54 protein-coding genes (2 of these 54 only partly in view) are annotated in these 56,521 nt (G+C 72.8%); 43 read left to right on the forward strand and 11 right to left on the reverse strand.

Annotated features, from left to right (window positions below):
* The 3 genes from GNZ18_RS00790 to GNZ18_RS41635 all read right to left on the reverse strand — a co-directional run.
* Positions 1 to 2,526, reverse strand: partial view of a Pls/PosA family non-ribosomal peptide synthetase gene (locus GNZ18_RS00790; protein WP_216651113.1) — the 5' portion only. Its footprint begins 1,602 nt before the window's first position; the window shows 2,526 of its 4,128 coding nt (coding positions 1-2,526); its start codon is at positions 2,524 to 2,526; the stop codon falls past the left edge of the window.
* Between the two features lie 338 nt (positions 2,527 to 2,864).
* Positions 2,865 to 3,533, reverse strand: a complete 669-nt coding sequence (locus GNZ18_RS41630; protein ID WP_214616361.1) for a response regulator transcription factor — start codon at positions 3,531 to 3,533, stop codon at positions 2,865 to 2,867.
* Positions 3,521 to 4,702 carry a sensor histidine kinase gene (locus GNZ18_RS41635; protein WP_246249326.1) on the reverse strand — a complete coding sequence of 394 codons (1,182 nt, stop codon included), beginning with the start codon at positions 4,700 to 4,702 and terminating at the stop codon, positions 3,521 to 3,523. The genes GNZ18_RS41630 and GNZ18_RS41635 overlap by 13 nt, the downstream gene beginning before the upstream one ends.
* A gap of 131 nt (positions 4,703 to 4,833) precedes the next feature.
* Between GNZ18_RS41635 and GNZ18_RS00800 the strand changes: the two genes are divergently transcribed.
* A complete protein-coding gene (locus GNZ18_RS00800; RefSeq protein WP_156214134.1) occupies positions 4,834 to 6,387 on the forward strand; it encodes an alpha/beta hydrolase in 1,554 nt (517 codons plus the stop codon).
* 4 nt (positions 6,388 to 6,391) lie between these two features.
* Here the strand turns inward: GNZ18_RS00800 and GNZ18_RS00805 are convergent, their stop codons facing one another.
* From GNZ18_RS00805 to GNZ18_RS00820, 4 genes are all read right to left on the reverse strand, one after another.
* Positions 6,392 to 6,685, reverse strand: a complete 294-nt coding sequence (locus tag GNZ18_RS00805; protein WP_156214135.1) for a hypothetical protein — start codon at positions 6,683 to 6,685, stop codon at positions 6,392 to 6,394.
* Complete coding sequence (locus GNZ18_RS00810) at positions 6,682 to 7,587, reverse strand: MarR family winged helix-turn-helix transcriptional regulator (protein ID WP_156214136.1); 906 nt, start codon at positions 7,585 to 7,587, stop codon at positions 6,682 to 6,684. The genes GNZ18_RS00805 and GNZ18_RS00810 overlap by 4 nt, the downstream gene beginning before the upstream one ends.
* Before the next feature lie 375 nt (positions 7,588 to 7,962).
* Positions 7,963 to 8,154, reverse strand: a complete 192-nt coding sequence (locus tag GNZ18_RS00815) for a hypothetical protein (RefSeq protein ID WP_156214137.1) — start codon at positions 8,152 to 8,154, stop codon at positions 7,963 to 7,965.
* Positions 8,151 to 8,816: a hypothetical protein gene (locus tag GNZ18_RS00820; RefSeq protein WP_156214138.1), complete on the reverse strand. Its 666-nt coding sequence runs from the start codon at positions 8,814 to 8,816 to the stop codon at positions 8,151 to 8,153. The genes GNZ18_RS00815 and GNZ18_RS00820 overlap by 4 nt, the downstream gene beginning before the upstream one ends.
* Positions 8,817 to 9,691: 875 nt before the next feature.
* On the opposite strand from GNZ18_RS00820, the gene GNZ18_RS00825 reads away from it, so the two are divergent.
* The 13 genes from GNZ18_RS00825 (at position 9,692) to GNZ18_RS00885 (ending at position 22,906) form a co-directional block, all read left to right on the forward strand.
* Complete coding sequence (locus GNZ18_RS00825) at positions 9,692 to 11,272, forward strand: acyl-CoA carboxylase subunit beta (RefSeq protein WP_374225425.1); 1,581 nt, start codon at positions 9,692 to 9,694, stop codon at positions 11,270 to 11,272.
* A 5-nt stretch (positions 11,273 to 11,277) separates the two neighbouring features.
* Positions 11,278 to 11,460, forward strand: a complete 183-nt coding sequence (locus GNZ18_RS00830; protein WP_156214139.1) for a hypothetical protein — start codon at positions 11,278 to 11,280, stop codon at positions 11,458 to 11,460.
* Between the two features lie 135 nt (positions 11,461 to 11,595).
* The gene (locus GNZ18_RS00835) at positions 11,596 to 13,053 is read left to right on the forward strand and encodes an FAD-dependent monooxygenase (protein WP_312874230.1); all 1,458 of its coding nucleotides are present in this window, start codon (positions 11,596 to 11,598) and stop codon (positions 13,051 to 13,053) included.
* Between the two features lie 31 nt (positions 13,054 to 13,084).
* Positions 13,085 to 13,411 carry a TcmI family type II polyketide cyclase gene (locus GNZ18_RS00840; protein WP_156214141.1) on the forward strand — a complete coding sequence of 109 codons (327 nt, stop codon included), beginning with the start codon at positions 13,085 to 13,087 and terminating at the stop codon, positions 13,409 to 13,411.
* A 20-nt stretch (positions 13,412 to 13,431) separates the two neighbouring features.
* Positions 13,432 to 14,688: a beta-ketoacyl-[acyl-carrier-protein] synthase family protein gene (locus GNZ18_RS00845; RefSeq protein WP_156214142.1), complete on the forward strand. Its 1,257-nt coding sequence runs from the start codon at positions 13,432 to 13,434 to the stop codon at positions 14,686 to 14,688.
* Positions 14,685 to 15,914, forward strand: a complete 1,230-nt coding sequence (locus GNZ18_RS00850; RefSeq protein ID WP_156214143.1) for a ketosynthase chain-length factor — start codon at positions 14,685 to 14,687, stop codon at positions 15,912 to 15,914. The genes GNZ18_RS00845 and GNZ18_RS00850 overlap by 4 nt, the downstream gene beginning before the upstream one ends.
* 24 nt (positions 15,915 to 15,938) lie before the next feature.
* A complete protein-coding gene (locus tag GNZ18_RS00855) occupies positions 15,939 to 16,196 on the forward strand; it encodes an acyl carrier protein (protein ID WP_156214144.1) in 258 nt (85 codons plus the stop codon).
* A gap of 39 nt (positions 16,197 to 16,235) precedes the next feature.
* Positions 16,236 to 17,036 carry a 3-oxoacyl-ACP reductase FabG gene (gene fabG / locus GNZ18_RS00860; RefSeq protein WP_156214145.1) on the forward strand — a complete coding sequence of 267 codons (801 nt, stop codon included), beginning with the start codon at positions 16,236 to 16,238 and terminating at the stop codon, positions 17,034 to 17,036.
* 35 nt (positions 17,037 to 17,071) lie between these two features.
* Complete coding sequence (locus GNZ18_RS00865) at positions 17,072 to 18,022, forward strand: aromatase/cyclase (protein ID WP_156214146.1); 951 nt, start codon at positions 17,072 to 17,074, stop codon at positions 18,020 to 18,022.
* A 1-nt stretch (position 18,023) separates the two neighbouring features.
* Entirely contained in the window at positions 18,024 to 19,187 is a 1,164-nt protein-coding gene (locus GNZ18_RS00870; protein WP_173390588.1) for an FAD-dependent monooxygenase, read from the forward strand.
* Positions 19,187 to 20,878, forward strand: a complete 1,692-nt coding sequence (locus GNZ18_RS00875; protein ID WP_214616356.1) for an NAD(P)/FAD-dependent oxidoreductase — start codon at positions 19,187 to 19,189, stop codon at positions 20,876 to 20,878. The genes GNZ18_RS00870 and GNZ18_RS00875 overlap by 1 nt, the downstream gene beginning before the upstream one ends.
* Positions 20,879 to 20,932: 54 nt before the next feature.
* Complete coding sequence (locus GNZ18_RS00880) at positions 20,933 to 21,592, forward strand: hemerythrin domain-containing protein (RefSeq protein ID WP_156214148.1); 660 nt, start codon at positions 20,933 to 20,935, stop codon at positions 21,590 to 21,592.
* Positions 21,593 to 21,616: 24 nt separating this feature from the next.
* Positions 21,617 to 22,906: a cation:proton antiporter domain-containing protein gene (locus tag GNZ18_RS00885; protein WP_214616355.1), complete on the forward strand. Its 1,290-nt coding sequence runs from the start codon at positions 21,617 to 21,619 to the stop codon at positions 22,904 to 22,906.
* Positions 22,907 to 22,955: 49 nt separating this feature from the next.
* Here GNZ18_RS00885 and GNZ18_RS00890 read toward each other — a convergent pair whose 3' ends face one another.
* Positions 22,956 to 23,567, reverse strand: coding sequence for a MarR family winged helix-turn-helix transcriptional regulator (locus GNZ18_RS00890; protein ID WP_246249327.1), 612 nt, complete (start codon positions 23,565 to 23,567; stop codon positions 22,956 to 22,958).
* 103 nt (positions 23,568 to 23,670) lie between these two features.
* Here GNZ18_RS00890 and GNZ18_RS00895 point away from each other — a divergent pair, with 103 nt between their 5' ends.
* From GNZ18_RS00895 to GNZ18_RS00925, 7 genes are all read left to right on the forward strand, one after another.
* Positions 23,671 to 25,389, forward strand: coding sequence for an MFS transporter (locus GNZ18_RS00895; protein WP_312874231.1), 1,719 nt, complete (start codon positions 23,671 to 23,673; stop codon positions 25,387 to 25,389).
* The gene (locus GNZ18_RS00900) at positions 25,389 to 25,865 is read left to right on the forward strand and encodes a cupin domain-containing protein (RefSeq protein ID WP_156214150.1); all 477 of its coding nucleotides are present in this window, start codon (positions 25,389 to 25,391) and stop codon (positions 25,863 to 25,865) included. Before GNZ18_RS00895 ends, GNZ18_RS00900 begins: the two co-directional genes overlap by 1 nt.
* Positions 25,862 to 26,509, forward strand: coding sequence for a hemerythrin domain-containing protein (locus GNZ18_RS00905; RefSeq protein WP_156214151.1), 648 nt, complete (start codon positions 25,862 to 25,864; stop codon positions 26,507 to 26,509). Before GNZ18_RS00900 ends, GNZ18_RS00905 begins: the two co-directional genes overlap by 4 nt.
* 60 nt (positions 26,510 to 26,569) lie before the next feature.
* A complete protein-coding gene (locus tag GNZ18_RS00910) occupies positions 26,570 to 27,097 on the forward strand; it encodes a flavin reductase family protein (protein WP_156214152.1) in 528 nt (175 codons plus the stop codon).
* A 4-nt stretch (positions 27,098 to 27,101) separates the two neighbouring features.
* A complete protein-coding gene (locus GNZ18_RS00915) occupies positions 27,102 to 28,622 on the forward strand; it encodes an FAD-binding oxidoreductase (protein ID WP_156214153.1) in 1,521 nt (506 codons plus the stop codon).
* 216 nt (positions 28,623 to 28,838) lie between these two features.
* Positions 28,839 to 29,216: a nitroreductase family deazaflavin-dependent oxidoreductase gene (locus GNZ18_RS00920; RefSeq protein ID WP_156214154.1), complete on the forward strand. Its 378-nt coding sequence runs from the start codon at positions 28,839 to 28,841 to the stop codon at positions 29,214 to 29,216.
* 145 nt (positions 29,217 to 29,361) lie between these two features.
* Positions 29,362 to 31,143: an ATP-binding protein gene (locus GNZ18_RS00925; protein WP_312874232.1), complete on the forward strand. Its 1,782-nt coding sequence runs from the start codon at positions 29,362 to 29,364 to the stop codon at positions 31,141 to 31,143.
* A 2-nt stretch (positions 31,144 to 31,145) separates the two neighbouring features.
* On the opposite strand, the gene GNZ18_RS00930 is transcribed toward GNZ18_RS00925, so the two are convergent.
* The 3 genes from GNZ18_RS00930 to GNZ18_RS00940 form a co-directional block, all read right to left on the reverse strand.
* Positions 31,146 to 32,003: a helix-turn-helix domain-containing protein gene (locus GNZ18_RS00930; protein ID WP_156214156.1), complete on the reverse strand. Its 858-nt coding sequence runs from the start codon at positions 32,001 to 32,003 to the stop codon at positions 31,146 to 31,148.
* A 279-nt stretch (positions 32,004 to 32,282) separates the two neighbouring features.
* Complete coding sequence (locus GNZ18_RS00935) at positions 32,283 to 32,741, reverse strand: MarR family winged helix-turn-helix transcriptional regulator (RefSeq protein ID WP_156214157.1); 459 nt, start codon at positions 32,739 to 32,741, stop codon at positions 32,283 to 32,285.
* Between the two features lie 24 nt (positions 32,742 to 32,765).
* A complete protein-coding gene (locus GNZ18_RS00940; protein ID WP_246249328.1) occupies positions 32,766 to 34,406 on the reverse strand; it encodes an FAD-dependent monooxygenase in 1,641 nt (546 codons plus the stop codon).
* Positions 34,407 to 34,646: 240 nt separating this feature from the next.
* Between GNZ18_RS00940 and GNZ18_RS00945 the strand changes: the two genes are divergently transcribed.
* From GNZ18_RS00945 to GNZ18_RS01050, 22 genes are all read left to right on the forward strand, one after another.
* Entirely contained in the window at positions 34,647 to 35,135 is a 489-nt protein-coding gene (locus tag GNZ18_RS00945; protein ID WP_156214158.1) for a cupredoxin domain-containing protein, read from the forward strand.
* Positions 35,136 to 35,196: 61 nt separating this feature from the next.
* Positions 35,197 to 35,631, forward strand: a complete 435-nt coding sequence (locus tag GNZ18_RS00950) for an Atu4866 domain-containing protein (RefSeq protein ID WP_156214159.1) — start codon at positions 35,197 to 35,199, stop codon at positions 35,629 to 35,631.
* A complete protein-coding gene (locus GNZ18_RS00955; protein WP_156214160.1) occupies positions 35,628 to 36,668 on the forward strand; it encodes an aldo/keto reductase in 1,041 nt (346 codons plus the stop codon). The genes GNZ18_RS00950 and GNZ18_RS00955 overlap by 4 nt, the downstream gene beginning before the upstream one ends.
* Positions 36,669 to 37,249: 581 nt before the next feature.
* On the forward strand, positions 37,250 to 38,818 hold the full coding sequence (locus tag GNZ18_RS00960; RefSeq protein WP_312874233.1) for an MFS transporter: 1,569 nt from the start codon (positions 37,250 to 37,252) through the stop codon (positions 38,816 to 38,818).
* Between the two features lie 84 nt (positions 38,819 to 38,902).
* Positions 38,903 to 39,967, forward strand: coding sequence for an aldo/keto reductase (locus tag GNZ18_RS00965; RefSeq protein WP_156214162.1), 1,065 nt, complete (start codon positions 38,903 to 38,905; stop codon positions 39,965 to 39,967).
* Between the two features lie 407 nt (positions 39,968 to 40,374).
* Positions 40,375 to 41,463, forward strand: a complete 1,089-nt coding sequence (locus GNZ18_RS00970; protein ID WP_246249329.1) for a ScbA/BarX family gamma-butyrolactone biosynthesis protein — start codon at positions 40,375 to 40,377, stop codon at positions 41,461 to 41,463.
* Positions 41,460 to 42,161 (forward strand): HAD-IB family hydrolase, encoded by a 702-nt coding sequence (locus GNZ18_RS00975; protein ID WP_312874234.1) that lies wholly within the window; start codon positions 41,460 to 41,462, stop codon positions 42,159 to 42,161. Before GNZ18_RS00970 ends, GNZ18_RS00975 begins: the two co-directional genes overlap by 4 nt.
* A 109-nt stretch (positions 42,162 to 42,270) precedes the next feature.
* A complete protein-coding gene (locus tag GNZ18_RS00980) occupies positions 42,271 to 43,305 on the forward strand; it encodes a 3-oxoacyl-ACP synthase III family protein (RefSeq protein WP_156214164.1) in 1,035 nt (344 codons plus the stop codon).
* Positions 43,306 to 43,854: 549 nt separating this feature from the next.
* Positions 43,855 to 44,703 carry an ABC transporter permease gene (locus GNZ18_RS00985; protein WP_156214165.1) on the forward strand — a complete coding sequence of 283 codons (849 nt, stop codon included), beginning with the start codon at positions 43,855 to 43,857 and terminating at the stop codon, positions 44,701 to 44,703.
* Positions 44,700 to 45,458 carry an ABC transporter ATP-binding protein gene (locus GNZ18_RS00990; RefSeq protein WP_156214166.1) on the forward strand — a complete coding sequence of 253 codons (759 nt, stop codon included), beginning with the start codon at positions 44,700 to 44,702 and terminating at the stop codon, positions 45,456 to 45,458. Before GNZ18_RS00985 ends, GNZ18_RS00990 begins: the two co-directional genes overlap by 4 nt.
* Positions 45,455 to 47,035 (forward strand): FAD-dependent oxidoreductase, encoded by a 1,581-nt coding sequence (locus tag GNZ18_RS00995; protein WP_214616350.1) that lies wholly within the window; start codon positions 45,455 to 45,457, stop codon positions 47,033 to 47,035. The genes GNZ18_RS00990 and GNZ18_RS00995 overlap by 4 nt, the downstream gene beginning before the upstream one ends.
* On the forward strand, positions 47,032 to 47,376 hold the full coding sequence (locus GNZ18_RS01000; RefSeq protein WP_214616349.1) for a 4Fe-4S dicluster domain-containing protein: 345 nt from the start codon (positions 47,032 to 47,034) through the stop codon (positions 47,374 to 47,376). Before GNZ18_RS00995 ends, GNZ18_RS01000 begins: the two co-directional genes overlap by 4 nt.
* 20 nt (positions 47,377 to 47,396) lie before the next feature.
* A complete protein-coding gene (locus tag GNZ18_RS01005) occupies positions 47,397 to 48,386 on the forward strand; it encodes an ABC transporter substrate-binding protein (protein WP_173390590.1) in 990 nt (329 codons plus the stop codon).
* Positions 48,383 to 49,930 carry an FAD-dependent oxidoreductase gene (locus GNZ18_RS01010; protein WP_312874235.1) on the forward strand — a complete coding sequence of 516 codons (1,548 nt, stop codon included), beginning with the start codon at positions 48,383 to 48,385 and terminating at the stop codon, positions 49,928 to 49,930. The genes GNZ18_RS01005 and GNZ18_RS01010 overlap by 4 nt, the downstream gene beginning before the upstream one ends.
* Positions 49,927 to 50,271 (forward strand): 4Fe-4S dicluster domain-containing protein, encoded by a 345-nt coding sequence (locus tag GNZ18_RS01015; RefSeq protein ID WP_214616346.1) that lies wholly within the window; start codon positions 49,927 to 49,929, stop codon positions 50,269 to 50,271. The genes GNZ18_RS01010 and GNZ18_RS01015 overlap by 4 nt, the downstream gene beginning before the upstream one ends.
* Positions 50,272 to 50,313: 42 nt before the next feature.
* Positions 50,314 to 51,441, forward strand: coding sequence for a dimethylsulfone monooxygenase SfnG (gene sfnG, locus GNZ18_RS01020; protein ID WP_246249330.1), 1,128 nt, complete (start codon positions 50,314 to 50,316; stop codon positions 51,439 to 51,441).
* 25 nt (positions 51,442 to 51,466) lie between these two features.
* On the forward strand, positions 51,467 to 52,678 hold the full coding sequence (locus tag GNZ18_RS01025) for an acyl-CoA dehydrogenase family protein (RefSeq protein WP_156214168.1): 1,212 nt from the start codon (positions 51,467 to 51,469) through the stop codon (positions 52,676 to 52,678).
* Between the two features lie 8 nt (positions 52,679 to 52,686).
* The gene (locus GNZ18_RS01030; RefSeq protein WP_156214169.1) at positions 52,687 to 53,895 is read left to right on the forward strand and encodes an SfnB family sulfur acquisition oxidoreductase; all 1,209 of its coding nucleotides are present in this window, start codon (positions 52,687 to 52,689) and stop codon (positions 53,893 to 53,895) included.
* 17 nt (positions 53,896 to 53,912) lie between these two features.
* Positions 53,913 to 55,088, forward strand: coding sequence for an LLM class flavin-dependent oxidoreductase (locus GNZ18_RS01035; protein ID WP_214616345.1), 1,176 nt, complete (start codon positions 53,913 to 53,915; stop codon positions 55,086 to 55,088).
* Entirely contained in the window at positions 55,085 to 55,558 is a 474-nt protein-coding gene (locus GNZ18_RS01040; protein ID WP_156214170.1) for a flavin reductase family protein, read from the forward strand. Before GNZ18_RS01035 ends, GNZ18_RS01040 begins: the two co-directional genes overlap by 4 nt.
* A 12-nt stretch (positions 55,559 to 55,570) precedes the next feature.
* Positions 55,571 to 56,068, forward strand: coding sequence for a GNAT family N-acetyltransferase (locus tag GNZ18_RS01045; RefSeq protein WP_246249331.1), 498 nt, complete (start codon positions 55,571 to 55,573; stop codon positions 56,066 to 56,068).
* A gap of 14 nt (positions 56,069 to 56,082) precedes the next feature.
* A protein-coding gene (locus GNZ18_RS01050) for an NADPH-dependent FMN reductase (protein WP_156214171.1) crosses the window boundary here: on the forward strand, positions 56,083 to 56,521 show its 5' portion. 89 nt of this gene lie beyond the right edge of the window; 439 of the gene's 528 nt are visible here — the first part of the coding sequence; its start codon is at positions 56,083 to 56,085; its stop codon lies off the right edge, out of view.

The raw sequence follows: 56,521 nt of genomic DNA on the forward strand, positions 1-56,521 counted from the left end.
CATGGCGGTGTCGACGTCCAGCACCGTCTTGGCCCCGACGAAGACGCGGTCGCCGAGTGTGATCGCGCCCGTCCGGACCACCCCGCCGTCGACCCGGTAGCCGGGCATCGCGCAGTTCTCCCGGACGAGCGTCCCGGCGCCGATCGTGAGCAGGTCGGTGCAGACCATCGTCCGGGAGAGCACGACGGCACCCGGGCCGATCTTCGCGCCGAGCGCCCGCAGGTACAGGACGTGGAGCGGCGATCCCGCGAGCAGCATCAGGGGGCTCGTCCGGACGAGCGTCTTCACCGTCCAGAACCGCACGTAGGCGAGGCTCCACACCCGGAACCGCCGGGGTTTCCAGCGGCCGATCAGCGCCCACTTCGCCAGCACGGGCAGCGCGCACAGGTAGCCGAACGTCGCGGCGCCGAACGCGACGCACCGCAGGTAGAGGTCGGGGAACCCCTCGAAGTCCGAGGTCCATTCGTAGCCGACCGTCGCGACGACGGCGCCGACATAGGTGGTCGCGACGAACAGCAGCAGTTGCAGGACGGCGCAGACCACGTACTCGTGGCGGCGCGTCCGCACACCCGCCTCGGGCACCGCCTCGGTGTCCGCCGCCGCCGCGGCCTGGTCGAGCACCCGTTCGGCGAGCACCGCCGCCAGGCCCCTGACGTCGGGGTTCTGGTAGACGTCGAGCATCGACACCGGCAGGTCGGTGCGCTCCCGCAGCGCGGCGCAGAAGCGCGCCATCAGCAGCGAGTCGGCGCCGAGGTCGTCGAAGAAGTCCGCGTCGGCCGACACCCGCTCCACCCGCATGACCCCGGCCAGCGCGGCGGCGACCGCGCGCTCGGCGTCGGTCTCCGGCGCGAGGTGGCCGCGCCGCCCGGCGAGCGCGCGCGGGGCCGAGGGCGCCGGCAGCCGGGCGCGGTCGGCCTTGTCGCTCGGGAGCATGGGGATGGCCTCCAGCTCCTCGAAGTAGGCGGGGACCATGTAGCCGGGCAACCGCTCGCGCGCGCGTCCGCGCAGCGCGTCGCGGTCCACGGCGACGCCGGGGTTCCGCCGCGTGTAGTAGGCCACCAGCTCGGTCTTGCCCGGTTCGGACTCGTGGGTGCCGACCACCACCTGCGCGACGTCGGGCGCCTGCGAGAGCACCGACTCGATCTCGGTCAGCTCGATCCGGTAGCCGCGGATCTTGACCTGGGTGTCGATGCGGCCCTGGTACTCGATCTCGCCGTCGGGGGTGATCCGGCCCAGGTCGCCGGTGCGGTAGATCCGGCCGGAGGCGTTGCCCTCGATGCCGACGAAGTCGCGGACGAACTTGCGCGCGGTGAGGTCGTCCCGGTTCACATAGCCGCGCGCGAGCCCGATGCCCGCGATGCCGATCTCGCCCGACTCGCCCGGCGGCAGCGCCCGGTCCTCGTCCGGGTCGAGGATGACCACGGCGTAGGTGGGCAGCGGGATGCCGATGGTCACGGGGCGGCCCGGGTCCAGGGGCGTCCACGTCGCGGTGACCGTCGCCTCGGTCGGCCCGTAGACGTTGAGGAACCTGCGGCCCGGACGGTGCCAGCGCGCGACGAGCTCCTGGGGGCACGCCTCGCCCGACACCAGCAGGAAGCGCAGCCGGGGCAGGTCGCCGTCGAGGGTCGCGAGCAGCGTCGGGACGCAGCACATCGCGGTGACGCCGTGCTCCAGCAGGAAGTCGCGCAGGTCGGGGCCGACCAGCACCGACCCGCGCGGCTTCGGGACGAGCGTCGCCCCCGCCAGCAGCGGCACCCAGATCTCCTCGACGGAGAAGTCGAACGCGATCGTCATGCCCTGGTACATGCGGTCGGTGTCCTGGACGCCGTAGACCTCGACGGCGACGCGCACGAAGTTGCAGATGGCGGCGTGCTCGATCGCGACGCCCTTCGGGCGGCCCGTCGACCCCGAGGTGTAGACGATGTAGCACAGGTCGTCGGCCGGGGCGCCCCTCTCGGCGGTGGTGAGGCGGTGGCCGGGCAGCGCGCCGATCCGCTCGTCCGCCTCGTCCAGGCACACCACCTCGGCCTCGGCCTCGCGCAGATGTTCGCGCAGCCGGGTGAGTGACAAGGCCGTGCGGACGCCCGCGTCCTCGATGATGTAGGCGAGCCGGTCCGGTGGGTACCCGGCGTCGAGCGGCACGAACGCCGCGCCCGCCTTCAGCACGGCCAGCATCGCCACATAGGAGCGCACGGCCTCGTCGAACAGCAGCGCGACCCGGTCCCCGGGGCCGACGCCGCGGGCCAGCAGGTGGCGGGCGAGCCGGTTGGCCCGCTCGTCCAGATCACCGAAGCTCAGCGTGGACCCGCCGGTGTCGACGGCCGGATGGTCCTCCCTCCCCGCCGCCAGGAAACGGTCGCAACGCTCCTCGAACAAACCCTCCAGCCGCTCACCCGGCCGCCAGCGGATGTCCCGCCCGTGGCCCGTGGGCACCAGGACGTGGTCCGCGGTGACGTGCCGGGCCGTCTCCGCGGGGGCGACCGGTATCCGGTCGCCCGCCTCCGTCGTGCTGTTCGTACCGCCCAACTGAAACTCCTCGAATCGCCTCCGCGCCCTAGTCAAGGGCCGCAAAGAAGGGAGGTCAGAATCGGAAGATGGTCTAACCCTGCCATTGGATTTCCAACAACAATGACCGGAGGCGGTCATTGGGCAGGCTGGCAGCCATATCCATTGACAGGCGCGCGATATGGGTTTGAACGTTTCAATAACGGTTCACCGGCGCCGCTGTCCCGACTAATTTCGGTAAAGCGGTCGGGGCGATATTCGGCCCGCGCCCCGGAGGTGGCCGACCTCACAATTCACAAGTGGTCTACCACAGGCGCCCCGAAGGAAACCCGCAGGATATACCACCGCCGCCCGCCCGACTATTCGGTCGTGGCGCCGGCGCCCCGCCGGTGGTCAAGGTAGGTGAGGACCGCCTGGACGCGCCGGTGGCCGCCCGCGTCGGGAGGCAGCCCGAGTTTCGCGAAGACCGAACCGATGTGTTTGTGGACGGCGTTCCCGGTGATGCGCAGCCGACACGCGATGGCGGCGTTGTCGTGCCCCTCGGCCATGAGCGCGAGCACCTCGTGTTCGCGCGGGCTGAGGCGCGCCAGGGCGTCGTCCTCGCGGCGGACGAGAAGCTGCGAGATGACCTCGGGGTCCATCGCGGTGCCCCCGGCCGCCACGCGGCGCAGCCCGCCCGTGAACTCCGCCACCCGGCTCACCCTGTCCTTGAGCAGATAGCCGATTCCCCCGCGCCCGTCGGAGAGCAGTTCCCGCGCGTATTCGCGCTCGACATATTGCGACAGCACCAGCACGGGCAGCCCCGCGTGCAGCCGGCGGGCGCGCAGCGCCGCGCGGATCCCCTCGTCCTTGTAGGACGGCGGCAGCCGCACGTCGACGATCGTGACGTCCGGGCGGTGCTCGGCGACCGCGTCCAGGAAGGCGGGCGCCTCGCGGGCCACGGCGGCGACCTCGAAGCCCCGGGCGGCCAGCAGCAGCTCCAGGCCGCCGGCCAGCAGCACGTTGTCCTCGGCGATCACGACCCGCACGGGACCTCCACGGCGAGCGCGGTCGGGCCGCCCGGGGGGCTCGTGAGGCGGAGCGTCCCGTCGAGCGCCGCCACCCGGCGGCGGATCCCGGCGAGGCCGGTGCCGCGCGCCTCGTCCGCGCCGCCCGCGCCGTCGTCGGCGACGAGGATCGACAGCCGGTCGCCCGCGCGCTCGACGCGCACCTGCGCCCGGGTGGCGCGGGCGTGTCTCGCGATGTTCGCGAGCGCCTCGGTGACGGCGAAGTAGGCCACGGTCTCGACGGCGGCCGGGACCGCGTCCAGCCGCCCGACGCTCAGCCGGGTCGGCACGGCGGAGTCGGCGGCCAGCGCCGCGAGCGCCCCGGCGAGGCCCCGGTCGGCGAGGATCGGCGGGTAGACGCCCCGCACGACGCCCCGCAGCTCGGCCATGGCCTCCTCGACGCCCTCGTGCGCGTCCCCCACCAGCACGGCCACGTCCTCGGGGGCGCCGGCGAGCGACTCGCGGGCGACGCCGAGCCGCACCGCGACCGCCACCAGCCGGGCCTGGACGCCGTCGTGCAGGTCCCGCTCGATCCGGCGCAGCTCGGCGGCGTGGGCGTCCAGGGCGTCCGCGCGGGTCCGGGTCAGCGTCTCCACCCGCGCGGACAACCGCTCCGACAGCCTCTCGGCGGGCGTCGGCGCCAGCAGCGCCAGGCAGAGCCGGGCATGGGCGCGCGCCAGCGGAGGGCCGCCCCACCACGCCACCGCGAGGAGCACGGCGGCCTGCGCGGGCGCGGCGGTCAGCGCGACCGTCCAGCCGTCCACCGGGACGTCCCCCTGGAGATGGGGCGGTGCGTCGGCCGGGAACGCCCACCAGGCCGTCATCGCCACCAGCGCCGTCACGATGTTGCCCACGCACAGCACCAGCGCGAGCCCGGAGGGAAGCGCGGTGCCGACGTGCGCGACCGGCCACAGCAGACCGCGCCGCAACGCCGGGCCGACGCGGGCCCTGGTCATCGGAGGGGTCATCGGAGGGGTCATCGGACGGGCGGGCACCGCGACGCCCAGCAGCCGCCCGGCGCGCCGCCGGTGCCGCTCCGCCCAGGCGCGCCCCTGCGCCGGGACGGCGAGCAGCGGCGCCCCGAGCACGGTGACGACGGCGGTGCCCAGCGCCCCGAACAGGTAGGCCGCGGCCGCCCACCGGTCGCGCATGTCCACTCCCTCCCGTCGCCGAGCCCTCAGTATCCGGGCGCCGCGCACGGCGGGCACTACAGCTAGCTGTAGTCACGACCCGCAGCGGGCTGCATTCTCGCGGCGGGCGTACGGACCTAGCGTCCCGGCCCATGACATCGAGAACATTCACCCGCGCCCTGGCGCGACGGCTGGGCGCGCTGGTCGCGCTACCCGTCCTGGCGGCCTCGGGCACGGTCGCCGCAGCCGCAGGGCCCGGCCCCGGCCCCGGACTCGCCCGCTACTACGGCCAGCACGTCACCTGGACGAGCTGCCAGCAGGGCTCCGACGACGAGCAGGGCCGCGAGCTGGACCGGGCCGGGGCCCGCTGCGCGCGGATCACCGTCCCGCTGGACCACACGCGCCCCGGCGGCCGGACGATCACCATCGCGCTGTCCCGGATCGCCGCCACCGACCGGGACCACCGGGTCGGCGCGATGATGCTCAACGAGGGCGGCCCCGCCGAACCGACGCTCGGCATGCCGCTGGAGGCGCGCCGGTACATGGGCGCGGTGGGCGCGCGATACGACCTGGTCGGGATGGACCCGCGCTTCGTCGGACGCAGCACGCCGCTCGACTGCGGATGGCCCGGCGGCATGTGGATCCGCTCGGCGGGCTCCACCAGGGCCGCCTTCGACAGCCAGGTCGCCCTCCAGAAGGACCTGGCCGAACGCTGCGCGCGCAGCAGCGGCGACGTCCTGCCCTACGCCGACACCCGCGATACCGCCCGCGACATCGACATCGTCCGCGCGGTGCTCGGCGAGCGCCGCCTCTCCTACCTCGGCTACTCCTACGGCTCCTACCTCGGCGCCGTCTACGCGCAGATGTTCCCCGGGCGGACCGACCGGATGGTGCTCGACAGCCCCGGCGACCCGCGCGTGTGGGGTCCCCGGCTGACCGGCACCGAGGGCCCCTCGGAACGGGCGCTGCGCGCGTGGGCGGCCTGGACGGCGGCGCGGCACGGCGAGTACGGCCTCGGCCGGACGCGGGCCGCCGTGCTCGGCACCGTCGCGCGGATCGTCCGGGCCTCGGCGGCGCGCCCGCTGCGCGTCGGCCGGTACACGGTCGACGAGCACCTCGTCCCGTACCTGGTCTACGGCGGTGTCGGCAACGACCGCGACGAGGCGCGGGCCTCGTTCGCCTCCAGCGTGAAAGTCCTGGACGCGGCGGCGCGCGGCGAAGAGGCCACGCCCACACCCGAGCTGGAGGGCGCGCTGCGGTTCAATCTGAGCGGCGGGAGCTCCGCGCTCGTCAGCCCGGCGGCGGCGATCCTGTGCGGCGACCGGGCCGCCCCGCGCGACCCCGAGGTCTACTGGGGCGACGTCCAGCGCTCCCGGCGCCGCCATCCGCTCTTCGGGCCCATCACGAACAACATCGGGCCCTGCGCGTTCTGGCCCGCGCCGCCGCGCGAGCAGCCGACCGCGATCACGACCGGGGCGCCGGCGCTGCTCGTGTCCGCCACCGGCGACACCGCCACGACCTACCGGGGCGCGCTCGGGCTGCACGGGCTGATGAGCGGATCCCGCCTGCTCACCCTGCGCGGGACCATCGCCCACGGCATCTACGGCGAGTACGGCGCCCCCTGCGTGGACGCCAAGGTGAACGCCTACCTCGCGTCCGGGACGCTCCCCTCTCGGAACCCCACATGCGCGCCGGGCCGGAGGTGACGCGTCAGGCGTTCAGCAGAGGAACGATCTCCTCCAGGACGTAGGTGCCCGGGTCGCGACCCTTGAGCGGCGTCTCCAGCACGCGGACGCCGTGGGTCGCGGCCTGTTTCTTCAGCAGCGAGCGCGAGCCGGACTCGACGCCGCCGCCGATCACCAGCAGGTCGACGTCGCCGCCGCCGAGATGCGCGATCGCGTCGGCGTCGACGGTGACGCCCGTCCCCTCGATGCCGTGCTCGCTCATGGCCTTGGTGACGGAGTCGACGATGGCGCGGCCTCGGCCGATGACCAGGACGGTCATGGGGTCCTCCTCTGTGGCGTGGGAGCCTCGCTCGGAATGAGCGCGAGCAGGAGGCGGTTCAGCTCCGCGATCCGCTCCGCTCCGATCTCTATGACTAGTTCCCGTTGGAAGTCGTCCATATCGTCGCGGGCCTCGCGATGGCGCCGCCGCCCGTCGGGGGTGATGAGCAGCAGGTGCTCCCGGCGGTCGTCGGGGTTGCGGTCGCGCCGGATCACCCCGGCCCGCTCCAGCTCGTCGATCGACTGGATGATCGCCGGGCCGCTCACGCCCATCAGCCCGGCGAGCCGCTGCTGCGAGCAGGGCTCGGCGCTCGCCAGCGCGGTGAGCAGGCCGAAGTGGCGCGGCCGCAGGCCCCGCGAGGCGAGCCGCTGCTCGCCGCGCCGGCGGAGGCGGTGGTGGCAGCGGGCGATGAGGAACCCGGTGCGCGCCAGCAGTTCGGCGGGCAGCGCGTCCCGCAGGTCGGGGATCAGGTCGAGCAGGATCGGGACGAGGCGGGCCCGCTCGTCCGCCGACAGGCACGCGAACGCGGCCCGCTCGGCCTCGTCGGCCGCCGCGCGCAGCTCCTCGCACGCGCGCTCCCCGGCCTCGGTCGCCCGCAGCGCGTACCGGCGGCGGTCGGCGGGGTCCCGCTCGCGGACGACGTAGCCGGGGGTTTCGAGGCCGTCCACGACCTTGACCATGTCGGTGCGGCTGATGTCGAGCAGCGCGCCCACCCGGGCCTGGGACAGGGGCCCGGCGTGGATCAGCAGGAGCAGCACGCCGATCTCGCGCGGATGCCGGCCGATGGGCATCGCGTCGGCGCCGTGGGCGTGCACATGGAGGAACGCGCGCTTCATCAGGTGCCCGGTGTAGCCGAGCAGACCCCGGTCGGAGCCCGGGGGGGTCATATCTTCACTGGTCATCAGTATAAGTCTAGCAAAGTTTACGGATGATTAAGCATCTTGACGATTAACGAGCTGGACGCTACCTTGGTCTCCGTCGCACGAGCGAGGACTGGGGGCTCCATGTCCGATTTGTCGCAGTGTGTAGGGGGATCGACGTCTCTATCGGAGACGTCGGATTCAGGGCCGGATTCCGCCCCGGATTCGGGGCCGGATTCAGAGCCGCATTCACGGGCGGCCACCCGCGGGTGGGCCGGTCCGCCGGGCCGAGCCCGCGCCGGGCTTTTCGCCGGGAACCGAAGCAGGTAATCCGCCGGCTCCCGGCGGGGGGGACGAGGGACGTGTGCGGTGCGGCCGGCGGGGCCGCCGCACCGCACACCTACGGGCGTCCGGCGGCTAGGCCGGACGCCGGCTTTCCCCTGCCCTCAGGTCGATGATTTCGTCGAGGTCGTACAGCGCCCTTCTCGTGGTGCCGTGCCGGGTGAGCTTGCGACGGCTCGCCCACTTCCTGATCGTGGCCTCGGAAACGCCCGCGGCGAGCGCGGCGAGTTCGGTCGGGACGAGGCGAGTCTGTGTTCGCGGCGTCATCCTGTTCCCCCCATAAGACCATCCCCCGGGTTTTCTCTCCGTCGTAGCTGATGCGCTAGGTCGAGCCATTGATGAGGACGCCAAACATGGCCCGCCGCGCACTTGACATCGCGTCCGCCGCGGCCGTCCCATTCGCGCGGAGACGCCATGATCTTCGCGTTGCAGCCGGGCCAGACGCATTCGCCGATCTCCAGCCGCCCGGCATCGGGCGTCGAGTCGCGGCCGACCCGCGCCACCGCGACGACCTCATTGGCGAATTCGACCGCCGCGGAATGCGCCAGCATCCAGTCGAGGTGGGTGAGGACGAACGCCGCCAGCGCGCGCGGCTCGCGCCGCTCGGGCCGGCAGACCCGGCGCTCGTCGGCGATCAGGGCCGCCCAGGACGCGAGCGTGGACAGGATCGCCGACCGCGCGGCGACGGCCCTGTCGTTGAGCGTTATCCCTGCTCGGCGGCTTCCCCTGCGGATCTGGCCGACCGGCGGGCCGGCGGTGTGGGCCAGTGCGGCAGCGCACTCGTCGAAGAGGTCGGGGAGCTGCTCGACGGCGCTGCGGGTGGATTCGTGACACGCGACGCAGACCCGGCTTCCGGGCCGCGGGATCTGGCGCCGCCGCTGGGGTCGACGGTCGCCACAGCTAGGTCCGCCACAAAGAACTATGTCCATTTTGATCACCTGACAACTAAGGACCAGTCAACGGGCATGATGGGCGGGGACCATCGCGTTCATGCTCAGCACGACAGTGCAAGCGGTGCCCTCGGCACGCTTCCCTGTTTTCGCCGCCGGCGTCCGCCTGATCGGCGAAGAACCCTCACGGTGAGAGAATTAGTACGCTACGTCCCCGGATACAAGCCCACAGCCGTATAGCCCCCCGTCGTTAATCTCGCGTTCCGCATCGATCATTGCTCGCGGCTTCGCAGCGGCGGCCTGTCCTCCACCGCTTCCCGATCGAACGCTAAGGAACGGCCGCTGGATCCGTCCAGTCTGTATACCAATCATTTCGTTGTCCACACCTGGACATGCCTCCCCGCTAACTCCTCTTGCCGTGGCGTCGTCTCAGGGGTTTCATTGCGCGGCCGCGCCCGCGCATTGATCATCAGTGCCCGCAGCGATCTTCAATCGCGCTTCAGACCACAATTTGTGAATGCCACCTCACGTTATGAAATGAGCTCTGACCGGCCCGTCTTTCCAGCTCGGAGCCGATCAGTTTTCTGCCCGTTGACATCGGTCGACCGATGATGTCACGCTGATTCCGGCGGCAGAGCCATGCGCTCGGCCGAGACGGCACCGAGAGCCTCTCCCCCGCCCCGCACGGTCTCACTCCGTGATCGCATTCGTCCTCCACACCCCCGCGGGTCCGACCCGGCCGGCGTCCCCTCGACCATCGAGCGGGCCGCCCCCCGTCCGGCATCGTGCCCACCCCGCCGACGCACACGATCGACGCGCACGGCGCATCCATGTCGCTCCGGCGCGAGGTGGAGGAGACCGGGGAGATGGGTCCCGGAGCCTTGACAGTCCGCTCATTCGAGGAGTTGGCGACGTTGCTCACCCAGGGACAGACGGAGGATGACCTCGCGCGGGACGTGCGGCTGAACGAACTGCGCGCCCTCAAGGAGACCGTGCGCGAGGGGGCCGATCCGGAGGCCACCAGGCGCCAGCACGGCAAGGGCAAGCTCACCGCGCCCGAACGCATCGCGATGCTGCTCGACGAGGGCAGCTTCACCGAGATCGAGGGGCTGCGCAGGCACCGCGCCACCGGTTTCGGGATGGAGCGGCGCAGGCCGCACTCCGACGGTGTCATCACCGGCTGGGGCACGGTGTTCGGCCGCACCGTCTTCGTCTACGCGCACGACTTCCGGATCTTCGGCGGGGCGCTCGGCGAGGCGCACGCGGAGAAGATCCACAAGGTCATGGACATGGCGCTGGCGGCGGGCGCCCCGCTGGTCAGCCTCAACGACGGCGCGGGCGCCCGGATCCAGGAGGGCGTCACCGCGCTCGCCGGCTACGGCGGCATCTTCACCCGCAACGTCCACGCGTCGGGGGTGATCCCGCAGATCAGCGTGATGCTCGGCCCGTGCGCGGGCGGGGCGGCCTACTCCCCCGCGCTCACCGACTTCGTCTTCATGGTGCGCGGGGTGTCGCGGATGTTCCTGACCGGGCCGGACGTCGTCCAGTCCGTCACCGGCGAGGAGGTCTCCCAGGAGACGCTCGGCGGCGCCGACATGCACGCGACGACGTCGGGGCTGTGCCACTTCGTCCACGACGACGAGGAGAGCTGCCTCACCGACGTCCGCTACCTGATCTCGCTGCTCCCCTCCAACAACCGGGAGATCGCGCCGGTGCGCGTCACCCACGACCCGGCCGACCGGCGCACCGACGCGCTCGAACGCCTGGTGCCCGCCGAGCCCAACCGGTCCTACGACGTGCGCGACGTCCTGGAGGAGATCCTCGACCTCGGCGAGTACATCGAGGTCCAGACGCACTGGGCGGCGAACGTGGTCTGCGCCCTCGGCCTGCTGGACGGGCGGACGGTCGGCATCGTCGCCAACCAGCCCGCCGTCCTCGCCGGGGTCCTGGACCTCGACGCCAGCCAGAAGGCCGCCCGGTTCGTCCGGTTCTGCGATGCCTTCAACATCCCGCTCGTGACGCTGGTCGACGTCCCCGGCTTCCTGCCGGGCGTGGACCAGGAGCACGGCGGGGTGATCCGGCACGGCGCCAAGCTGCTGTACGCGTACTGCGAGGCGACGGTGCCGCGCGTCCAGGTCATCCTGCGCAAGGCGTACGGGGGCGCCTACATCGTCATGGACTCCCGCTCGGTCGGCACCGACCTGTCGCTGGCCTGGCCCGGCAACGAGATCGCGGTGATGGGCGCCGAGGGCGCCGCCAACGTGATCTTCCGGCGGGAGATCGCCGCCGCCCCGGACCCGGAGGAGGCCAGGAAGCAGAAGATCAAGGAGTACCGGGACGAGCTGATGCACCCCTACTACGCCGCCGAGCGCGGGCTCGTGGACGACATCATCGAGCCGGGCGAGACGCGCGCCGCGCTCTGCGGGGCGTTCAGGATGCTGAGCGCGAAGCACGCCGTCCCGCCCACCCGCAAGCACGGCATCCCGCCCCAATGAGCGGCGTGCTGCAAGTGGCCGGCGGGCGCCTCGACCCCGCCGAGCTGGCCGGGCTGGTCCTGGCGCTCCACCTGGCGCGGCGGGCGGCCGCGGCCGCCGCCACCGCACCCGGTGGACGCAGCGTGCTGATCCCGCCGCCGTTCGTCCCGCCGCACAGCTGGACGCGCCGGGAGCCCGGCCGTCCCTGACCGCCTCCACCGATGCTCCCGATGGTCACCCGCCACCAGTGAAACGCGAGGCGCGCGAGCGCCTTACGAAGGCCGGACCCGTCCCGGGTCCGGCCTTCCTCATCTCATTCTTCCTTTCCCTATCAGGGAGGTTTGGTGGACACGCCCGTCATCGTCGTCGGCGCCGGTCCCTCGGGGCTGGTCCTGGCGGCGGAGCTACGCCTCGGCGGCGTCGAGGTCATCGTCCTGGAGAAACTGGCGAAGCGCTCGGGGGAATCCCGGGGACTCGGATTCACCGCGCGCACGCTGGAGATGTTCGACCAGCGCGGGCTCGTGCCCCGCTTCGGCGAGGTCGAGACGAGCCCGCAGGGCCATTTCGGCGGCATACCGATGGACTACTCGGTCCTCGCGGACGCCCACTTCGGGGCGCGCGGGATCCCGCAGTCGCGCACCGAGGAGGTGCTGGAGGACTGGGCGACCGAACTCGGCGCCGACATCCGGCGCGGCGTCGAGGTCGTCGGGATCACCGACGACGGCGAGGGCGTCGACGTCGACGCCGTCGGGCCCGACGGCCCGCTGACCCTGCGGTCCCGCCACGTGGTCGCCTGCGACGGCGGCCGCAGCACCGTCCGCGCGCTCACCGGCTTCGAGTTCCCCGGGACCGACTCGACCATCGAGATGTTCCTCGCCGACGTCGGCGGCTGCGTCATCGAGCCGCGCCAGATCGGCGAGAAGGTGCCCGGCGGCATGGTGATGTCCGCGCCGCTCGGCGAGGGCTACGACCGCATCATCGTCGTCGAGCGCGGCACGCCGCCGCGGCGGCGCACCGCCCCGCCGGACTTCACCGAGGTCGCGGACGCGTGGCAGCGCCTCACCGGCCAGTCCCTGCACGGCGGGCACGCCCGCTGGGTCAGCTCGTTCGGCGACGCCACGCGCCAGGTCACGCGGTACCGGCTGGGGAACGTGCTGATCGCGGGGGACGCGGCGCACACCCACCTCCCCGCGGGCGGCCAGGGCCTCAGCGTCAGCGTCCAGGACGCCTTCAACCTCGGCTGGAAGCTGGCCGCCACCGCCGCCGGACGCGCGCCGGACGGCCTGCTCGACAGCTACCACGCCGAGCGCCACCCGATCGGCGCGCGGCTGCTGATGAACACCCAGGCGCAGGGGATGCTCTACCTCAGCGGCGTCGAGATGGACCCGCTCCGCACGGTCTTCTCCGAGCTGATGGACGACGCGAACGTCCGGCGGCGGCTGGCCGGGATGGTCAGCGGCCTCGACGTCCGCTACGACGTCGGGCCGGGTTCGCACCCGCTGGTGGGGCGCCGCGTCCCCAAGGTCGAACTCGTCGTCGGCGACGCCAAGACCAGCACGTTCGGCCTGCTGCACGACGGCCGCCCGGTGCTGCTGCGGCTGCGCGAGGGCCTCGCGCCGGCGGCGGGCCTCGCCGAGCACGTCAAGGTCGTCGACGCCGTCCCGCACGGGCTGCCCGACGACAGCCCCCTGTGCGGCACCGCGACGCTTCTGGTCCGCCCCGACGGCTACGTCGTCTGGGCCGGCGACGACGGCTCCGGGCTGCGGGACGCCGCGTCCCGCTGGTTCGGCACACCCCGCTAGTCAGGACCCTCGCGAGCGAAGGAGAGATCCGATGCACAGCACCCTCATCGTCGCCCGGATGGCACCCGAGTCCGAGGCGGAGGTCGCGGGGCTGTTCGGCGCGTTCGACAAGACCGAGATGCCCGGGCTGATGGGCACCCGCCGCCGCCAGCTCTTCCACTACCGGGGCCTGTACTTCCACGTGCAGGACTTCGCCGACGACCACGGTGGCGAGGCCATCGAACAGGCCAAGACCCATCCGCTGTTCGTGCAGGTCAGCGACGACCTCCGGGCGCACATCACCGCCTACGACCCCGCAACCTGGCGCTCGCCGTCCGACGCGATGGCGACCCGCTTCTACCACTGGTCCACGGAATGAGCCGAGGGGGCGACGCCTCGATGGGGCATCGAGCAGTGATCACGGGAATCGGTGTGACGGCACCGGGCGGCATCGGGACGAAGGCGTTCTGGAACCTGCTCGCCGAGGGACGCACCGCCACCCGCACCATCAGCTTCTTCGACCCGGCGCCGTTCCGGTCCCGGGTCGCGGCGGAGATCGACTTCGACCCCGAGGCGCACGGGCTCGGGCCGCAGGAGATCCGCCGGATGGACCGGGGCGCGCAGCTCGCCGTCGTCACCGCCGCCGAGGCGCTGGCCGACAGCGGGCTGGAGCAGGGCGACCTCGACCCGCACCGGGTCGGGGTCACGGTCGGCACGGCGGTCGGCGCGACGATGGGCCTGGACCAGGAGTACCGGGTGGTCAGCGACGGCGGCCGGCTCGACCTCGTCGACCACGCCTACGCCGTCCCGCACCTGTACGACTACTTCGTGCCGAGCTCGTTCGCCAAGGAGGTCGCCTGGTCGACCGGCGCGGAGGGCCCGGCGACGGTCGTCTCGACGGGCTGCACGTCCGGGCTGGACGCCGTCGGCCACGCGATCGAGCTGGTCCGCGACGGCGAGGTGGACGTCATGATCGCCGGTGCGTCGGACGCGCCGATCTCACCGATCACGGTCGCGTGCTTCGACGCGATCAAGGCGACCACCGCGCGCAACGACGACCCGGAGCACGCGTCGCGGCCGTTCGACGGGTCCCGCAACGGGTTCGTGCTCGGCGAGGGCTCGGCGATGTTCGTCATCGAGAGCCTGGAGCGGGCGCGGCGGCGCGGCGCGCACATCTACGCCGAGATCGCCGGGTTCGCGACGCGGTGCAACGCCTTCCACATGACGGGCCTGCGCCCGGACGGCCGCGAGATGGCCGAGGCCATCTCGCGGGCGATGGACGAGGCGCGCACCGACCCGGCCGACGTCGACTACATCAACGCGCACGGGTCGGGCACCAAGCAGAACGACCGGCACGAGACCGCCGCGTTCAAGCGCAGCCTCGGCGAGCACGCCTACCGGGCCCCGGTCAGCTCGATCAAGTCGATGGTCGGGCACTCGCTCGGCGCGATCGGCTCGATCGAGATCGCCGCGTCGGCGCTGGCGATCGAGTACGACCTCGTCCCGCCGACCGCGAACCTGCACACGCCCGACCCCGAGTGCGACCTCGACTACGTCCCGCTCACCGCGCGCGAGCAGCGCACCGACACCGTGCTCACGGTCGGCAGCGGGTTCGGCGGCTTCCAGAGCGCGATGGTGCTGCGGAGCGTCGCATGAAGTCGGTGGTGATCACCGGGACCGGTGTGACCGCGCCCAACGGCCTCGGCAAGGACGACTTCTGGGACGCGACCCGCGCGGGCCGCACCGGCATCGGGCCCGTCGGACGGTTCGACGCCACCGGGTACCCCTCGACGCTGGCCGGCGAGGTCCCCGGGTTCGTCGCGCGCGACCACCTGCCGAGCAGGCTGATCCCGCAGACCGACCACATGACGCGGCTCGCGCTGGTCGCGGCCGACTGGGCGCTCGCCGACGCGGGCATCGTCCCGTCGGAGTGGCCCGAGTTCGGCATCGGCGTCATGACCGCGAGCTCGTCGGGCGGGTTCGAGTTCGGGCAGGGCGAGCTGAAGAACCTGTGGAGCAAGGGCGGCCAGTACGTCAGCGCCTACCAGTCCTTCGCCTGGTTCTACGCGGTGAACAGCGGCCAGATCTCGATCCGCAACGGGCTGCGCGGGCCCGGCGGCGTCCTCGTGTCCGACCAGGCGGGCGGGCTGGACGCGGTCGCGCAGGCGCGCCGGCAGATCCGCAAGGGGGGCGGCCTGGTCCTCGCCGGAGGCGTGGACGGGTCGATCTGCCCGTGGGGCTGGGTCGCGCAGATCGCGGGCGGGCGGCTGAGCACCGACCCCGACCCGGGACGGGCCTACCGCCCGTTCGCCGCCGACGCCGCCGGGCACGTCCCCGGCGAGGGCGGCGCCCTGCTGGTGATGGAGGAGGAGGACGCGGCGCGGGCGCGCGGAGCGCGGATCTACGGGCGCGTCGCCGGCTACGGCTCCACCTTCGACCCGCACCCCGACACCGGGCGCGAACCCGGCCTGCGCCGCGCGGCGGAGATCGCGCTGCGGGACGCGGCGCTCCGCCCGTCCGACATCGACGTGGTGTTCGCCGACGCGGCGGCGATCCCCGACCTCGACCGGGTCGAGGCCGAGGCGATCAACGCGCTGTTCGGTCCGGGCGGCGTCCCGGTCACCGCGCCGCAGACCATGACCGGGCGCCTCAACTCCGGCGCCGGGCCGCTCGCGCTGAGCACCGCGCTCTACGCGATGCGGGACGGGCTGATCCCGCCCACGCTCACCCGCGACCCGTCCCCCGCCTACGGGCTCGACCTCGTCCGCGACACGCGGGAGGCGGCCATGAGCACCGCCCTGGTCCTCGCGCGGGGCCAGGGCGGGTTCAACTCGGCGATGGTCGTCGCCACCGCCGAGGCGCCCGTCGCCGCACCTGCCTGACCAGGCTTCACGGAAGGAACCACGATGTCCGAATTCACCGTCGAGGACCTCGGCCGCGTCCTGCGCGAGGCGGCCGGCGAGAGCGAGGTGGCGGTCGGCGGCGACAGCCTCGACACCGACTTCGCCGAGATCGGCTACGACTCCATCGCGCTGTTGGAGGCCGCCGGGCGGATCGAGCGCCAGCTCGGCATCCAGCTCGACGACGAGACCGTCGGCGAGGCCACCACGCCGCGCCTGTTCCTGGCGGTCGTCAACCGCCAGGGCTCCGCCGACGCCGCCTGACACGTCCCGAACCGCAAGCGACCCCCGAAAGGAGCAACGATGCCGACGACCGAGCAGCGCGCGCAGGAGGGCCGCGTCGCCCTCGTCACCGGCGCCACCAGCGGGATCGGGCTGGCCGTCACCCGGCGGCTCGCCGAGACCGGGCACCGGGTCTACATCTGCGCCCGCACCGCCGAGACCCTGCGCACGACGCTCAAGGAGCTGCGCGAGGAGGGCCTGGAGGTCGACGGGACGCCCTGCGACGTCCGCGACCCGGAGCAGGTCAGGGCGTTCGTCACCGCGGCCGTCGAGCGGTACGGGCCGGTGCACGTCCTGGTCAACAACGCGGGCCGCAGCGGCGGCGGCGTCACCGCCGAGCTGCCCGACGAGCTGTGGCTGGACGTCATGAACACCAACCTCAACAGCGTCTTCCGGGTCACCCGGGAGGTGCTCACGACCGGCGGGATGCGCGGGCGCGGCCGGGGCCGGGTCATCAACATCGCCTCCACCGCGGGCAAGCAGGGCGTGGTGCTGGGCGCGCCGTACTCGGCGTCCAAGCACGGCGTCGTCGGGTTCACCAAGGCCCTCGGCAACGAGCTGGCGCCGCACGGCATCACCGTCAACGCGGTCTGCCCCGGCTACGTCGAGACGCCGATGGCGCAGCGGGTGCGCAGCGGCTACGCCGCCGCCTACGGCGTGTCCGAGGACGAGATCCTCACCAAGTTCCAGGCGAAGATCCCGCTCGGCCGCTACTCCACCCCGGACGAGGTGGCCGGTCTCGTCGGCTACCTCGCGACCGACACCGCCGGGTCCATCACCTCGCAGGCGCTCAACGTCTGCGGCGGCCTGGGCAACTTCTGACCCCCGGTGATTTCCGAAGCGAAGGAGGAGAGACCATGACAGCGCCATCCGGCCTCCACGAGGTCGAGCACACCGTCACGGTGCGGGCACCGGCGGCCGAGGTCTACCGGCTCCTCGCCGACGTCGGGAACTGGCCGCGGCTGTTCCCGCCGACCGTCCACGTGGAGCGGCTCGGCGAGATGGACGGCGGCGAGCGGATCCAGATCTGGGCGACCGCCAACGGCGAGGCGAAGGGCTGGACGTCGCGGCGCCTGCTGGACCCCGAGGCGCGGCGCATCGAGTTCGCGCAGGAGGTCACGGTGCCCCCGGTCGCGGCGATGGGCGGCACCTGGATCGTCGACGCCGTCTCCGACGAGGAGAGCCTGGTGCGGCTGCTGCACCACTACCGCGCGATCGACGACGACCCGGACGGCCTGGCCTGGATCGACACCGCCGTCGACCGCAACAGCGACGCCGAGCTGGCCGCGCTCAAGGCCAACGCCGAACTCGGCGGCACCGAGCCCGACCGGCTGCTGTCCTTCCAGGACTCGCTGCGCGTCGAGGGCTCGGCCAAGGACGTGTACGACTTCCTCAACGAGGCCGGGCTGTGGGCCGAGCGGCTCCCGCACGTCGCGCGCGTCGGCCTCACCGAGGAGAGGCCGGGCCTCCAGATCCTGGAGATGGACACCCGCACCGCGGACGGCTCGACGCACACGACCAAGTCGGTGCGCGTGTGCTTCCCGCACGAGCGGATCGTCTACAAGCAGATCACGCTGCCCGCGCTGATGGACCTGCACACCGGCTACTGGCTGCTGGAGGAGGACGGGCAGGACGGCGTCCTCGTCACCTCCCAGCACACGGTGGTGCTGAACACCGAGAACATCACGAAGGTGCTCGGCGCGGACGCGGGCGTCCTGGAGTCGGCGCGGTTCGTGCGGAACGCGCTCAGCCGCAACAGCACCGCGACGCTCGGCCATGCCAAGGAATACGCCGAGAGCAGGCGCTGAGGTGGCGGCCGACGCCGACCCGCGGCAGGTCGTCGTGGTGGGGGCGGGCCCCGCCGGGCTGCTGCTCGCCGGGTCGCTCCGCCTCGGCGGGGCCGAGGTGACGGTGCTGGAGCGCCGCACCGAGCGCGCCACCGAGACGCGCGCCACCACGCTGAACGCGCGGACGATGGAGATCTTCGACGAGCTGGGCCTGCTCGACCTGCTCGGCGTCCCGCCCAACGAGCCGATGGGGCACTTCGGCGGCATCCCGCTCGACCTGTCCCAGGTCGACTCCCCCTATCCGGGCCAGTGGAAGGTCCCGCAGACGCGGGTCGAGGAACTGCTGGAGAAATGGGCCATCGAGCAGGGCGCGCAGGTGAGGCGCGGCGTCGGCGTCCGCTCGGTGCGCGTCCGCTCGACGTTCGCCGAGGTGGGCGGCGACGGGCTGGAGGAGCCGCTGCGCGCCGCCTACCTCGTCGGCTGCGACGGGCAGGACAGCACGGTGCGGAGCGAGGCCGGGATCGCGTTCCCCGGCACGTCCGCCACGCACGAGCTGCTCGCGGCGGACGTCGCCGGGATCGACGTCCCGAACCGGCGGTTCGAGCGGTTCCCGGCGGGGCTGGCCGTCGCGTCCAGGCGGCCGGACGGGCTGACCCGCGTGATGGTCCACCGGCACGGCCACCTCACCCCCCGCCGGATCGGCACGCCCTCGTTCGGCGAGGTCGCCGCCGCCTGGCGGACGGTGACCGGCGAGAGCATCGGGCACGGCACGGCCGTCTGGCTGCACGCCTTCGACAACGCCGCGCGGCAGGCCGAGCGGTTCCGGCGCGGCCGGATCCTGCTCGCGGGCGACGCCGCCCACCGGCAGATGCCGGTCGGCGGGCTGCCGATCAACCTCGGGATCCAGGACGCGCACGCCCTCGGCCCGGCGCTCGCCGCCGTCGCCACCGGGCGCGGCCCCGAGTCGCTGCTGGAGGACTACCACGACCGGCGGCACGGGGCGGTGCGCAAGGCGCTCAGCGCGATGCGGGTCCAGGAGCAGCTGCTGCTCGGCGGCCCGGAGCAGGACCCGCACCGCGCCCTGATCGCCGACCTGATGACGCACCGGTCGGTCCGGCGCAAGCTCGCCGCGTTCGCCAGCGGCCTCGACCACCAGGAAGACGAGAAGGACGCAGAGGAGAAGTGATGTCCAAGACCGTGACGATGAAGAGCCCCGACAAGAGCGACGGGAAGACCCACCTCGTCGACGTGGTGATCCTCGGCTCCGGGCTGGCCGGTTCGGTCACCGCCTCGATCCTCGCGCGCCAGGGCGTCAAGGTCGCGCTGATCGACGCCTCGCAGCACCCGCGCTTCGCGATCGGCGAGTCGATGACCCCGCAGCTCGTCGAGTGGCTGCACATCCTCGCCGAGCGCTACGACGTCCCCGAGATCAAGGGCCTGACCTCGATCACCGCCAGCACCCGCGACATCGGGCCGACGTTCGGCAACAAGGCGCACTTCGGCTTCATGCGGCACTACCCGGGCAAGGAGCCCGACCCGCGCGAGTCCACCCAGTTCACCATCCCCAAGATCCTCACCCAGGCGAGTCACATGTTCCGCCAGGACTCCGACTCGTTCATGTTCCACGCCGCCTGCCGGTACGGCAGCGTCACCCGGCAGAACTGGCGCGCCACCGACCTGGACTTCGACGACGACGGCGTCACGGTCACCGGCAAGAACGGCGAGGTGTTCCGCGCCCGGTACCTGATCGACGCGAGCGGGTTCCGCTCGCCGCTGGCCGAGAAGTTCGGGCTGCGCGAGACGCCCGCCCGCTTCAAGCACCACTCGCGGTCGCTGTTCACGCACTTCGTCGGCGTCCGGCCCTTCGACGAGGTGAGCCGGCACCCGCGCAAGGAGCGCCCGCCGAAAGCCTGGCACGAGGGCACGATGCACCACCTCATCGAGCGCGGCTGGTTCTGGATCATCCCGTTCGACAGCTACAAGAAGTCCAAGAACCCGCTGTGCAGCGTCGGGCTCACCATCGACCCGCGCCGCTACCCCAAGCCCACCGACATGACGCCCGAGGAGGAGTTCGAGTCCTTCCTCGACCAGTACCCGGCGGTCAAGCGGCAGTTCACCGACGCGCACCGGGTCCGCGAGTGGGTGTCGACCGACCGGCTCCAGTACTCCTCGTCCCGCACGATCGGCGACCGCTGGTGCCTGATGTCGCACGCCGCCGGGTTCATCGACCCGCTGTTCTCGCGCGGCCTGTCCAACACCTTCGAGGTCGTGGACGCGCTGGTGCACCGGCTGCTCGGCGCGCTGAAGGAGGACGACTTCAGCGAGGAGCGCTTCGCCTACGTCGAGCAGCTCGAACGGGGCCTGCTGCACTTCAACGACGAACTCGTCAACAGCTCGTTCATCTCGTTCGAGAACTTCGAGCTGTGGAACGCGATGTTCCGGGTCTGGGGCGCGTTCATCACGCCCGGCGTCATGCGGCTCACCCGCGCCCGCATGCTCTACCTCAAGTACGGCCGGGACGAGAGCTTCCTCGAACTGGAGGACGCGCCCTACCCCGGCCTGTGGTGGCCCGAGAGCGACAAGTTCAAGAACCTCCTCGAAGGCGCCGCCGAGGCGTGCGAGAAGTACGAGGCCGGCGCGCTGACCGGCACCGAGGCCGCCGCGATCGTCCACCGGCTCATCCAGACCACCGACATCGTCAACCCGGTGTTCGGCTGGAAGGACCCGGAGCAGCGGCACATCTTCCCCACCACCTTCATGATCGCGCGGTTCCTGTACTGGGCGTCGGTGCAGGGCCCGCCCGAGATGAACGAGCTGGGCCGCGAGTTCATGAAGGGCATCCTCAAGAACGGCGTGAAGATGCGGAAGCTGCTCTAGCGCCGGACGGCCGACCGCGCACACCCCCCCACCACACCTTCGACAGGGAGAGACATGGAAGCCCCCGACCGTCTGCTGGCGATGAACGCCGCGCACGCGGCGTTCCGCCGCGACCTGGACCGGCTGGCCACCGCCGCCGGCCGCGCCGACCTCGCCGACCCCCGCCGCCGCGCCGCGCTACTGGCGGGCTGGCGCACCTTCAAGACCCAGATGCGCAAACACCACCAGGGCGAGGACGACCACATCTGGCCCCGCCTGCGCGAGCGGCTTTCGGGCAGCGAGAACGCCCTCTCGGTGCTGGCCGAGATGGACGCCGAGCACGCGCGGCTCGACACGCTGCTGAAGGCCGTCGACGACACCCTGGAAACGCCTGGTCAGAACGGCGTGACCGGGGGGTCGGCGCCGGCCGGGCGGGCGGAGGTCGAGGGCGCGGTACGCGAGCTGCACGAGGCGCTGTCGGCCCATCTCGGCCACGAGGAGCGGGACGCGTTGCCGCTGATCGGCATGGCTCTCAGCGATGCCGAATGGGACGATGTCATGGACGCGATCCGGGCCTCGGCCGACCTCGCGTTCGTCGCCGAATACCTTCCGTGGCTGGCCGACGGCGCGACGGGCGAAGAACTGGAGCGCATCGAGACGATCGTGCCTCCGCCCTTCCGGGCGGTCTACCGCCAGGAGTGGAGGCCCGACTACGCCCGGACCGACCGCTGGTGAGGAAGGCGTCCGATGTTAGATTCCATGGCCCCCCCGGCCGACACCAGGATCGCGATCATGTTCGCCGGTGTGGCGGTGGTACTGCTCACCGGGATCCTCTTCGGCCGGATCGCGAAGACGGTCCGCCAGCCCCTCGTCATCGGTGAGATCACGGCCGGCATCATGCTGGGCCCGAGTCTCATGGGCCAATTCCCGGGTAATCCTACCAAGCAACTTTTTCCCGGGGACGTGCGGCCGCTGCTGTCGGCGGTCGCGCAGATCGGCGTGATCCTGTTCATGTTCTCGGTCGGGTGGGAGTTCGAGAGGAAGCTCATCCGCAAGCACCTCACCGCGGCGGCGGGGGTGTCGCTGATGTCGGTCGCGCTGGCCTTCGGGCTCGGCGTCGCGGCCGCCTCGGTGCTGTACCCGCGGCACGACTCGGTGGACGGGCACCACGTCTCCGCGCTGGCGTTCTCGGTGTTCCTCGGCGCCGCGATGTCGGTCACCGCCTTCCCGGTGCTGGCCCGCATCCTCAGCGACCACCGGATGGCCGGGACGCGGATCGGCACGCTCGCGATGGCCAGCGCCGCCGTCGACGACGTGCTCGCCTGGTGCATGCTCGCCTACGTGTCGGCGCTGGTCACCTCCGACGGCGACCCGTCCGAGCTCGGCACGATCGCGCTGCGTTCCGCGGTCTACGTCGCGCTCATGTTCGCGGCCGTCCGTCCGCTGCTCCGCGCGCTGGTGGCGCGGCTCACCGGCGCCGAGCAGTGGCGGACGCTGCTCGGGGTGCTGTGCGCGGGGGCGCTGCTGTCGGCCTGGGCGACGACCTGGATCGGCATCCACGCCATCTTCGGGGCGTTCCTGTTCGGGTTCGTCACGCCGCGCGAGCCGGCGGAGCGGCTGGTCGAGCACGTCCGGCGGCCGCTGGAGCACCTCAGCCTGATCCTGCTGCCGGTGTTCTTCATCGTCACCGGCCTCGGGGTCGACATCGGCGGGCTGCACGGCACGCAGTACCTGGAGCTCGCGCTGATCATCCTGGTGGCGTGCGCCGGCAAGATCGTGGGGGCCGCCGCGCCCGCGCGGCTGGCGGGGATGACCTGGCGGGAGACCGGGACGCTCGGGCTGCTGATGAACACCCGCGGGCTGACCGAGCTGATCATCCTCAACGCGGCCGTCGGGCTGGGCGTCCTGGACGGCCAGATGTTCACGATGATGGTGCTGATGGCGCTGGTCACGACCGCGCTGGCGGGTCCGCTGCTGCCGCGGGGCGAGGCCCTGGAGCGGCTGCGGGAGCGTCCCGCCGAACTCGTCCCCGCCCGGTCCCCCGGCTGAGCCGGGCGACCGGGGCCGCGGGGGCCCGCTCGACCCGCCGGGCGGACGTTCAGTCCGTCCGGCGGGGGCGGCCCGGGGCCTTGGACCGCCGGTGCGCCTCGCGCAGCACGGTGACGTGGGCGCGCATGATGCCCGACACCGTCCGCAGGTAGTCGAGGATCACCTCGCGGTCGCGGGGGCTCAGGGCCAGCCGGAGCCCCTCATAGGTCTCATCGAGCGGCTCGAACAGCCGGTACAGCTCGGCGATCTTCTCCGGGACGGGCCGGATCAGCTGCCTGCGGCGGTCCCTCGGGTCGCGCTCGCGGGTGACGAACCCGGCCGCCTCCAGCCGGTCGACGACCCCGGTGATCGCGCCGGTCGTCAGCCCGGTCAGCTCGGCGAGCCGGCCGGAGGTGACCGGCTCGTCCTGGGTGGCCTCGGTGACGTGCCACAGGCAGAACGAGTCGCTCGGGCTCATGCCCATCAGGGCCGCGCCCGCGGAGTTGAGCGCCACGGCCGCGAGCGCCACCTCCTGGGTCGCGGCCATCAGCCGGCGGAGCGACGGCCCGTCAGGCGAACCGCCCGACGGGCCGCCCGCGCTGGTAGATGGCCTGGAGGACGTCTCGTCCCCGCTGGTCGGCGTGCCGTCGAAGGCGATGTCCCCGCGTGGTTCCGTCGTCATCCTTGACACCTCAAAACCGGTTTCCTTAGCATCTATATAGTTCACTAGCTTATCGATTAAGGGCTCGGATGAGCCCATCAACTAAGGTAACTGGAGGCCCCTCGTGGTCCAGGACGTGCACAGCCGGCCCGACCCGCCGGGCCCTCCCGCCGACTGGGAGGACCTGGACCCCCGGCGGTGGCTCGGCCTCTCGCTCGTACTGGTCGCCGGATTCATGGACCTGCTGGACGCCACGATCGTCAACGTGGCGATCCCGAGCATCCAGCGTGACCTCGACGCCCAGTACGCCTCGATCGAATGGATGGTGTCGGCCTACCTGCTGGCCTTCGCCTCCGTCCTCATCACCGGCGGCCGGCTCGGCGACATCGTCGGCCGCAAGCGCATGTTCCTGATCGGTGTGCTCGGCTTCACGGTCGCGTCCACCCTGTGCGGCATCGCGCCGACGCCGGGCGTGCTGATCGCCTCGCGCTTCCTGCAGGGCGCCATGGCGGCCCTGATGGTTCCGCAGATCCTCGCCATCATCCACGTCACGTTCCCACCCGAGGAGCGCGGCAAGGTGTTCGGCCTGTTCGGGGGCATCATCGGCTCGGCGGCGGTGGCCGGGCCGATCCTCGGCGGCATCCTGGTGGAGGCGAACCTGTGGGGCCTGCAATGGCGTCCCATCTTCCTCGTGAACATCCCCGTCGGAGTGATCGTTTCGATCCTGGCATGGCGGGTGCTGCGCGAGTCCAAGTCCCCCACGGCCGCCAAGCTCGACCTGCTCGGCGTGGTGCTGGTGACGGCGGCGGTGCTGCTGGTCATCTACCCGCTCACCGAGGGCCGCGCCAACGGCTGGCCGCTGTGGGGCTACCTGATGATGGTCAGCGCCATCCCGGTGCTCGCGGTGTTCATCGTCTATGAACGGCGCCGCACCGCGACGGTCGGCTCCCCGCTGGTCGTGCTGCGCCTGTTCAAGGCCCGCGCGTTCGACGGCGGCCTGCTGGTGTGGCTGCTGTTCCAGGTGGCGCTCGGCGCGTTCTTCTTCGTCTGGACGCTCTACATGCAGTTCGGCCTCGGCTGGACCGCGCTGCACGCCGGCCTGACCGCCGTCTCGTTCGCGCTGGGCGCCTCGCCCGCCGCGGGCATCTCCATCCAGGTACTCACGCCCAAGTTCGGCCGCAAGGTCGTCATGGCCGGGGCGCTGCTCAACGCGGCCGGGTTCGGCGCCTACATCTGGGCGATCCACCACTACGGCACCGACATCACCTCCTGGGAGATGGTGCCGCCGCTGGTGCTGTCGGGCTTCGGCTTCGGCCTCGTGGTCGCGCCGATCACCGACATCGTGCTGTCGGGGGTGCCGACGCGGGACGCGGGCTCGGCGTCCGGCCTGTTCAACACCACCCAGCAGCTCGGCGCGGCACTCGGCATCGCGCTCGTCGGCGTGCTCATGTTCCACCTGATCGCCCAGCAGGCCGACGGCAGCGTCGACGAGGTCGAACCGAAGCTGCGGGCCGACCTCGCGGCCGTCCAGGTCACCGGGCAGCAGCAGGACGCCCTGGTCCAGGGCTTCCGCACCTGCGTGACCGACCGGGCGAACGCGACCGACCCGAGCGCCACGCCCGAGAGCTGCCGGCAGCCGGTCATGGGGGCGCCGAACCCGCAGGCCGCCCAGCAGGTGGCCAAGGTCCTCACCGACAACGGCACGGAGGCGAACGCCAAGGACTTCTCCAAGTCGTTCTCCATCGGGCTCGGCTACCTGATCGGAGCGCTGATCATCTGCTTCCTCGGGATGTTCACGCTGCCGCGCCGCGCGACCTACGACTCGACGATGGCGGACACCTGATGATGACCAAGCCTCTGCATCTCGACGACGTCACGCCCGTCCGCTGGGGCGGGCAGGAGGCCGCGCGGTTCCTGCTGCGCGGCACCGACACCGCCGGGCGGTTCTCGCTCTACGAGGTGAGCCTCCCGGAGAACGAGGGCTCGATCGTCCACACGCACGAGCACATGGACGAGACGTTCTTCGTCGTGGAGGGCCGGATCACCGTCCGGCTCGGCGACGAGGAGTTCGACCTGCGCGCGGGCACCGTGCTGTTCTGCCCGCGCGCGATCCCGCACGCGTTCCGCAACAGCGGGACGGGCACCGCGAAGATTCTCTGCGTCACCACTCCGGGGGGCATCGAGGACTTCTTCGAGGAGCTCTCCGCCCTGATGGCGGGCGCGACGCCCCCCGAGTGGCCGCGCATGCGCGAGGTCGCGGCACGCCACGGCATCGTCGCCCACCCGCCCGCGACATCCTCGTCTGGGGAGAGGACATGACCCACAGCAACGTCAGTGCCCGCTATGTCGACAACGAACGGCTCATCGCGCTGAACGCCTCCCACGCGGCCTTCAGGCGCGACCTCACCAAGATGGCGCGCGTGGCGACGGTCGCCAACTTCCGCGACCCGGCGCATCGCAGGTCGATCCTCAACGGGTGGGCCGTCTTCAAGAACCAGCTTGAGCAGCACCACTCGCACGAGGACCGGTTCATCTGGCCGAACCTGCGGGAGAACATGGCCAACAGCGAGGCGGCCATGTCCGTCCTGGACGACATGGAGTCCGAGCACGCGCTGATCGACCCGCTGCTGCGCTCGGTCGACTACGCCTTCGAGCACCACGAGACCGCCGACCTGGCCGCCGTGCTGGACGAGCTGAACTCCAAGCTCGGCTACCACCTCACGCACGAGGAGCACGACGCGATCCCGATGATCGTCGAGGCGATCCCCGAGAAGGAGTGGAAGAAGATCGTGTCCGGCATCAAGAAGGCGTCGATGTCGGGGGCGCCGGAGTTCATGCCGTGGGTCACCGAGGGGGCGACCGACGGCGAGGTCAAGCGGATCCTGAGCATGCTCCCCCCGCCCGCGCGCCTGATCTACCGGCGCGTCTGGGTCCCCAAGTACCGCAAGGTCAGCCGCTGGTAGTCCGCTCCGGCAGTCGCGATCCTCGGTCCGGTCCGTCCGGGCCGGGGATCGTTTCCGTTCATGGAGGTTGATGTGTCCGTGATCGACCCGAAGACCCTGCGGAACGTCTGCGGGCTGTTCGTCACCGGCGTCACCGTCATCACCACCGAGGAGGAGGGGAAGCCGACCGGCACCACGGTCAACTCCTTCACCTCGGTGTCCCTCGATCCCCCGCTCGTCCTGTTCTGCCTGCACAAGGACTCGCGGCTCGCGCCGGCCCTGGCGCGCTCGCGCAGCTTCGGCGTGAACTTCCTCGCCGGCCGGCAGGAGCGCCTCGCGTGGGCGTTCGCCGGCCGCGACCCCGCCGCGCTGGAGTCGGCCGTCCACCACACCACCGAGACCGGCGTGCCGGTGCTCGGCGAGGCGCTGGCGTTCCTCGCCTGCCGGCTGGTGAACGAGTACGACGGCGGCGACCACACCATCTATCTCGGGGAGGTCGCCGAACTCGGCGGCTCCCGCCACGGCGCGGAGCCGCTGGTCTTCTTCCGGGGCTCCATGGGGGTCCTGGAGGAGCAGCTGCTCGGCATCCATCCCATTCTGGACGGGTGAGGCAATGACGGTCAGTCGCAGAACCTTCCTCGGCGCCGGTGCGGGCGCCCTCTCGCTGCCGGTGCTCACGGGGTCGCTGGGCCCCGCGCGGGCGGCGGCCCGGGCGCGGGCCACCCCGTGGGACGCGCTCGCCTCCCGGTTGCGCGGCACCCTCGTCCGGCCCGGCGACGCGGCCTACGAGCAGGCCAAGCAGCTCGACCTCGGGCAGTTCGACGCGGCGCGCCCGCAGGCGGTCGCCTACTGCCAGAGCCCCGCCGACGTGTCGCTGTGCCTGCGTTTCGCGCAGGACAACGGCGTCCCGCTGACCCCGCGCAGCGGCGGCCACAGCCTGGGCGGGTACTCGACGACCCAGGGCCTGATCGTGGACGTCTCGCGGCTGAACGCCGTCACCCCGGGCGAGGGCACGGTGCGGTTCGGCGCGGGCGCGCAGAACATCGACCTGCTCACCGGGCTCGCCCCGCACGGCCGCGCGGTCGTCGGCGGCGCGCACGCGACGGTCGCGGCGGGCGGGTACGTCCAGGGCGGCGGGGTCGGCTTCCTGACCCGGAGGCTCGGCATGGCCTGCGACGCGATGACCTCGGCCGAGGTCGTGCTCGCCGACGGGCGCGTCGTCACCGCGTCCCGGCGGCGGCACCCGGAGCTGTTCTGGGCGCTGCGCGGCGGCGGTGGCGGCAACTTCGGCGTGGTCACCTCCTACACCGCGACCACGGCGCAGGTCGGGACGGTCGCGGCGGCCACCCTCGCCTGGCGTTTCGACGACGCCGCCGACCTCCTCGACGGCTACACCCGCTGGCTGGTGGACGCGCCGTCCTCGATCGGCGGCATCGTGCTCGTGTTCCTGCCGGACGCGGCGCCCGGCACCCCGCCGGTCGTCGCGCAGCAGCTCGTCGGGACCGGCGGCCCCGAGCAGCTCACCGCCGAGGTCGACCGGATGCTGTCGCTGGTGGGGAGGGCCCCGCAGTCGAACCGGGTGGCCGAGCTGCCCTATCGGGACCTGATGATGAACATCTACGGTTGCGCCACGCTCAGCACCGACCAGTGCCGCCGCGTCGGCACCCGGCCGGACGCCCGGTTGCCCCGCACCCCGTTCGGCCTGGCCCGCAGCCGCCTGTTCAGGGGGCCGATCCCGCGCGCCGCCTGGGACCGGGCGCTCGCCGTGTTCGACACCGCGCGCGTCCCCGGGCAGCGCCACCAGATGGAGGTGCTCGCGCTCGGCGGCGCCGCGAACGCCCCGGGGCGGACCGACACCGCCTACGTCCACCGCGACAGCCTTTTCAACATCCAGTACGTGACGCCCGTCTTCCAGCCGACCGACGAGGGGCGCGCCGCCGCCCGCGCCTGGGTGGACACCGGGTTCGAGGCGATCGACCCCCATTCCAGCCGCGAGTCCTACCAGAACTTCATCGACCCCGCGCTGCCCGGCTGGCAGCGCGCCTACTACGCCGAGAACTATCCGAGGCTGAGCCGGATCAAGCACGCCTACGACCCGCACGGCGTGTTCCGCTTCGCCCAGGGGATCCGCTGATCCCCCGCGCCCGGCCTTTCCGGCCCCGCTGACCTTTCCCACCCTTCCGACCCGCCCGTTCCTGAGCGTCCGGCCCCCTGAGCCCGGGGCCCGCGCGCCGGGCCGGGCCTCCACGGCCGCGTCTCCGCCACCCGTCCGGCGGGGACGCGGCCATCGCCGTGCCGGGGCGCCCGGACAACGCCCCCTCTCCCCGTACAGAAGAAAGAGGTGTCGCCGATGTCGATCCAACGACGGCTCGCGAGGTTCAACAAGATCGTTGCCAACCGCATCATCGGCCGTCCGATGGCGCGCATGCCCGGGTTCGGCGCGCTGTTCCACACCGGCCGCAGGTCGGGGCGGCTCTACCGGATCCCCGTCAAGGTGTTCCGGCGCGACGGCGTCTACGTGCTGCCGATGCCCTACGGACCGGACTGCGACTGGGTCCGCAACGTCGTCGCCGCCGGCGGCTGCGAGCTGCGCACCCACGGGCGGCGGGTGAAGCTCGCCGACCCGCACGTGATCATCGATGAGCGGCAGCACGACATCCCGGCCCACATCCGGTTCGTCCTGCTGCGGCTCGGCATCAAGCACTTCATGGTGCTCAACCCCGTCTGAACCCCGCGGATCGCGGACGGCGCGCCGGCGCCCCGCCCGCCGGCGCGCCGTCCGATCCGCGCCCCACCGACCCAGGGCCGCACCGACTCAGGGCCCCACCGATCCGGGGCCGCGACCCGCGGGCCCGCTGCCGAGAGGAAGAGCCGTGCGCAGGATACTGATCGCCAACCGCGGGGAGATCGCGGTCCGCATCGCCCGCGCCTGCCGCGACGCCGGGCTGACCAGTGTCGCCGTCTACGCCGAGCCGGACCTGGACGCGCTGCACGTCCAGGTGTCCGACGAGGCGTACGCGCTGGGCGGCGCGACCGCCGCCGACTCCTATCTGGACATCGGCAGGGTCCTCGAAGCGGCGAAGAAGGCGGGCGCGGACGCCGTCCACCCCGGCTACGGCTTCCTGGCCGAGAACGCCTGCTTCGCGAGGGCCGTGCAGGACTCGGGGCTGACGTGGATCGGGCCGCCCCCCGACGCGATCAACGCGCTCGGCGACAAGGTCAAGGCCCGCGCCCTCGCGCAGCGGGTCGGCGCGCCGCTGGTCGCCGGGACGGACGGCCCGGTGTCGGGCGCCGCCGAGGTCGAGGCGTTCGCCCGCGAGCACGGGCTGCCGATCGCGATCAAGGCGGCCTACGGCGGCGGCGGGCGCGGCCTGAAGGTCGCCCGCACGATGGACGAGGTCCCCGAGCTGTACGAGTCGGCCGTCCGGGAGGCCGTCGCCGCGTTCGGACGCGGCGACTGCTTCGTCGAGCGCTACCTCGACAAGCCGCGCCACGTCGAGACGCAGTGCGTGGCCGACGCGCACGGCAATGTCGTCGTCGCCTCCACCCGCGACTGCTCCCTCCAGCGCCGCCACCAGAAGCTGGTCGAGGAGGCCCCGGCGCCGTTCCTCACCGCCGAGCAGGACGCGCTGCTGCGCGAGGCGTCGAAGGCGCTCCTGCGCGCCGCCGGGTACGTGGGCGTCGGCACCTGCGAGTTCCTGGTCGCGCAGGACGGCACGATCTCGTTCCTGGAGGTCAACACCCGGTTGCAGGTCGAGCACCCGGTGACCGAGGAGGTCGCGGGCCTCGACCTCGTCCGCGAGATGTTCCGCGTCGCGGCCGGTGAGCCGCTCGGCTACGACGACCCGCCGGCGCGCGGCCACTCGATCGAGTTCCGGATCAACGCCGAGGACGCCGGGCGGGGGTTCCTGCCCGCCGCCGGGACGCTGGCGCGGTGGGAGCCGCCGTCGGGGCCGGGCGTCCGGCTGGACTCCGGCTACGTCGCGGGGCAGACCGTCCCGCAGGTGTTCGACTCGCTGATCGCCAAGCTCGTGGTCACCGGCGCGACCCGCCGCCAGGCGGTCGAGCGCGCCCGCCGCGCGCTCGCCGAGTTCGGCATCGCGGGGCTGCCGACCGTGCTGCCCTTCCACCGCGCCGTCCTGGACGACCCGGCGTTCGTCCCCGCCGCCGACGACGCCCCGTTCACCGTCCACACCCGGTGGATCGAGACCGAGTTCGACAACCGGATCCCGCCGTGGGAGCCGGACGCGGCGGCCGACCCGGCCGAGGCGGACGCGGGCGAGCGCGAGCGGATGACCGTCGAGGTCGACGGCAGGCGCGTCGAGCTGGTGTTCCCGCCCGGGTTCGGCGCCCCGGCGCCCGGCGCCGTGCCGCTCAACGGCGGCGTGGTCGCCCCGGCGCGGCGGCGGCCCGGGAAGGGGCGCGGCGCCCGGACGTCCGGCGACGCGCTCGTCTCCCCCATGCAGGGCACGATCGTCAAGATCGTCGCGGCGGACGGCGCGGCCGTCGAGGCGGGCGACACCGTCCTGGTCCTGGAGGCCATGAAGATGGAGCAGCCCCTCGCCGCGCACAAGGCCGGGACGGTGACCGCGCTGTCCGCCGAGGTCGGCCAGACCGTGACCTCCGGCGCCGTGCTCTGCACGATCGAGGGCTGAGCTCAGGTGGGGCGCTCGACGTGATCGGGCGTCCCGGCGCTCCAGCTCGTCAGGAAGTTGAGCGCCTCCGCCGACGGCGACCCGGCCTCGGCGGTGTAGGTGACGAGGACCTGGTCGGGGTCGGAGGGCAGCCGCAGCGTCTCGAAGTCGAGCACGAGGTCGCCGGCGACCGGGTGCCGCAGGTGCTTGCGGCCGTGCGCCTTGTCGTGCACGTCGTGGCTCGCCCACCAGTGCCGGAAGTCCGCGCTCTTCACCGACAGCTCCCCGACCAGCGCGGCCAGCTCCGGGTCGTTCGGATGGCTGCCCGCCTGGAGGCGCAGGTAGGACACGGTCTCGCGGGCCTTGACCGTCCAGTCGTCGAACAGGTCGCGGATCTCCTGCTCCAGGAAGATCATGCGGCCCCAGTTGCGCAGCGCCGGCGGGCGCGCGGCGAAGTCGGTGAACAGCACGCAGGCGAGCCGGTTCCAGGCGAGCACGTCCACCCGCCGCCCCACCACGTACGCGGGGACGTTCGCGCTCATGTCGAGCAGCCGCTGCAATCCCGGGCGCACCCGCTCCGGGCGGGGCGGGCGGCGCCGCGCCGGCACGGGCTTGGCGATGTTGCGCAGGTACGCCTGCTCGTCCTCGTTCAGCCGCAGCGCCTGCGCGACCGCGTCGAGCACGGCGGCCGAGGCGTTGCGGGCCCTGCCCTGTTCGAGCCGGACGTAGTAGTCCACGCTGACGCCAGCGAGCTGCGCCAGCTCCTCCCTGCGCAGGCCGGGCACCCGCCGCTTGCCGAGGGCCGGCAGGCCGACGTCCTCGGGGCTCAGGCGGGCGCGCCTGGACCTCAGGAACTCGCCGAGTTCGGTTCGCTGGTCCATGGTCCCAGTGTCACCCCTTTCCCCTTCCGATGCCTGTGCCTGGTAGACCTAGGTAGCAGAGTCCTAGGGACGTCAGGACTCTGGGCAGCATCCCGCCTGGGGAGCATGATTCGAGCATGCACCGGCGGGATGATGATGAACGGCACCGATCCCGGCGGTGCCCCCCGCGCCGGTACGGGCGACGCAGACGCTGTGCGGGGTGTCGGCCTCTCCCCGGCATCCCGCACAGCCTTTCCCCTCCCCTTCAGCCTTGTCTTCGGCCTTCGCCGGCCGTGCCGCTCAGCGCGCCTTCTTCGGGGCGTCGACCGCCGCCGTCAGCACGCCGGAGCAGCGGCCCAGATACTCGATCAGTTGACCAGCCTCCCTGGTGTCGAACTCCGCGCTCAACCTCGACTCGATCGTGACCGCGGCGGCGTCCGCCTCGGCCAGCAACGATCTCGCCTTCCTCGTCAACCGGACCTCAAGGATGTGGCTGTGGATCGGATGGGGCGTTCGCTCCACCAGCCTGCGTGATTCGAGCGTCGCGAGGACCGACGACATCGTCTGCGGTGTGACCAGGCAACGTCGCGCCAGCGCCGCCCCGGAGAGCCCGGGCTCGTGCGAGAGGACGAGAAGGACCGTGTACTGCGGGACGTTCAGGCCGAACGGCCGCAGGGCCACGGTCTTCGCGGCGATGAGCTCCTGCTCGACCCGTTTGAGGTGGTGGCCGAGCCGCTGCTCGATCGGAAGTGCACTCATTGTGCCATCATAGACCAGATACTATTAAGGTGTCTGATTCCATTTCGAGGCTTGAGCCCTATCAGCCGTGGTAGCGGCCGTCGCCGCCGCCCCCACCGCCGCGGCCGCTCCGAGCGTCGCACGCAGTTCCTCCCTCAGCCGGTCGAGGTCTCCGTCGTGGCCGTGGGCCGCGAGATGGCCGTCCGGCCGGACGAGGTAGTAGGACGGCCGCGCGCACGCCCGCGCGCCGGACGCCGCGGCGACGCGCACCTGCGGCCACGGCGCCGCGGCCTCCTCCAGCGCGCCGCACCACGTCTCGTCGCCGTGCGCGATCCCCACCAGCCTCCATTTCGCGGCGTCCGCGCCGCCGCCCTCGCGCGGGAACACGCCGCCGACGCGCAGGCCCCCGCCCGGCAGGCGGCCGCGCGCCAGGCGGCAGCCCGTCCGGTCCGAGGGTTCCTGGGTCTCGCGCACCTGCGGGTAGGCGAGCCTGCGCCCGGCCATGACGGGGACGTAGTGCCGCGCCATCACACCCGACCGGTCGAGCAGGCGGAACGCCGCGTCCCGCGCGGCGACCTGGAGCGGGTGCTTGAGCATCCACCCGCGCGTCTGGATGTCGGTCTCCCGGACGACGCGCCGCGCGACCGCCTTGCGCTCGGGCTCGTAGGTGGCGAGCAGCCCCGCCGGAGCCTCCCCGTGCAGCACCGCCGCGATCTTCCACGCGAGGTTGTGCGCGTCCTGGAGCCCGGTGTTGAGCCCCTGCCCGCCCGCCGGGCTGTGCACGTGCGCGGCGTCGCCCGCGAGGAACACGCGGCCGAGCTGGAAGTCGGTCGCGTGCCGCCGGTGGACGCGGAAGACCGCCTCCCACACCGGATCCACCAGCCGCACGCCCCGCGGCCCCTGCTCGTCGACCACGCGTTGCAGCAGCGGCACGCTCACCCGCCGCCCCGGCGGCAGGCTGGTGAAGAACCGGTACACCCCCTTCGGCAGCGCGACGACGACCAGCGCCCCCGCGGGCGACTGGTAGTACAGGGCGCGGTCCGGCGGCAGCTCCCCCTCGATGTGCGCGTCCACCAGCGCGAACGCGGTCTCGTAGGTGGCGCCGGTGAAGGCCGTGCCGAGCTGCGCGCGGACGGCGCTGCCCGCGCCGTCCGCGCCGATGACGAAGCGGTGCCGGGCGCGTTCGACCCGGCCGTCCCCGGAGTGTTCGAGGATCGAGGTCACCGTCCCGCCCTCGGCGATCCGGCCCGAGTAGTCCAGGCCGTCGAAGGCCAGCAGCCGCACGCCGCGCTCGATCGTCCCGCCGAGCGCGTGCAGCGCCCCGGTCAGCACCCGCTCGGTCTCGCTCTGCGGCAGGCAGAGCGGGGCGAGCGCGGGCGGGAAGTCGAACGTCGCGAGCGGCCGTCCGGCGGAGTAGTAGTCGAAGGCGTTGATCAGCAGGCCGGCCTCGTGGGCGGCGCCGAGCGCGCCGAGATCCTCCAGCAGGTCGAGGCTGCGCGGCCACAGCAGCAGCGCCTTCGGAAAGGGCGAGGGGGCGGGCGCCCGGTCGATCAGCCGGACGCCGACGCCGCGCCGCAGCAGTTCGCACGCGGCCATCAGCCCGGTCGGCCCCGCGCCGACGATCAGCACATCTCCCGGCGCGTCCCCGCCGGTCGCGGAAGCGATGGGTTTCGTCTCGGAACTCAAGAGGTCAAACCTCCCCGTACGGTCCGTCTTCCCGGTGGCCAGAACTTTATATCCATTCGACCTCAGATGACCATAAGACACCGAATGATCTGGTCAGTCTAGACATCGCCGCACCCGGAAGGGTGGTCACGCCAGACCTAGGTAGCGGGGACCCAGGAAAGACAGAACCCTGGGCACCCGCCGCCGCGCCCCACACGATGGGAAACGTCAGAGACCATCGCGCCGAGGGGGAGGCAGGCGATGCATTCCAAGGTCGGAGTCGCGGGCGCGGCCGGCGCCGCACTGTGCGCCCTCGCCCTCGCCGTCGCGAGCTGCGCCGGGTCGCCGGACGGCACCGGGGCGCACGCCCACGGGACCGCCGGCGGCGCGACCGGCGGCGCGGCCACCCTCGGCACCGAGGGGACCGGCGACCCCGGAGCACCGGCCGGCGCGGCGGGCGCTCCGGTGTTCCGGCTCGCCGCCCAGAGCGACGGGTCGCACGCGTTCGACCACAACCGGCACACCGCGTCCGGCGACCGGGTCCTGCTCGTCTTCCGCAACGACTCGGGCATCCCGCACGACATGGTCGTCGAGCGGGACGGCCGGGTCGTCGGCCGCACCCGCGTGATCACCAGGGGCGAGACGCAGGCGCTGGTCACCGGGCTCACCCCCGGCCGCTACGCGTTCTACTGCTCGGTCGGCCGGCACCGCGGCGACGGCATGGAGGGCGTCCTGGAGATGACCTCCTGACCCGCGGGCCATCCGGGCCATCCGGGCCACCGAGCCGGAATCCATCGAGAAGGAGACCGACGTGTCCAGGACCATCTCTCCCGGCGTCGCGCTCGCGACCGCGTTGCTCGCCGTCTCGCTGACCGCCACGGCCTGTTCGAGCGACGAGGACGATCCCAAGGCAGCCCCCCCGTCTGCCGGGACCACGTCGGCCGCCCCGCAGGCGGCCGGCTCCTCGTCGGCCGTGCCCTCGGCGGCGGCCGCCGAGGGCACGGCCCCCGGGGCCGCCGGGGTGGTGGGCACCTGGGCGAGCGACGACGGCAGCCTGCGCCTGGTCCTCAACTCCGACGGCACCTTCGTCGAGGACTACAACGGCCAGAAGGCGGCCTACTCGGGCAAGTACACCGTCAGCGGATCGACGCTGACGCTCAACGACAAGACGGGCGTCACCGCGAACGGGACGGTCAAGACAGGATCGATCTCGCTCAGCGGATCGACGCTCACCAAGAAGGGATGAACGAGACCGTGCAGCAGAGGACTCTCGGATCGACGGGCCTGACCGTGGGGGCCATCGGCCTCGGATGCATGGGGATGAGCTTCGCCTACAGCCCCGGCCGGCGCGACGACGAGGAGTCGGTCCGCGTCGTCCACACCGCGATCGACCGGGGCGTCACGCTCATCGACACCGCCGACGTCTACGGCCCCTTCACCAACGAGGAGCTGGTCGGGCGCGCCCTGCGGGACCGCCGCGACGAGGTGGTGCTGGCCAGCAAGTGCGGCCTGGTGGTGCGGGACGGCGAGATCGTGCCGAGCGGCCACCCCGACCACATCCGCGCCGCCGCCGAGGGGTCGCTGCGGCGCCTCGGCGTGGACGTGATCGACCTCTACCAGCTCCACCGCGTCGACCCGCGGGTCCCCGTCGAGGAGAGCTGGGGCGCGATGGCCCAGCTGGTCATCGAGGGCAAGGTCCACCACATCGGCATGTCCGAGGCGGACGTGGACCAGCTCGCGGCGGCGCACGCGATCCACCCGGTCGCGACCGTCCAGAGCGAGCTGTCGCTGTGGAGCCGCGACCAGCTCGACAAGGTCGTGCCGTGGTGCCGGGAGCACGACGCGGCGTTCATCGCCTACTCCCCGCTCGGCCGCGGCTACCTCACCGGCGTGCTGACCACCGCCGACCAGCTGGAGGAGGGCGACTGGCGGCGCGGCAACCCGCGCTTCCAGGCCGAGACGATCGAGCGGAACCGGCGCGTCGTCGCCGTCGTCGACGAGGTGGCCCGCGAGCGGGGAGCGACGCCCGCGCAGGTCGCGCTGGCCTGGGTGCTCGCGCTCGGCGAGGACATCGTCCCGATCCCGGGCACCAAGCGCCTGACCTACCTGGAGGAGAACCTCGGCGCGGCCGACGTGCGCCTCACCGCCGCCGACCTGGAGGCCCTGGCCCCGCTCGCCGACCAGGTGACCGGCACCCGCTACTGTTCGCGATCCATCCCGCGGCCCCCCCCCCCATGTGACGGGGGAACGGGCCGGATGACGGCCGGGTCGGCACCGGGGTGAAACCGGTGCCGACCCGGCGCCATTTCCGCGGATCGCGCTCCCTCTCCCTGAACGCCATCCGCGGGCCGCCCGCCGCCGGGGCGGACGTCTCGGCCACGCGACGCGAACGCGGCGTCAAGCAGGCTCGGGTACAGGACATGGATTCTTCCCCAGGAGCGCGGAAAACGCCGCACCACGTGCGGCTCTTTGCACCCCCGGTCATATCCCGCCGCAGACTTTATCATTCATGATAAGACCACGTCTCGAACATATGGGCACCCGCCAGGGCACTTGGCGGACGAGATCTCAGCCACACTCCGGGCGCGCGCAGGCGAATAAGCACCAACAACTTCGCAGGGTGAGAACAGAATTACATTCAGCGCCCGCAGGAAACTGCAACCCGGGTATGACAGCTTCTGTCATACCTTCGGTTGATGGTGAAACCGGCGACCCACATTCATCCCGCGTTACCTTGCGCCGTACTGTAAGAGACCTTATAGTTGCTCGGTGCCTGATGATATTTCGTCCTCATAGAGAGGGGGCCTGGACGTATGTCTGCCAGCACGGAATCGGAAATTGCGCGACCCGGCTCGCCGGAACGGGTGCACACCGTTCCCACCCTGGCCGCCATCGCCCTCGCGAGCATCACGCTCCCGCTCACCGTGACGGGCCCCGCCGTCGCCCTGTCGGACATGGCGGCCGACCTCGGCTCCAGCGTGGCCGCGGCCCAGTGGGTCCAGAACGCCTACGGCGTCACCTTCGCCGCCTGCCTGCTGGCGGCGGGCGGGCTCGCCGACCGGTTCGGCCGCCGCCGCGTCCTGCTGACCGGCCTCGCGCTGTTCTGCCTCATGTCGCTGGTCTGCACGGTGGCGACGAGCATGCTGCTGGTCGACGTCGCGCGCGCCGTCCAGGGCGTCGGCGCGGCGGGCGTGCTGACCAGCGGCGCCGCGATCCTGGCCGCCTCGTTCCAGGGCCCGGCGCGGGCGCAGGCGTTCGGCGTGCTCGGCGGCTCGTTCGGCTGCGGCCTGGCGCTCGGACCGCTGACGGCGGGCGCGCTGGTGAGCGCGGGCAGCTGGCGCGCGGTCTTCGCCATCAACGTGGTCGTCGGCATCGTGGTGCTCGCCCTCGCCCGGTTCATCCCCGAGTCGCGCAACCCCGTCGCGAGCAGGGTCGACTGGGGCGGCGCCGCCACCTTCAGCGGCAGCCTCGGGCTGCTCGCGCTGATGTTCGTCGAGGGGCCGGCGCGCGGCTGGCTGACCCCGGCGGCGCTCGGCTCGCTGGCGGGCGCGGTCGCGCTGATGGTCGCGTTCGTGCTGGTCGAACTGCGGGTCGAGCACCCGATGTTCGACCTGTCGCTGTTCCGCCGCCCGACGTTCATCGTCGTCGTGTGCCAGCCGTTCACGATCACGTTCGGGTTCGTGGTGCTGCTGGTGTACCTGCCGCCCTACTTCCAGGGCGTGGGCGGGCACTCGGCGACCGAGGCGGGCGCGCTGCTGCTGCCGCTGACCGTGCCGGTCTTCCTCGTCCCCCTGGTGGCGGGGCGGATCGCCGCGCGGATCCCGCTGCGGGTGATGCTCGCCGCGTCCTCGGCGCTGATCGCCGTCGGCTCGCTCTGGCTGATGACCCTCCAGCCGGACGCGTCGTGGACGAACCTCGCGGGCCCGCTCCTGGTCTTCGGCGTCGGCGTCGGCAGCGCGTTCGGCGTCATGGACAACGCGGCGGTGAGCGTCGCGCCGGTCGAGCGCGCGGGCATGGCGTCCGGGATCTTCAACACGATGCGCATCACCGGCGAGTCGGTCGCGATCGCGGGCGCCGCCGCGCTGCTGGCGAGCCTCACGCTGCGCGACCTGGACGACCGCGCGCCCTCGCTGTCGGGGAACGCGCGCGACCTGGCGGGCGAGGCCACGCAGGGACGCATCGACGGGGCCCTTGACTCCGTCCCGGCGGGGCAGCGCCAGTACGCGCTGGACGCCGCCGCGCACGGGCTCACCTCCGCCATGCACACCGCGTTCCTGCTCCTGGCCGGGCTCGCGCTGCTGGGCGCCATCACCACCTACGCGGTCATCCGCGACCGCGAGTTCGACGACGCCGCCGAGACCGCCCCCGAGACCGCCGAGGCCGCCGCCGCGGCGGGCGGCGGGACCGCCGAACCGGACCCGGCCGGCGCCTGATCCACCCACGAGCCCCCGCTCCCGCGCGGACCCCGCGCCGCGCGGAGCACCCCGTACGGATTCACAACGCAGAAAGGAAACGCGATGCGGTACCGCTATATGGGCGACACCGGGTTGATGGTGTCGGAGCTGTGCTACGGCTCGTTCAACTTCGGCGGCAACGCCCCGTTCCTCGGCGCCCCCGACCGCGACTGGGCCGAGTTCGGGACGGTCGAGGAGCAGGAGGTGTTCCGCCTCGTGAACACCGCGCTCGACGCGGGCGTCAACTTCTTCGACACCGCCGACGTGTACAAGAACGGGATGGGCGAGCAGTTCCTCGGCGTCGCGCTGAAGAACGTCCGCGACCGGGTCGTCATCGGGACCAAGGGACGCTGGCGCATCACCGACGACCCGAACGACCTCGGCTCGTCCCGGCACCACCTGTTCGCCGCGGTCGAGGCCAGCCTGCGCCGCCTGAACACCGACTACATCGACATCTACCATCTGCACGGCTTCGACCCGCGCACCTCGCTGGATGAGACCCTGCGCGCCCTGGACGACCTCGTCAGGTCGGGCAAGGTGCGCTACCTCGGCGTGTCGAACTTCGCGGCCTGGCACCTGATGAAGGCGCTGTCGGTGTCCGAGCGGCGGAACCTGGCGCGCGTCGTGACCTACCAGGGCTACTACAACCTCGCCGCCCGCGAGCTGGAGCGGGAGATCGTCCCGCTGAGCGTGGACCAGAACGTCGGCATCACCGTGTGGTCGCCGCTGGCCGGGGGCTTCCTGACCGGCAAGTACCGGCGCGGCGAGGGGCGCCCCGAGGGCAGCCGGCTCGCCAACGCGACCGCCGCCGAGTCGGCGCCGCTGACCGACGAGGAGCAGGCCTACGACATCGTCGACGAGCTGTCGGAGATCGCCGCGGAGCGCGGCGTGACGGTGCCGCAGGTCGCGCTGAACTGGGTGCTGGCCAAGCCCGGCATCACCGCGGCGGTCGTCGGCGCCAGCAAGCCGAGCCAGCTTGAGGACAACCTCAACGCCATGGAGTGGACGCTGACCGAGGCGGAGGTCGAGCGCCTCGACAAGGTCAGCGAAGTGCCCGCGCCCTATCCGTACTGGCACATCCGCACGGTCGGCGCCGACCGGAGGCTGCCGGGCGACGTCTACCCCTGACGGGCACCGCCGACCGGTCGCCGCCGACCGGTCCCCGAGCCGCGACGCCGAGAATTCCAGCATTCCTGCCCGGGTTTGGAAACTCGGCGTCGCGTTCGTCCCCTATTCGCCGTCTGGACGGTAATGCGATGTACCGCGATGACCATGAGAGCCGGATCACAGTGCACCGCCGGGCCCTCGGAGGCGGCCCGCGTCGTCGCTGATCAGCCCCATGGCCACCCCTATCCGGACGACCGAAAACACCCGCGTCCGATACTTCGGACGACCCTTTCCAAACGCAATTCTTGGAGGTCTTCCCTGCACCGTTAAAGTACGTTGACAATGTCTTCAAGGCACGCATAGCCTTATCGAGCAAGATCATTTGATAGCTGATGCCGTCACCATGGTCGATTGGAGAGGATGACACCATGGCCCAAACGAAAATCAGCCCGCAGGCGATCGATCTCGAATTCGCGCGTACCATTGACCGCACACTGGTGCACCGTGAATCGCTCGCCGAAGTGTTTCTCACCGACAGCCGGCAGGTGGACGAGGACACCTACGCCGTGGCCGCGTTCCTGCCCCGCTCGCACGCCTACTACGGCGACCACCTGCTCACCCCGGCCGCCTACGACCCGATGCTGCTGCTGGAGGCGTGCCGGCAGGGGGCCATCCTCGGCGCGCACCGGCACTACGACGTGCCGCTCGACCACAAGTTCATCCTGACCCACATGCGGATCAGGATCGACCGGCCGGAGCTGCTCACGGTCGGCGCGAAGCCGCGCCGGGTCACGATGACCGTCACGACCTCGCGGCGCGTCCGCGACGACCGGATCACCGGCATCGACTACGCGATGCGGCTGGAGATCGCGGGCTTCGAGTTCGGCAGCGCGGCGATCGGCATGCGGTTCAAGTCCCCGGAGGGCTACATGGCGCTGCGGCTGCGCAACCGCGACGGCGCGCTGCTGCGCTCGACGTCCGTCCCGCCCGAGCAGAGCCCGGGGGCGCCGGTGGCGCCGCACCTGGTCGGCAGGATGCTGCCCGACAACGTCGTGCTGTGCGACGCGAAGGCGGAACGGTCCGGCGCGAGCGCCGTGCTGCGGCTGGCGGCCAACCACCCGAGCCTGTTCGACCACCCCCAGGACCACATCCCGGGGATGGTGCTCGCCGAGGCGGCCCGCCAGGTCGTCCACTACGGGGCCCTGGAGGTGCGCGGCGTGTCGGCGGTCAAGAGCTACCTCACCGAGCTGTCCGCGACGTTCAGCGCGTTCGGCGAACTGGAGCGCGACATCACGCTGCACGCCTCCATCGGCGCGCCCGAGGCGGCGAGCGGGCCGGGGAGCCCGCTGGCCGAGGACGGCATCACCTACACGGCGGCGGGCCCCGGGGAGATCGAGGGCCTTCCCGGCGACCCGGCGGCGGCGCCGCTCACGGTCGTCGCCGACGTGGACGTCCGGCAGAACGACCGCTCGATCTGCGCGGTCGGCTGCGTGCTCACCGGCGTCCACGGCCGGTGAGCGCCGACGCGCCCGCGGGGGCGGCCGCGTTCTTCGACGTGGACGAGACGCTCGTCCATTTCAAGAGCATGTTCCGTTTCCTGCGGTACCACCTGAGGACGCAGGGCGAGCCGGACGGCACCTACGGGCGCCTCGCCGGCGAGTTGCACGCCGCCGCGGCGGCCGGGGCGAACCGGGCCGAGGTCAACCGGCGGTACTACCGGCTCTTCGCGGGGCAGGAGGCGCGCCGGCTGGCCGAGAGCGGCGCCGCCTGGTTCGCCGAGGAGTCACGGGAGCGTTCGCCCTTCCTGCCCGCGACGCTGCGGGAGTACCGGCGGCACCAGGCACGGGGGAACCTCGTCGTGCTGCTGTCGGGCTCGTTCTTCGCCTGCCTCGACCCGATCGCCGAGGCGCTGGGCGGCCACTGCTGGGCGCTCGGCACCAGGCCGCTCGTCCGGCGCGGCGCGCTGACCGGCGAGGTGCTCGCCCCGCTGATCGGCGTCGCGAAGGGCCGCGCCGCGCGGGCCGCCGCCGCCGTCCGCGGCCTGGACCTCGCCCGGTGCAGCGCCTACGGCGACCACTCCACCGACCTCCACCTGCTGGAGGCCGTGGGCGACCCGGTCGTGGTCGGCGACGACCCGTTCCTGCTGGAACGCGCGAACCTCGGGCGGTGGCGCAGGCTGCGCACCGGGACCGCGCCCCGCGCGGCGGTCTCCTGATCCGCGGCGGTCGCCGCGCGGCGGTCCGCCGACCGGATCCGCCGCGCGGCGCCCGCCCGGTGACCGCGCCCTGCGCCAGGCCAACCCAAGAACTGGAGCAATCCTTCTCATGGCCCAGATAGGCATTCTCAGTACGGGTTCCTACCTGCCCGACCGCGTCGTCGGCAACGACGAGATCGCGGGGCCGGCCGGAGTGTCGGCCGACTGGATCGTCCGCAAGACCGGCATCGTGGAGCGGCGGCGGGCCGCCGCGCACGAGGCGTCCTCCGACCTCGCGGCGGCCGCCGCGCGGCGGGCCCTCGACCAGGCCGGGCTCTCGCCCGAGCAGCTCGACTACGTGGTCGTCGCCACCTCCACGCCCGACCACCCGCAGCCCGCGACCGCGAGCATCGTCCAGCACCTCATCGGCGCCGAGGGCGCGGGCGCGTTCGACATGAACGCCGTGTGCAGCGGCTTCGTGTACGCGCTGATGGTGACCGAGCGGCTGCTGCGCGGTGACGGCGGCGGCGGTTACGGCGTGGTCGTCGGCGTCGACATCTACTCGCGCATCCTCGACTACTCCGACCGCAGGACGGCGATCCTGTTCGGGGACGGCGCGGGCGCGGTCGTGCTCGGTCCGTCCCCGTCCGGGGGCGGGCTCGCCGACGCGCTGATGATGAGCCGCGGGGACATGCACGGCCTCATCCGCGTCCCGGCGGGCGGGAGCCGCATGCCCGCGACCGAGCACACGCTGGAGGAAGGCCAGCACTTCTTCAAGATGGACGGGCGCGGCGTCCGCGAGTTCGTCCACGACACCCTCCCGGCCACCGTGGCGCAGCTGCTGCGGCGCGGCGGGGTGCCGCCCGAGGAGGTGCGGCACTTCGTCCCGCACCAGGCCAACGGCGCGATGCTCGCCGACATCGTGCCCTCCCTCGGGCTCACCACGGCGCACACCCACCTGACCGTCGAGCGCTACGGCAACACGGGCGCGGCGTCGATCCCGATCACGCTGGACGCCGCGTACCGGCGCGGCGCGATCGGGCCCGGCGACCTCGTCCTGCTGGCGGGCTTCGGCGGCGGCATGGCGCTCGGCGCGTCGCTGGTCCGCTGGACGAGCCCGCGCCTGACCGTGCCCGTCCAGACCGCGGCGGGGGCCGCGGTCTAGTACCACTGCCGTCCGGCCGGTCCCGCTGGGGAGCGACGCGGCCGCCGGGCGGCACTCCGGGAAGGTGGCCGTGTTCGGGGAACCAGGACCCCGGGCACGGCCACACCCGTTGGTGGACCCTGCGTCCGGAGCGAGTTACGGTCCGTCTACCTCCGGGTTTCCGGACGGTGTGATCTGTGTAACCGTGTACAAGATCATCATCGGCCGTCCGGTACGGCATATTCCCTGGTAAAGCAGTAGGTTTTGTCGGTTTTGCATGATCCCTGCGGCGTCTCCGCAGGTCGGGCGGGCTTTTCAGGGTCTTCCCCCAGGCTGCGTCCATGTGCATGCTAGGAGCATGAACGCAACGGAGGCACTGGTGGCGAGGCGCCACATCGACCTCCTCCGCGTGTGCAGCGCGTCCTGTTGACCCGCCCCTCCGCACGCCTCGGCCGCTGATCCGCCGCCCCTCTCTTCTCTTCCCCCTTCGCTCACGCCTGTCGGCCGCACGGCCCCATGCCCGCCGGATCCCCCTGCCTGCCTGCCCGCGTCCCGCCCTGGAGGTAACGCATGTCCACAGAGCTGCTCGATCCACCCCGGTCCGCGCTGCCGCGCGCCGCGGCGCCGCGGGCCGCCGCGCGCTCGGGCGCCGTGGCGCTGGCGCTGCTGCGCCGCGCCCGCAAGGTCAGCGGGCTGGTGCTGGTGCTCGCGCTGTGGGAGATCGGCGCGCGGGCCGGCTGGCTCGGCAGCACGACGCCGCCGCTCAGCGACGTCGCGGCGCGGGGCTGGGAGATGACCTCCTCGGGCGAGCTGACCGACAACCTCGGGGTCTCGCTGCTGCGGGTGCTGAAGGGCCTCGCGATCGGGCTGCCGCTCGGGCTCGGGCTCGGCCTGCTGTCGGGGCTGTTCCGGGTCAGCGAGGACATCATCGACGCGCCGCTGCAGGCCGTCCGGATGCTGCCGCACCTGGCGCTGGTGCCGCTGTTCATCATCTGGTTCGGGATCGGCGAGACCTCCAAGGTCGGCCTGATCGCGGTCGGCGTGGTGTTCCCGCTCTACATCAACGTGTTCCACGGCATCCGGGGCGTGGACGAGCGGCTGGTGGAGTCCGCGCGGACCTGCGGGCTCGGCCGGATCGGGCTGGTCCGCAAGGTCATCCTGCCCGGCGCGCTCCCGCAGATCCTCGTCGGGCTGCGGCTCTCGCTCGGCGTCGCCTGGCTGACGCTCGTGGTCGTGGAGCAGTCCGCGACCGCCAGCGGCATCGGCTTCGTCATCAACCAGGCCACGCAGTTCCTCCAGATGGACACGGTCTTCCTGGTGCTCGTCGTCTACGCGCTGCTCGGCGTCTCGACGGACCTGCTGGTGCGGCTGGTCGAGCGCCGCGTCCTGGCGTGGCGGAGAGGGCTGGTGGCGCGATGACCGTCGGAACCAGAAGCGGCGTGAGGGTGCGCGGGCTCACCCGCGTGTTCGGTGAGCGGACCGTGCTGGACGGCGTGGACCTCGACATCGCCCCCGGCGAGTTCGTCGCGCTGCTCGGCGCGAGCGGCTCGGGCAAGAGCACGCTGCTGCGCGCGCTGGCCGGGCTGGACGGCGAGGGCGGCGGCGAGATCGACGTCCCGGCCAAGCGCGCCGTCGTCTACCAGGAGCACCGGCTGCTGCCGTGGAGCCGCGTCTGGGACAACGTCGTCCTCGGCTTGTCGAAACGGGGCCTGCGCGGCCGGGACCTGCGCGCGCGGGCCGAGGACGCGCTCGCCGAGGTGGGGCTCTCGGCCCGCGCCGACGCCTGGCCGCTCACGCTGTCGGGCGGCGAGTCGCAGCGGGTCGCGCTGGCGCGGGCCCTGGTCCGCACCCCCGACCTGCTGCTGCTGGACGAGCCTTTCGGCGCCCTCGACGCGCTGACCAGGCTCAACGCGCAGGCGCTCGTCGCCGACCTGTGGGCCGAGCACCGCCCGGCGGTGCTGCTGGTCACCCACGACGTCGAGGAGGCGCTGCTGCTCGCCGACCGCGCGCTGCTGCTCGCGGACGGGCGGATCGCCCGCGAGTACGCCGTCGACCTGCCGCGTCCCCGCTCGATGGACGACCCCCGCTTCGTCGCGCTGCGCCGCGACCTGCTCGACGGGCTCGGTGTCCGCCCCGTCGCCACCAACCTGACCACCGCCCGGGAGGCGCTGTGACCATCAACGAGATCGACGCGGACGTGCTGGTCGCGGGCGGCGGCCCCGCCGGGGCGTGGGCCGCGGTGAAGGCGGCGGAGGCGGGCGCGAGCGTCGTCCTCGCCGACAAGGGCTACCTCGGCACGAGCGGCGCGACCGCGTCGGCGGGCACCGGCGTCTGGTACGTCGAGCCTCGGCCGGAGGCCCGGGAGGCGGCGATGGCGAGCCGCGAGGGCCTCGGCGGGTACCTCGCCGACCGGGAGTGGATGGCCCGCGTCCTCGACCAGACCTACGCGAACATGAACGAGCTGGCGGAGGTGTCGCGGTACCCGTTCCCGGTCGACGACGACGGGCGGCAGATCCGGCGCGGCCTCCAGGGGCCCGAGTACATGCGGCGGATGCGCGTCCGGGTGCGCCGGGCGGGCGTGCGGGTCCTCGACCACAGCCCGGTCACCGAGCTGCTCGCCGACGGGTCGGGCGCGGTCGCGGGAGCGGCCGGGTACCGGCTGCGCGACGAGCACCCGTTCCGGGTCACGGCCCGCGCGGTGGTGCTCGCCACCGGCGGGTGCGCGTTCCTCAGCAAGGCCCTCGGCTGCGACGTCAACACCGGCGACGGCGCGCTGTTCGCGGCGGAGGCGGGCGCGGAGCTGTCGGGGATGGAGTTCTCCAACGCCTACGCGATCGCCCCGGCGTTCACGTCGGTGACGAAGACGGCGTTCTACTCGTTCGCGACCTTCTACCACGCGGACGGGAGCGTCCTCGAAGGCGCGGGCAGCCAGCGCGGGCGCTCGGTCATCGCGCGGACGCTGCTCACCGAGCCCGTCCTGTGCCGGATCGACAAGGCGACGCCGGAGGAGCAGCGGGCGATGCGGCTCGCGCAGCCGAACTTCTTCCTGCCGTTCGACCGGCAGGGCATCGACCCGTTCACCGACCTGTTCCCGGTCACGCTGCTCGCCGAGGGCACCGTGCGCGGCACCGGCGGCATCCGGATCACCGGCCCGGACTGCGCCACGACCGTGCCCGGCCTGTACGCGGCGGGCGACGCCGCGACCCGCGAGCTGATCTGCGGCGGCTTCACCGGCGGCGGCAGCCACAACTCCGCGTGGGCGATGTCGTCGGGCACGTGGGCGGGGCGCGGCGCCGCGCGGCACGCCGCCGAGCTGGGCGGGCGCGCCACGGGACGGCCCGTGCGCGCGCTCGGCGAGGCGGGCGTCCGCCCGGCCGGGCCCGCGACCGGCGGCCACGCCGAGTACGTGCGGGCCGTGCAGGCCGAGGTGCTGCCCTACGACAAGAACCTGCTGCGGCACGCCGACCGGCTCGTCCCGGCGCTGGACGCCCTCGACCGGACGTGGCGGGAGCTGGCCGGCACGCTGCGCGGCGAGGGCGCCGGGCTCGTCCGGGCGCGGTCGGCCGCCGCGATGACCGCGCACGCCCGCTGGATGTACAGCGCCGCGCTCGCCCGAACGGAGACGCGCGGCATGCACAAGCGGCAGGACCTGCCCGAGCAGGACCCGTCCCAGCGGCGGCGCCTGGTCACCGGCGGCCTGCACGAGGTGTGGACGCGGCCCGAGACCGCCGCGCTGGCGGTGGCGTCGTGATCGAGATCGTGTCGCGGGAGCGGTGCATCGCGTGCGACAAGTGCATCGCGGTGTGCCCGACGAACGTCTTCGACCGGGGCGCCGACGGCATCCCCGTCCTGACCCGGCAGAGCGACTGCCAGACCTGCTTCATGTGCGAGGCGTACTGCCCGGTCGACGCGCTGTTCGTCGACCCGCGCTCGCACCCGCTGCCCGAGCCGCCCGACGAGGCCGACCTCGCCGCCGAGGGGCTGCTCGGCAGCTACCGCGAGCAGATCGGCTGGGGGCGCGGACGCACCCCCGGCGCGAGGCTCGCCGTCGGCCCGTCGCTGAACCGCTCCGGCGCCCCGCTCACGTCCTGAGACACCGAGAGGAAAGAACTGTGAAGATCCCCAAGATCCTGGCCGCCGGGCTGCTCGTGCTGGGCGCGGCGGCGTGCGGCTCGTCCGCCGCCGCGGGCGGCTCCAAGACGCTGCGCGTCGGAGTGATCGGGACGGCCGTCGGCAACAAGCTGAACCGCACCGTCGGGTTCCTCGACGAGCGCGGCGAGCTGCTGCCCGAGCTGAAGGCCGCCGGGATCGACAAGATCCAGGTCGCGACGTTCCAGAACGGCCCCGACCTGAACCAGGCGCTCGCGGGCGGGTCGCTGGACATCGGCATCTACGGCGACACCCCGGCGCTGATCGGGCACGGGCAGGGCCTGCCGACCCGGCTGGTGTCGCTGAACTCCATCCGGCTGGACGCGGCGATCGTCGCCAAGAAGGACGGCGGGCCCACCTCGCTCAAGGACCTGGAGGGCAAGCGGATCGGCGTGCAGACCGGCTCCTACATCCACCGCTACCTGCTCGGCGCGCTCCAGCAGGCCGGGGTGAGGCCGAAGCAGATCATCCACATGTACACGCCCGCGATCATCGCGGCGCTGGAGAAGAACGCGATCGACGCGGGCGGGCTCGTCTCGGCCGACCAGGTCGCCGAGGAGGCGAAGGGGTACCGCTCGGTCGACGTCGCCTCCCGCGACCACCCCGACCTGCTCGGTACGTCCGCGACCGTCGTGACCGAGAAGTACCTGTCCGGGCACAAGGACATCGTCAAGGTCTGGCAGCGGGCCGAGTCGAAGGCGACCCGGGTGGCCAAGGCGAACTGGCCCGCCTACACCGCCTACGTCGCGCGGACCGGCGGCTACGCGCCGCAGGTGACCATCAAGACGACGCTGAGGGAGCAGCTCCCGGACACGCCGTTCCCCCCGGAGGGGCTGAAGCTGCTCGACGGGACCAAGGGGTTCCTCGCCGGGCAGAAGCTCCTCAAGACCGACTTCCCGATCGACTCGTGGCTGGCCCCGGGCGCCCGGACCGCCGCCGGAGCCACGCCGTGATCGAGCACGACGCCGACGTCCTCGTGCTCGGCGGCGGGCCCGCCGGGGCGTGGGCGGCGCTGGCCGCCGCCGCGGCCGGGGCGCGGGTCGTCCTCGCCGACAAGGGGTACTGCGGCACCAGCGGGCCGACCGCGTCGGGCGGCAACAACCTCTGGTACGTGCCCCCGGACGCGGCGGAGCGCGAGCGGGAGGTCGACGCGCGGTTCGAGCAGAGCGCCCGGCTCGCCGACCGCCGCTGGATGGCCCGCGTCGTGGACGAGACCTACCGCCGCGTCGACGACCTCGCCTCGTTCGGCTACCCGTTCCCGGTCCACGACGGGGTGGAGCGGCGCGGCAGCCTCCAGGGGCCGGAGTACATGAAGCGGATGCGGCGCCGCGTCCACCGGTCGGGGGTGCTGATCCTCGACCACCATCCGGCGCTGCGGCTGCTGACCGACTCCTCGGGCGTCGTCGCGGGCGCGGCCGGCATCGCCCGGCAGGAGGGCGAGGCGCCCTGGACGGTCCGCGCGGGCGCGGTCGTGCTCGCGACCGGCGGCTGCGCGTTCCTGTCCGGCGCTTTCGGCACCAACGTCGACACCGGCGACGGGCACCTGATGGCCGCCGAGCTGGGCGCGGAGCTGTCGGGGATGGAGTTCTCCAGCGTGTACGGGCTCTCGCCCGCCTACGGCGCGCACACCAAGGGCCTGATGATGCAGTTCGCGACGTACTACGCCGAGGACGGCACGCGCATCGAGGTCCCGGACCCGCTGTGGGCCAGGGCGCAGGTCGCCGAGCGCCTCGCGGCCGGGCGGAAGGTCTTCGCGCGGCTCGACCAGGCGCCCGCCGAGCTGCGGCAGGCGATGCGCGACGCGCAGCCGAACTACTTCCTGCCGCTGGACAAGGCCGGGATCGACCCGTTCCGCGACCCCTACGAGGTGCGGATGGTGCTGGAGGGCACGGTCCGGGGCACGGGCGGGCTGCGGATCGTCGGCGACGACTGCGCGACGACCGTCCCCGGCCTGTACGCCGCCGGGGACGTCGCGACCCGCGAACCGGTGTCGGGCGCGGTCAGCGGCGGCGGCGCCTACAACGGCGCGTGGGCGATCTCGTCGGGCACCTGGGCCGGACGCGGCGCCGCGCGGTTCGGCCTCGGCCGGGACCGGACACGCACCGTTCCGGCCGGGAGGGCCGGCCTGACGCCCGGGTCGCTGGACGCGGCGCGGGTCGTCCGCGCCGTCCAGGCCGAGATCCTGCCGCTCGACCGCAACCTGTTCCGCACGCGCGAGGGGCTCCGCGCCTCGCTGGCCTCGCTGGACGCGCTGTGGGAGCGCATCACGTCCGAGGGCGTCGCCGGGACGGGCCGCGAGCGCCTGCGCGCCCGGTCGGCGGCGGCCATGACCGCGCACGCCCGCTGGTGCTACCGCGCCGCGCTGGCCCGCGAGGAGTCCCGGGGCATGCACCGGCTGGACGGCCTGCCGACGCTGCGGAGCTTCGAGCACCGGCTGCTGGTCGGCGGCCTGGAGGAGACCTGGACCTCCACCGAGCCCCAGGAGGTGGCGGCGTGATCGAGGTCGTGAGCGCGGAGCGCTGCGTGAAGTGCGACGTGTGCGTCAAGGTGTGCCCGACCGACGTGTTCGACCGGGGCGCCGACGGCCTCCCGGTGATCGCGCGGCAGAGCGACTGCCAGTCGTGCTTCATGTGCGAGGCCCACTGCCCGACGGACGCCCTGTACGTCGCGCCCTTCAGCGGGCCCGCGCCGGACGGCTCCCCGCACACCGACGAGGCCGCCCTCGCCGACGCGTTCGGGGAGTACCGGCGGATCGTCGGCTGGGGGCGCGGCCGGACGCCGGGCAGCCGCGCCGACAGCAACCACATCTTCACCGAGCGGATCCGATCGCCCCGCTGACGGCATTGACCTGGACGGGGCCGCACGCGCACAATTCACACTATGTCAGTAGGGAATATGGAAAATAGCCACGATCCCCTGAAGTTCGCCTACTGGGTCCCCAACGTCAGCGGCGGGCTGGTCGTCAGCACGATCGAGCAGCGCACCGACTGGGGTTACGACTACAACCGGGAACTGGCCGTGCTCGCCGAGCGGAACGGCTTCGAGTACGCGCTCAGCCAGGTCCGCTACATCGCCTCCTACGGCGCCGCCTACCAGCACGAGTCGACCGGGTTCAGCCTCGCGCTGCTGCTCGCGACGCAGCGGCTGAAGGTGATCGCCGCCGTGCACCCCGGGCTGTGGCACCCGGGCGTGCTCGCCAAGTTCATCGCGACCGCCGACCAGCTCTCGGGCGGCCGCGCCGCCGTGAACGTCGTCAGCGGCTGGTTCAAGGACGAGTTCACCAAGCTCGGCGAGCCGTGGCTGGAGCACGACGAGCGGTACCGGCGCAGCGAGGAGTTCATCCGGGTGCTGCGCGAGATCTGGACCTCCGAGCACGCGGAGTTCGGCGGCGACTTCTACCGGCTGCACGACTTCGACCTGCGCCCCAAGCCGCTGGCCGGGCCGGGGCGCCCGCACCCGGAGATCTTCCAGGGCGGCAACTCCACCAGCGCCCGCCGCATGGCCGGGCGGGTGTCGGACTGGTACTTCAGCAACGGCCGCGACTTCGACGGCGTCACCGAGCAGATCCGCGACGTCCGGGCCGAGGCGGGGCTGCACGGGCGCCGCGTCCGGTTCGGGCTGAACGGGTTCCTGATCGCGCGCGACACCGAGGCCGAGGCCCGCGAGGTGCTGCGCGAGATCGTCGCGAAGGCCGACCGGAAGGCCGTCGAGGGCTTCGGGTCGGCGGTCAGGCAGGCGGGGCGGTCGGCGTCGGACGGCAAGGGCATGTGGCAGGACTCGGAGTTCGCCGACCTCGTCCAGTACAACGACGGGTTCCGCACCGGGCTGATCGGCACACCCGAGCAGATCGCGGAGCGGATCGTCGCCTACAAGCGGCTCGGCGTCGACCTGTTCCTGCTCGGCTTCCTGCACTACCTGGAGGACGTCGAGTACTTCGGCGAGCGCGTCCTGCCGCTCGTCCGCGAGCTGGAAGCGGACCTGGAGACGCCGGCACACGTGAACTCCTGAAAACCCCCACGACACAGGAGAGGCAATGTCCGTCGAGACCGAGCAGAGCATCGCAACGAACGACGAGCGGTTCGCCGCCGCGCTGCACCGCGCCGACGTCGTCGCCGCCGAGCTGCGGGCCACCGCCGCCGAGCGCGACCGCGCCAACCGGGCGCCGCGCGAGGAGGTCGAGCTGCTGCGGCGCAACGACCTGCTCCAGGTGCAGGAGCCCGTCGAGCACGGCGGCGACGGGCTGTCGTTCGCGCAGGCGGCGCAGGTCGTCCGGCGGATCGCGCGCGGCGACACCTCGATCGCGCACCTGATCGGCTACCACTACGCGCAGACCCGGGTCGCCTCGCTGTTCGGCACGCCCGAGCAGGACGCCGAGCTGTCGCGGCGCAACGGGCGGGAGAAGGTGTTCTGGGGCGGCGTGCAGAACCCGCGCGGCGGCTCCGACGTCGTGCTGTCGCGCGACGGCGACCGGTTCCGGCTGGACGGCCGCCGCTCGTTCGCCTCGGGCGCCGGGCTCGGCGACTACCTGTCGGTGACCGCCGCCTTCGAGGGCGAGCTGCTGTTCGTCGCGCTGCCCGCCGGGCGGAAGGGCTTCCGCGCGCTCGGCGACTGGGACAACATCGGCCAGCGGCTCACCGACTCCGGCGGCGTCGAGTTCACCGCGACGCCCGTCGAGCGGCACGAGGTCCTCGGCCCCGACCCGCTCACCGGACGGACGATCACCCCGTACCAGACGCTGGTCACCCCGCACTGGCAGCTCGCGTTCGTCAACTTCTACGTCGGCACGGCCGAGGGCGCGCTCGACGAGGCGCTGGACTGGACGCGCCTGCACGGCGCGCCCTGGGAGACCTCCGGCGTGGACAGCGCGACCGACGACCCCTACGTCCTCCAGACGGTCGGGGAGCTGCGCAGCGAGATCCGCGCCGCCGCCCTGCTCGCCGACCGGGCCGGGGACGCGCTCCAGGACGCGCTCGGCATCGGCCCCTCGATCACCGCCGAGCAGCGCGCGGACGCGGCGGTCGCGGTCTACGAGGCCAAGTACCTGTCGACGAAGGTCGCGCTGTCGGTCGCGTCCCGGCTGTTCGAGATCCAGGGCGCGCGGGCCACGACCAGCGCCTACGGCTTCGACCGGCACTGGCGGAACCTGCGCACCCACACCGTCCACGACCCGGTCGCCTACAAGGCCCGCGAGGTCGGGGACTGGACGCTGAACCGCCGCGCCCCCGCCTTCTCCCTCTACCGCTGAGGACGACGATGCCGAACGCGCACGTGATCCGCTCGGGCGCGGAGGCCGTGGAGGTCGCGCGCAAGCTCGCCGCCGCCGTCGCCGTGCGGGCGGACGAGCGCGACCGCGACCGGCGGGCACCGGCCGCCGAGCTGGCCGAGCTCTCGGGCTCGGGCCTGCTCGGCGCCGCGGTGCCCGCCCGGCACGGCGGCGCCGAGGTGGGCGCCGCCGTGCTGGCCGAGGTGTTCCGGACGCTCGCCGCCGCCGACGCGAGCCTCGCGCAGATACCGCAGAGCCATTTCGTGTTCCTGGACGCGCTGCGGCGGCAGGGCACCGAGGAGCAGCGGGCCCGGTACTTCGCGAGGGCGCTGGACGGCGCGCGTTTCGCCAACGCCCAGACCGAGCGCGGCGGGCGCACCGTCACCGACGACGCCACCACCCTGCGCCGGACGCGGCCCGGCCGCTACGTCCTCGGCGGCGTGAAGTACTACAGCACCGGCGCGCTGTTCGCGGACGTGCTGGTCGTCCGGGCCGTCCTCGCCGACGAGCCGCCGCTGCCGGGCGGCGCGCCGCCCAAGGCGCTCGCCTACATCGCGCGCGACTCCCCCGGCGTCGCCATCGACGACGACTGGGACGGCATGGGGCAGCGGACCACCGCGAGTGGAACGGTCCGCCTGGAGGACGTCCCGGTCGGCGCCGACGACATCGTCCCCTACAACGCGCTCTTCGACGGGCCCACGACCTACGGCGCGCGGGCGCAGGTGCTGCACGCCGCGCTGGACGCGGGCATCGCCCGGGGCGCGGTCGCCGCCGCCGTCACCGCCGCCGGGCGGGCGCGGCCGTGGTTCGAGAGCGGCGCGGAGACCGCGACCGGCGACCCGCTGCTCGTCCAGCGGGCGGGCGAGCTGGAGATCACCGTGCGGGCCGCCGAGGCGCTGCTGCGGGAGGCCGCCGAGGCGATCGACGCGGCCGAGCGCGACCTCTCCGACGACTCCGCCGCGCGGGCGTCGATCGCGACCGCCGCCGCGAAGGTCGCCACCGGCCGCGCCGCGCTGGAGGCCGCCTCGACGCTGTTCGAGCTGGGCGGGACGCGGTCGGCGGCGGGCGCGCTCAACCTCTCGCGGCACTGGCGGGACGCGCGGACCCACACCCTGCACGACCCCGAACGCTGGAAGGTGCAGCACATCGGACGCTGGCTGCTGACGGGCGCTCCCCCGCCCCGGCACGGGCAGCTCTGAGGAAGGAAACCCCAACCGTGACCCTGTCGTTCCACTGGTTCCTGCCCACCTACGGCGACTCGCGCTTCATCGTGGGCGGCGGCCACGGCCGTCCCGCGGACGCGGCGTCCGGCGACCGGCGCGCCACGATCGGCTACCTGTCCTCGATCGTGCGCGGCGCCGAGGAGCTGGGCTTCACCGGCGCGCTCACCCCGACCGGCGCGTGGTGCGAGGACGCCTGGCTGACCACCGCGATGCTGGCGCGCGAGTCCGAGCGGCTGGCGTTCCTCGTCGCGTTCCGGCCGGGACTGATCAGCCCGACGCTCGCCGCGCAGATGGCCGCGACGTTCAGCGCGCACGCCCCGGGGCGGCTGCTGCTCAACGTCGTCACCGGCGGCGAGGCGCACGAGCAGCGCGCCTACGGCGACCACCTGTCCAAGGACGAGCGGTACGCGCGCTGCGCGGAGTTCCTGTCGGTCGTGCGGCGGCTCTGGGACGGCGAGACCGTCACCCATCGCGGCGCGCACCTCGACATCGACGCCGCGCGGCTGCCGACCGTCCCCGACCCCGTCCCGCCGCTGTACTTCGGCGGGTCCTCGGCCGCCGCCGGACCGGTCGCCGCCGAGCACGCCGACGTGTACCTGACCTGGGGTGAGCCGCTCGACGCCGTCGCCGCCAAAATCGAGTGGATCCGCGGGCTCGCCGCCGCACGGGGCCGGAAGCCGAGGTTCGGCATCCGGCTGCACATCATCACCCGCGACACCGCCGAGGAGGCGTGGCGGCTCGCGGGGCGGATGGTCGAGGCGCTCGGCGAGGACACCGTCGCCGCCGCCCAGGCCGCGCTCGCCCGCAGCGAGTCCGTCGGCCAGCGGCGCATGCGCGAACTCCACGAGACCAGCCGCGCGGACGGCTCCTGGCGCGACCCCCGCGCCCTGGAGATCGCGCCGAACCTGTGGGCGGGCGTCGGGCTCGTCCGGGGCGGCGCCGGGACGGCGCTGGTCGGCGACCACGCCGAGGTCGCCGAGCGCATCGCCGAGTACGCCGGCCTCGGCATCGACGAGTTCGTCCTGTCGGGCTACCCGCACCTGGAGGAGCTGTACTGGGTCGGTGAGGGCGTGCTGCCCCGCCTCGCCGAACGCGGCCTGTTCCACGGCCCGGCCGGGCCGGCGGGCCAAGGCGCCACCGCCTTCCTCCCGAAGGACGCGGCGCGATGACGGCGCTCGGGCTCGACCTGCGCCGCGTCTACGGCGCCTACCCGACCGGCGTCGCCGTGGTCGCGGGCCTGGTCGGCGGGCGTCCCGCCGGGATCGCCGCCAGCTCGTTCGTGCCGGTGTCGCTCGACCCGCCGCTCGTGTCGGTGTGCGTCGCGCACACCTCCACGACCTGGCCCCTGCTGCGCGAGCGGCCCACGATCGGGATCAGCGTGCTCGGCGCGCACCAGGAGCACGTCGGCCGCCGCGTCGGCGCCCGCGACGGCGACCGGTTCGCGGGCGTCGAGTGGCGGGCCACCGAGGGCGGCTCCGTGCTGGTCGAGGGCGCGTCCGCGTGGTTCGACTGCGTCGTCGAGCAGCAGGTCCGCTCCGGTGACCACGACATCGTCGTCTTCCGCGTCGAGGACCTGGACGCCGCGCACGACGTCCCGCCGCTGGTCTTCCACGCCAGCACCTTCCGTTCCCTCCGCTAAGGAGCCTTTCCGTTGCCCGTCAGCGTCCACGTCGAAGTCCGCGCCGCCGCCTGGGACGACCCCGCGGCGGAGGCGCTGCGCAGATCCATGGACGCGGAGATGCGCGACCGCTACGAGGACCGGCTGGAGGAGATCGAGGCCCTCGTCGCCGAGCCGGAGTGGCGGAGCGCGCTCGTCGTCGAAGCGCACGAGGCCGTCCACGTCGCGGTCGCCTACGCCTCCGGCGAACCCGTGGGGCATGCCGCGCTGCGCCGCCTGGACGGCGGCGACCTGGAGCTGAAGCGGATGTACGTCGCATCCGCCGCGCGGGGCACGGGGGTGTCCACGGCGCTGCTGGCGGCGGTGGAGGACGCGGCGCGCGCGCTCGGCGCGTCCCGGCTCGTGTTGCAGACCGGCGACCGGCAGCCCGACGCGGTCCGGCTGTACGAGCGCGAGGGCTACACCCGCGTCCCGGTCTTTCCCCCGTACGAACGGTTGCATTTCTCGATCTGCATGGCAAAAGTATTGTGACTAAGGGAGCGAACATGAGCATTGTCGTTCTGGTAGGGAATCCACGTCCCCAGTCCCGGACATTTCAGGTGGCTCTGAAGGCCGCGGCCGCGATAGCCGAACGGATCGGCGACGGCGACGCGGTCGAGGCCGTCGATCTGTCGGCCCTGGCACCCGGCCTGCTCGGGGCCGTGCCGGCCCCGGAGACGCAGGACGCGCTGGACCGGGTCGCCTCCGCCGACGTCCTGCTGGTCGCGAGCCCGACCTACAAGGCCACCTACACGGGCCTGCTCAAGGTGTTCCTGGACCGGTTGCCGGGCGGCGCGCTGGCCTCGACGGTCGCGCTGCCGCTGCTGGTGATGGGCGATCCGAAGCACTCCCTGGCCGTGGAGGTGCATCTGCGGCCCCTGCTGGTGGAGTTGGGCGCGGTCGTGCCCACACCGGGGCTGGCGTTCCTGGAGTCGCAGATCGCGG

The sequence above is a fragment of the Actinomadura litoris genome, assembly GCF_009733595.1.
Lineage (GTDB): Bacteria > Actinomycetota > Actinomycetes > Streptosporangiales > Streptosporangiaceae > Spirillospora > Spirillospora litoris.

Bases quoted from the DNA above. Each gene is read 5' to 3' on its own strand.
- fabG (WP_156214145.1), top strand. From the start codon at position 16,236: ATGCCGACGACCGAGCAGCGCGCGCAGGAGGGCCGCGTCGCCCTCGTC.
- GNZ18_RS00800 (WP_156214134.1), top strand. From the start codon at position 4,834: ATGACATCGAGAACATTCACCCGCGCCCTGGCGCGACGGCTGGGCGCG.
- GNZ18_RS00890 (WP_246249327.1), bottom strand. From the start codon at position 23,567: ATGACGACGGAACCACGCGGGGACATCGCCTTCGACGGCACGCCGACC.
- GNZ18_RS00965 (WP_156214162.1), top strand. From the start codon at position 38,903: ATGCGGTACCGCTATATGGGCGACACCGGGTTGATGGTGTCGGAGCTG.
- GNZ18_RS00935 (WP_156214157.1), bottom strand. From the start codon at position 32,741: ATGAGTGCACTTCCGATCGAGCAGCGGCTCGGCCACCACCTCAAACGG.
- GNZ18_RS00820 (WP_156214138.1), bottom strand. From the start codon at position 8,816: ATGGACATAGTTCTTTGTGGCGGACCTAGCTGTGGCGACCGTCGACCC.
- GNZ18_RS00920 (WP_156214154.1), top strand. From the start codon at position 28,839: ATGTCGATCCAACGACGGCTCGCGAGGTTCAACAAGATCGTTGCCAAC.
- sfnG (WP_246249330.1), top strand. From the start codon at position 50,314: ATGTCAGTAGGGAATATGGAAAATAGCCACGATCCCCTGAAGTTCGCC.
- GNZ18_RS00805 (WP_156214135.1), bottom strand. From the start codon at position 6,685: ATGACCGTCCTGGTCATCGGCCGAGGCCGCGCCATCGTCGACTCCGTC.
- GNZ18_RS00855 (WP_156214144.1), top strand. From the start codon at position 15,939: ATGTCCGAATTCACCGTCGAGGACCTCGGCCGCGTCCTGCGCGAGGCG.
- GNZ18_RS00905 (WP_156214151.1), top strand. From the start codon at position 25,862: ATGACCCACAGCAACGTCAGTGCCCGCTATGTCGACAACGAACGGCTC.
- GNZ18_RS00850 (WP_156214143.1), top strand. From the start codon at position 14,685: ATGAAGTCGGTGGTGATCACCGGGACCGGTGTGACCGCGCCCAACGGC.
- GNZ18_RS00915 (WP_156214153.1), top strand. From the start codon at position 27,102: ATGACGGTCAGTCGCAGAACCTTCCTCGGCGCCGGTGCGGGCGCCCTC.
- GNZ18_RS01025 (WP_156214168.1), top strand. From the start codon at position 51,467: ATGTCCGTCGAGACCGAGCAGAGCATCGCAACGAACGACGAGCGGTTC.
- GNZ18_RS00875 (WP_214616356.1), top strand. From the start codon at position 19,187: ATGTCCAAGACCGTGACGATGAAGAGCCCCGACAAGAGCGACGGGAAG.
- GNZ18_RS00900 (WP_156214150.1), top strand. From the start codon at position 25,389: ATGATGACCAAGCCTCTGCATCTCGACGACGTCACGCCCGTCCGCTGG.
- GNZ18_RS00980 (WP_156214164.1), top strand. From the start codon at position 42,271: ATGGCCCAGATAGGCATTCTCAGTACGGGTTCCTACCTGCCCGACCGC.
- GNZ18_RS00985 (WP_156214165.1), top strand. From the start codon at position 43,855: ATGTCCACAGAGCTGCTCGATCCACCCCGGTCCGCGCTGCCGCGCGCC.
- GNZ18_RS00865 (WP_156214146.1), top strand. From the start codon at position 17,072: ATGACAGCGCCATCCGGCCTCCACGAGGTCGAGCACACCGTCACGGTG.
- GNZ18_RS00955 (WP_156214160.1), top strand. From the start codon at position 35,628: ATGAACGAGACCGTGCAGCAGAGGACTCTCGGATCGACGGGCCTGACC.
- GNZ18_RS00990 (WP_156214166.1), top strand. From the start codon at position 44,700: ATGACCGTCGGAACCAGAAGCGGCGTGAGGGTGCGCGGGCTCACCCGC.
- GNZ18_RS01040 (WP_156214170.1), top strand. From the start codon at position 55,085: ATGACGGCGCTCGGGCTCGACCTGCGCCGCGTCTACGGCGCCTACCCG.
- GNZ18_RS00945 (WP_156214158.1), top strand. From the start codon at position 34,647: ATGCATTCCAAGGTCGGAGTCGCGGGCGCGGCCGGCGCCGCACTGTGC.
- GNZ18_RS00810 (WP_156214136.1), bottom strand. From the start codon at position 7,587: ATGACCAGTGAAGATATGACCCCCCCGGGCTCCGACCGGGGTCTGCTC.
- GNZ18_RS00885 (WP_214616355.1), top strand. From the start codon at position 21,617: ATGGCCCCCCCGGCCGACACCAGGATCGCGATCATGTTCGCCGGTGTG.
- GNZ18_RS00815 (WP_156214137.1), bottom strand. From the start codon at position 8,154: ATGACGCCGCGAACACAGACTCGCCTCGTCCCGACCGAACTCGCCGCG.
- GNZ18_RS00970 (WP_246249329.1), top strand. From the start codon at position 40,375: ATGGCCCAAACGAAAATCAGCCCGCAGGCGATCGATCTCGAATTCGCG.
- GNZ18_RS00910 (WP_156214152.1), top strand. From the start codon at position 26,570: ATGGAGGTTGATGTGTCCGTGATCGACCCGAAGACCCTGCGGAACGTC.
- GNZ18_RS00880 (WP_156214148.1), top strand. From the start codon at position 20,933: ATGGAAGCCCCCGACCGTCTGCTGGCGATGAACGCCGCGCACGCGGCG.
- GNZ18_RS00840 (WP_156214141.1), top strand. From the start codon at position 13,085: ATGCACAGCACCCTCATCGTCGCCCGGATGGCACCCGAGTCCGAGGCG.
- GNZ18_RS41635 (WP_246249326.1), bottom strand. From the start codon at position 4,702: ATGCGCGACCGGTGGGCGGCCGCGGCCTACCTGTTCGGGGCGCTGGGC.
- GNZ18_RS00845 (WP_156214142.1), top strand. From the start codon at position 13,432: ATGGGGCATCGAGCAGTGATCACGGGAATCGGTGTGACGGCACCGGGC.
- GNZ18_RS00930 (WP_156214156.1), bottom strand. From the start codon at position 32,003: ATGGACCAGCGAACCGAACTCGGCGAGTTCCTGAGGTCCAGGCGCGCC.
- GNZ18_RS01030 (WP_156214169.1), top strand. From the start codon at position 52,687: ATGCCGAACGCGCACGTGATCCGCTCGGGCGCGGAGGCCGTGGAGGTC.